This is a genomic window from Megasphaera massiliensis (genome assembly GCF_000455225.1).
Classification (GTDB): Bacteria; Bacillota; Negativicutes; order Veillonellales; family Megasphaeraceae; genus Megasphaera; species Megasphaera massiliensis.
This window is the reverse complement of the sequence record NZ_HF954537.1, coordinates 165027-210215: the sequence shown is the minus strand read 5'-3', so window position 1 is coordinate 210215 and position 45189 is coordinate 165027. Positions and strand designations below refer to the sequence as shown.

General features: G+C 48.8%; 36 protein-coding genes and 1 pseudogene. 10 read left to right on the top strand and 27 right to left on the bottom strand.

The genetic code is table 11. The features are described from left to right. The 7 genes from TX77_RS04415 to nifJ form a co-directional block, all read right to left on the bottom strand. Positions 1-727 (bottom strand): AI-2E family transporter (locus TX77_RS04415; RefSeq protein WP_071822312.1); only part of this gene is annotated, 727 nt, incomplete at its 3' end. Between the two features lie 3 nt (positions 728-730). Beyond that, a complete protein-coding gene (locus TX77_RS04410; RefSeq protein ID WP_044503617.1) occupies positions 731-1366 on the bottom strand; it encodes an MBL fold metallo-hydrolase in 636 nt (211 codons plus the stop codon). 12 nt (positions 1367-1378) lie between these two features. Then, the gene (dtd, locus tag TX77_RS04405; protein ID WP_044503616.1) at positions 1379-1828 is read right to left on the bottom strand and encodes a D-aminoacyl-tRNA deacylase; all 450 of its coding nucleotides are present in this window, start codon (positions 1826-1828) and stop codon (positions 1379-1381) included. Continuing rightward, entirely contained in the window at positions 1825-4029 is a 2205-nt protein-coding gene (locus tag TX77_RS04400) for a RelA/SpoT family protein (protein ID WP_044503615.1), read from the bottom strand. The genes dtd and TX77_RS04400 overlap by 4 nt, the downstream gene beginning before the upstream one ends. Before the next feature lie 11 nt (positions 4030-4040). Continuing rightward, entirely contained in the window at positions 4041-6017 is a 1977-nt protein-coding gene (gene recJ, locus TX77_RS04395; protein WP_044503614.1) for a single-stranded-DNA-specific exonuclease RecJ, read from the bottom strand. A gap of 244 nt (positions 6018-6261) precedes the next feature. Next, complete coding sequence (locus TX77_RS04390) at positions 6262-7893, bottom strand: EamA family transporter (RefSeq protein WP_044503613.1); 1632 nt, start codon at positions 7891-7893, stop codon at positions 6262-6264. A 177-nt stretch (positions 7894-8070) separates the two neighbouring features. Continuing rightward, positions 8071-11586, bottom strand: a complete 3516-nt coding sequence (gene nifJ / locus TX77_RS04385; RefSeq protein ID WP_044503612.1) for a pyruvate:ferredoxin (flavodoxin) oxidoreductase — start codon at positions 11584-11586, stop codon at positions 8071-8073. A gap of 497 nt (positions 11587-12083) precedes the next feature. Between nifJ and TX77_RS04380 the strand changes: the two genes are divergently transcribed. Then, positions 12084-12995 carry a LysR family transcriptional regulator gene (locus TX77_RS04380; RefSeq protein ID WP_044503611.1) on the top strand — a complete coding sequence of 304 codons (912 nt, stop codon included), beginning with the start codon at positions 12084-12086 and terminating at the stop codon, positions 12993-12995. Positions 12996-13069: 74 nt separating this feature from the next. After that, positions 13070-13390: a hypothetical protein gene (locus TX77_RS04375; protein ID WP_230198035.1), complete on the top strand. Its 321-nt coding sequence runs from the start codon at positions 13070-13072 to the stop codon at positions 13388-13390. Positions 13391-13424: 34 nt separating this feature from the next. Here TX77_RS04375 and TX77_RS04370 read toward each other — a convergent pair whose 3' ends face one another. Genes TX77_RS04370 through TX77_RS04360 form a run of 3 tightly spaced genes read right to left on the bottom strand, consistent with a single transcriptional unit; the run spans position 13425 to position 15901 of the window. Continuing rightward, positions 13425-14111, bottom strand: coding sequence for an HAD family hydrolase (locus tag TX77_RS04370; protein WP_044503609.1), 687 nt, complete (start codon positions 14109-14111; stop codon positions 13425-13427). Between the two features lie 25 nt (positions 14112-14136). Then, entirely contained in the window at positions 14137-15333 is a 1197-nt protein-coding gene (locus TX77_RS04365; RefSeq protein ID WP_044503608.1) for an acetate/propionate family kinase, read from the bottom strand. Positions 15334-15364: 31 nt separating this feature from the next. Next, a complete protein-coding gene (locus tag TX77_RS04360; protein ID WP_044503607.1) occupies positions 15365-15901 on the bottom strand; it encodes a hypothetical protein in 537 nt (178 codons plus the stop codon). A 282-nt stretch (positions 15902-16183) separates the two neighbouring features. Here TX77_RS04360 and TX77_RS04355 point away from each other — a divergent pair, with 282 nt between their 5' ends. Together TX77_RS04355 and gltS are read left to right on the top strand one after the other, a co-directional pair. Further along, positions 16184-17395: a tRNA(Met) cytidine acetate ligase gene (locus TX77_RS04355; protein ID WP_044503606.1), complete on the top strand. Its 1212-nt coding sequence runs from the start codon at positions 16184-16186 to the stop codon at positions 17393-17395. A 134-nt stretch (positions 17396-17529) separates the two neighbouring features. Beyond that, the gene (gltS, locus tag TX77_RS04350) at positions 17530-18735 is read left to right on the top strand and encodes a sodium/glutamate symporter (RefSeq protein WP_230198034.1); all 1206 of its coding nucleotides are present in this window, start codon (positions 17530-17532) and stop codon (positions 18733-18735) included. Between the two features lie 52 nt (positions 18736-18787). Here gltS and TX77_RS04345 read toward each other — a convergent pair whose 3' ends face one another. Continuing rightward, a complete protein-coding gene (locus tag TX77_RS04345; RefSeq protein ID WP_044503605.1) occupies positions 18788-19594 on the bottom strand; it encodes a tetratricopeptide repeat protein in 807 nt (268 codons plus the stop codon). A gap of 223 nt (positions 19595-19817) precedes the next feature. Between TX77_RS04345 and clpB the strand changes: the two genes are divergently transcribed. The 4 genes from clpB to TX77_RS04325 all read left to right on the top strand — a co-directional run bounded on the left by clpB (position 19818) and on the right by TX77_RS04325 (position 24766). Continuing rightward, positions 19818-22406 carry an ATP-dependent chaperone ClpB gene (gene clpB, locus TX77_RS04340; protein WP_044503604.1) on the top strand — a complete coding sequence of 863 codons (2589 nt, stop codon included), beginning with the start codon at positions 19818-19820 and terminating at the stop codon, positions 22404-22406. A 109-nt stretch (positions 22407-22515) separates the two neighbouring features. After that, the gene (locus tag TX77_RS04335; protein WP_044503603.1) at positions 22516-23019 is read left to right on the top strand and encodes an S-adenosylmethionine decarboxylase family protein; all 504 of its coding nucleotides are present in this window, start codon (positions 22516-22518) and stop codon (positions 23017-23019) included. Between the two features lie 30 nt (positions 23020-23049). Then, positions 23050-23652: an HD-GYP domain-containing protein gene (locus tag TX77_RS04330; RefSeq protein WP_044503602.1), complete on the top strand. Its 603-nt coding sequence runs from the start codon at positions 23050-23052 to the stop codon at positions 23650-23652. A gap of 220 nt (positions 23653-23872) precedes the next feature. Next, the gene (locus TX77_RS04325) at positions 23873-24766 is read left to right on the top strand and encodes a hypothetical protein (protein ID WP_044503601.1); all 894 of its coding nucleotides are present in this window, start codon (positions 23873-23875) and stop codon (positions 24764-24766) included. Between the two features lie 131 nt (positions 24767-24897). On the opposite strand, the gene TX77_RS14010 is transcribed toward TX77_RS04325, so the two are convergent. The 6 genes from TX77_RS14010 to TX77_RS04290 all read right to left on the bottom strand — a co-directional run bounded on the left by TX77_RS14010 (position 24898) and on the right by TX77_RS04290 (position 30342). Next, positions 24898-25287, bottom strand: coding sequence for a hypothetical protein (locus TX77_RS14010; protein WP_230198033.1), 390 nt, complete (start codon positions 25285-25287; stop codon positions 24898-24900). After that, a complete protein-coding gene (locus TX77_RS04315; protein WP_044503600.1) occupies positions 25259-25822 on the bottom strand; it encodes a nuclear transport factor 2 family protein in 564 nt (187 codons plus the stop codon). The genes TX77_RS14010 and TX77_RS04315 overlap by 29 nt, the downstream gene beginning before the upstream one ends. A gap of 538 nt (positions 25823-26360) precedes the next feature. Next, complete coding sequence (locus TX77_RS04305; protein WP_044503598.1) at positions 26361-26591, bottom strand: hypothetical protein; 231 nt, start codon at positions 26589-26591, stop codon at positions 26361-26363. Positions 26592-26667: 76 nt separating this feature from the next. After that, positions 26668-27537, bottom strand: coding sequence for a PD-(D/E)XK nuclease family transposase (locus TX77_RS04300; protein ID WP_044503597.1), 870 nt, complete (start codon positions 27535-27537; stop codon positions 26668-26670). Positions 27538-27893: 356 nt separating this feature from the next. Continuing rightward, positions 27894-29027, bottom strand: coding sequence for an alpha/beta hydrolase (locus TX77_RS04295; RefSeq protein ID WP_044503596.1), 1134 nt, complete (start codon positions 29025-29027; stop codon positions 27894-27896). A gap of 142 nt (positions 29028-29169) precedes the next feature. Then, entirely contained in the window at positions 29170-30342 is a 1173-nt protein-coding gene (locus TX77_RS04290; RefSeq protein WP_230198032.1) for an MFS transporter, read from the bottom strand. Positions 30343-30481: 139 nt separating this feature from the next. Here TX77_RS04290 and TX77_RS04285 point away from each other — a divergent pair, with 139 nt between their 5' ends. Continuing rightward, positions 30482-31363 (top strand): LysR family transcriptional regulator, encoded by an 882-nt coding sequence (locus TX77_RS04285; RefSeq protein ID WP_044503595.1) that lies wholly within the window; start codon positions 30482-30484, stop codon positions 31361-31363. Positions 31364-31580: 217 nt separating this feature from the next. Here TX77_RS04285 and TX77_RS04280 read toward each other — a convergent pair. From TX77_RS04280 to TX77_RS04235, 10 genes and pseudogenes are all read right to left on the bottom strand, one after another. After that, positions 31581-31874: pseudogene (locus TX77_RS04280) on the bottom strand (transposase); the annotation flags it as partial. 9 nt (positions 31875-31883) lie between these two features. Beyond that, positions 31884-32246, bottom strand: coding sequence for a hypothetical protein (locus TX77_RS04275; protein WP_154862478.1), 363 nt, complete (start codon positions 32244-32246; stop codon positions 31884-31886). Between the two features lie 34 nt (positions 32247-32280). Continuing rightward, positions 32281-33297 (bottom strand): PP2C family serine/threonine-protein phosphatase, encoded by a 1017-nt coding sequence (locus TX77_RS04270; RefSeq protein WP_044503592.1) that lies wholly within the window; start codon positions 33295-33297, stop codon positions 32281-32283. A 58-nt stretch (positions 33298-33355) separates the two neighbouring features. Continuing rightward, positions 33356-34120, bottom strand: a complete 765-nt coding sequence (locus TX77_RS04265; protein ID WP_044503591.1) for a vWA domain-containing protein — start codon at positions 34118-34120, stop codon at positions 33356-33358. Positions 34121-34133: 13 nt separating this feature from the next. Beyond that, entirely contained in the window at positions 34134-34820 is a 687-nt protein-coding gene (locus TX77_RS04260; protein ID WP_044503590.1) for a vWA domain-containing protein, read from the bottom strand. A 68-nt stretch (positions 34821-34888) separates the two neighbouring features. Next, positions 34889-37414 carry a CFI-box-CTERM domain-containing protein gene (locus TX77_RS12910; protein WP_230198031.1) on the bottom strand — a complete coding sequence of 842 codons (2526 nt, stop codon included), beginning with the start codon at positions 37412-37414 and terminating at the stop codon, positions 34889-34891. 367 nt (positions 37415-37781) lie between these two features. After that, on the bottom strand, positions 37782-39383 hold the full coding sequence (locus TX77_RS12905; RefSeq protein WP_049917287.1) for a protein kinase domain-containing protein: 1602 nt from the start codon (positions 39381-39383) through the stop codon (positions 37782-37784). 706 nt (positions 39384-40089) lie between these two features. Then, positions 40090-40737 carry a ComF family protein gene (locus TX77_RS04245; protein ID WP_044503589.1) on the bottom strand — a complete coding sequence of 216 codons (648 nt, stop codon included), beginning with the start codon at positions 40735-40737 and terminating at the stop codon, positions 40090-40092. A 24-nt stretch (positions 40738-40761) separates the two neighbouring features. Next, positions 40762-42924, bottom strand: coding sequence for an SF1B family DNA helicase RecD2 (gene recD2, locus TX77_RS04240; RefSeq protein ID WP_044503588.1), 2163 nt, complete (start codon positions 42922-42924; stop codon positions 40762-40764). Continuing rightward, entirely contained in the window at positions 42921-43193 is a 273-nt protein-coding gene (locus TX77_RS04235; RefSeq protein ID WP_044503587.1) for a chorismate mutase, read from the bottom strand. Before TX77_RS04235 ends, recD2 begins: the two co-directional genes overlap by 4 nt. A gap of 206 nt (positions 43194-43399) precedes the next feature. Between TX77_RS04235 and TX77_RS04230 the strand changes: the two genes are divergently transcribed. After that, positions 43400-44854 carry an amino acid permease gene (locus tag TX77_RS04230; RefSeq protein ID WP_044503586.1) on the top strand — a complete coding sequence of 485 codons (1455 nt, stop codon included), beginning with the start codon at positions 43400-43402 and terminating at the stop codon, positions 44852-44854. Positions 44855-45189 lie beyond the last annotated feature (335 nt).

The following is a 45189-nucleotide window of genomic DNA, read 5'->3' as shown; positions in this document are numbered from 1 at the left end:
GGGCGATGACCATCGGATAGGGCACGCCCAGGACCCACATGCCGATAAAGGTCAGGACGGCAATGATGCAGCTCATGAGGATCTGGCCGCGGATGTAACGGCTCAGGACGTGCTGGATTTCCAGAAAGAGGGACGCCAAGTGGTCGCGGTAGCCTGCCGGAAAGATGCCGACAAAGGTCCGGACCATGCGGCTGCCGTCTTTCATGAAGTAGAAGGTAATGATGGGTACGACGAAGAATTCGACGACCGTGCCGGCAATGACGAAGACCGACTGCAGGAGATTGGTAATGCCGTCGATACCGTAATTGCTGACCTTAGCGAAGGCATCGTTGATGATCCGCTTGACCTGGTCCGGAATGTAAAGCTGGGTCTGTTCATTTTCAAGCTGCATGACCAAATCTGCCGTCCGATTGACTAAGTTGCTGAAGTTGGCAGCCAACAAATTCGTCTGGACCACTAAAGGCTTGACGATGATGTTGGTAATGACCGTCACCAGGAAAATAAAGACCACAAAGGAGATAAGGATGGCAATGCTCACCGGCATCTTGCGCCCTGTAAGGCGCAGGAACACTTTGATGATGCCATCGCGTATGGGCATAAGGATAAAGGTCAGAATGAGAGACACGATGGCCGGCCAGTAGATGGCATGGACCGTTAAAAACAGGGCCAATGCCAGGACAGCCAGGGTAACCCGCATCCAAAATTCTGCTTCCTTATAGGTAATCATGGCTTACCAGCCTCCATCCAAGAAGGGATTGCCCATCCGTTCGTCGCCGATCGTCGTCGCCGGGCCGTGGCCGGGCAGGACGACCGTATCGTCAGGAAGGGTCAAGAGTTTCTTTTCGATGCTGTCCAATAAGATATCGGACGAGCCGCCGTATAAATCGGTCCGGCCGACGGAATAGCGGAACAAAGTATCGCCGGAAAAGACGACGCCTTCTCCATAGAGGCTGAGTCCGCCCGGCGTATGGCCCGGTGTTTCCAGGACCTTGAAGCGCAGCGTTCCCAGGCTGATGACGTCGCCGTCTTTGGCTAAGTGATCGGCCGACGTGCATTCAATGGGCTGTCCCATGAACATGGACAGGTTGTGATGCGAATTAGAGATGAGCCCGGCATCGCCGGCACCGACGTAGACCGGTACGTTCTTGCGTTGGCGAAGCTCCTGTAAGGCTCCGATGTGGTCGGCATGACCATGGGTCAGGAAGATGAATTTCAGATTCAGCTCATAGCGGGACAGGGCCCGGTCGATGGCGTTGTAATCCCAGGCCGGATCGACGACCATCGCTTCTTTCGTGTCGCTGTCATAGACGACGTAGCAGTTGGTCATGATCGGTCCGAGTTCCATGCTGATATATTGCATACTCATGTCGATTCCTCCTTAAAAATTTTTCTGGCTGTCCAATAAAATGGTAACCGGCCCGTCGTTATCGAGGGATACGACCATATGGGTCCGAAAGCGCCCCGTCGCTGCCTCTACGCCAAAGGCGCGGACAGCTTCGACGAATCGGGTGTATAAGGCTTCGGCTTGTTCTGGTTTAGCAGCTTCTGTATAACTCGGGCGGCGGCCGTGGCGGGCATCTCCATAGAGGGTAAACTGAGAGATGACCAGCATGTCACCGCCTTTATCGAGAAGGGAGTCGTTCAGTTTCCCCGCTTCATCTTCAAAGATCCGCAGGTGAACGATCTTATCGGCCAGGTACAGGGCGTCCTTTTCAGTATCTTCGACGGAAACGCCGAGGAGGACCGTAAGGCCTTCGGCCGCTTTTCCGACGAGGACGCCGTCTGAGGTGACCGATGATGTCAGCGTCTTTTGTACGACGGCTCTCATTGCATGCTTCCTCCTGTATAACGTTCTACGGCATAGACATCCTTCAAGCGGCGGATCTTGGTCGTAATGAATTCAAACTGAGCCAAGTCCTTGATGCTGATGCCCATGTGGATGACGACGTTTTTCGTATCGCTGGTCTTGGCATTGATGCTTAAGATGGAAATTTTCATTTCTGCCAAGGCGGCCATGATTTCGGCCATGATGCCCGTGCGGTCGTAGGCGACGATTTCCATGTTGACTTCAAAGCGTTCATCGCCTTCGTAATCCCACTCGACATCGATCAAGCGATCGACGTCACTCTGGCCGTGGGTAACATTGGGACAATCGGCCCGGTGGACCGACACGCCGCGGCCGCGGGTGATGAATCCGATGATGGGATCGCCCGGCACGGGGCTGCAGCATTTGGCAAGGCGCACGAGAAGACCCGGCTCCCCTTTTACCAAGATGCCCGTGCCGCTGTGTTTGACCGGCTTGCGGGGTTTCAGTTTTTCCAGCATGACCAGGCTGGTGTTCTGTTCTTCCTGCTTCTGCAAATCTTTCTTCTGCAGCTCCAGGAGCTTGATGAGGACCGTATTGACGGCAAAACCGCCGTAACCGACGGCCGCTGCCAAATCGTCTTCCGAGCCGGCGTTCATCTGCTTGGCTACCCGGCCCAGCCGTCCGCCGACGTTTAAGGTCTTCCAGTCGTGATTGAGGCGTTTGCATTCTCGCTCTAAGGCTTCGAGACCTTTTTCGATATTTTCCTCACGGTTTTCTTTCTTGAACCAGTTGCGGATCTTCGAACGGCTTTCAGAACTGCCGACGATATTGAGCCAGTCGAGGCTCGGTTTCCCCGTCTTGGACGTAATGATTTCAACGATATCGCCGTTTTTCAGACGGTAATCGAGGGGCACGATCTTGCCGTTGATCTTAGCGCCGACGCAGCGGTGGCCGACGTCGGTATGGATGCGGTAAGCAAAGTCGATGGGAATGGCCCCCTGGGGCAGGTCGATGACGTCACCTCGCGGAGAAAAGACGAAGACTTCGTCCGAAAAGGCATCGAGCTTTAAGGCGTTGACGAATTCCTGGGGGTTGCTCGTATCCTGCCATTCCAGGAGGTTGCGCAGCCAACCCATCTTTTCATCGAAGGCGTCCTTATTCGCCGTCTGGTTGCCTTCTTTATAGCGCCAATGGGCGGCGACGCCGTATTCGGCGATGTGGTGCATTTCCCAGGTGCGGATCTGGATTTCAACGGGCTGTCCCCGGGTCCCGATAACCGTCGTGTGCAGGGACTGGTAGTTATTGGGCTTAGGCATGGCGATGTAGTCTTTGAAGCGGTACGGCAAGGGTTTCCACAAACTGTGGACGATACCTAAGACGCCGTAGCAGTCCTTGACGTCGTCGACGATGACCCGGATGGCGAAGAGATCATAGACCTGGCTCAAGTCGCGGTTATCTTTTTTCATTTTCTTATAAATGCTGTAAAAATGCTTGGGCCGGCCGTTGATTTCGCAGTGGATGTGGGCGTCGTCGAGGGCTTTTCGCAGGACGTCGATGGCTTCGTTGACGATTTCTTCGCGGACGTGCCGCTTCTGTTTCATCTGATCGACGAGGTCGTAGTATTTATCCGGTTCAAGGTAGCGGAAGGACAGGTCTTCGAGCTCCCATTTGATGTTAAAAATACCCAGGCGATGCGCTAAGGGCGCGAAGATTTCCAGGGTTTCCTGGGCGATCCGCTTCTGCTTGTCGCTGCGCATATAGCGCAGGGTCCGCATATTGTGCAGGCGGTCGGCAAGCTTTATGACGACGACGCGGACGTCTTTGGCCATAGCCAAAAACATTTTGCGCATGCTGTTGAGCTGCTGATCTTCCTTCGTTCGGTAATTGAGACGGCTTAACTTGGTGACGCCGTCGACGAGGAAGGCGACTTCCCGGCCGAACTCCTGGCGCAGGTCTTCAAGGGTACAGGCTGTGTCTTCTACGACGTCATGGAGCAAGGCTGCCGTAATCGTCGTCGTATCTATTTTCATGTCGGCCAAAATTTGGGCCACCGCCAGGGGGTGCAGGATATAAGGTTCCCCACTGACGCGATGCTGTTCCTTATGGGCTTCTTCTGCCGCATGATATGCTTTCGTTACATCTTCGCAGTCTGCCTGTGGCAGGTACGAGTGTATCGTATCGATGAGGTGCCTGAATTCGGCATCTTGAATTCTTTCTCCCATAAAAAACCTCCTTACTCCCTGCAATACAATTCATACGTCGGGGACATATGAAGATTCATTTTCCCTGCAAGGATAGGAAAATAATAGACCGGGCCGTCGTCATCTTGGCGCACTTTGAGGACGCCGATTTCCCGAAGGACGACGATGGCCGCGTAAATGGTATGGACGTCGTAGCGGTCGGCCTGAGAGGCTGCCATGCGGCGCCGGACCTGCCAAACGGGCATACCCCATTCGGGCAGGAGTTTCTTCAGGGCCATGTAGATATCGACCATGACCGTCCGGTTGAGGGTGACCTCCTTATTCAAGACGTGGACGTCCTGAACGACCAGCTGAGGCGACGACGTTCCGTTAAAATCATTGCGTTCGAGCTGGAAGGCGACGTCGATGATATCGCCTTCGACGATGGCATCGCACAGGTCCGGCCGGGACCAGGCAACGCCGCTCAGACGAATCTTATGAGGACCGCAGACAACGATGCGAACGTGCTGCTTATCCCGTCCGATGGGCCGGATTTCTTCGACGGTCAGATTCCGCAGGGAAAAGACGGGCCGGCTGTTTCCCATGCCGTAAGGCTCTAGTGAAGACAACTCGGCAATCATGTCCAGCGAGACGTCCGGTGTTTCCAGCTCTTTATCTAAATGGACCAAGGGAATGTAGTCGTCGGCCGTCATGTGCTCCTTGGCATAGTCCAAAAGCCTTTCGCGCAGGCCTTCGATGTTTTCGGCCTTGATGGAAAAGCCGGCTGCCATCGTATGGCCGCCAAATTGGATGAGCAGGTCTTTCGCCGACTGCAGGGCTTCGTACATATTGAAGCCGCTGATACTCCGGCACGAGCCCTTGCCGATGCCGTCGCTGATGGTAATGACCAAGGCCGGGCGGTAGTATTTTTCGACGAGGCGCGATGCGGCAATGCCGATGACGCCGACGTGCCAGCCTTCATGACTGGCAATGAGGACGCCGTCCCTTCCCTGCTGCCGGCTTTCGATCTGGGCGATGGCCTCTTTGGCAATGGTGTGCTCAATGTCCTGACGCTCGGCGTTGAGTTCACTGAGCTCCGCGGCCGCAGCTGCCGCTTTTTCGTCGTCCGTCTCTAAGAGCAGTTCGACGCCCTTTGTCGCATGGCTGATGCGGCCGGCAGCGTTCAATCTCGGCGCTGCCGTAAAGGCGATGCGGCCGGCTGTGATTTCTTTATCGACAAGCCCCGAAGCCCGGAGCAAGGCGTACAATCCCGTGCGCTGCCCCTTTTTCATCAATTCCAGCCCTTGGCGGACAATGATGCGGTTTTCTCCGATTAAAGGCACCAGGTCGGCAATGGTTCCCAAGGCCGAAAGATCCGAATAGCCTGCCAGATCTTCGTTACAGCAGCGCTGCCAAAGGGCCCGGCAAAGGACGTAGGCCACACCGGCACCGGCCAGCTCCTTAAAGGGATAGGGACAGCCGGGTTTCTTGGGATTGAGGACGGCCAAGGCCGGCGGTATCTGTTCCGGCGGCTCGTGATGATCGGTAATGATGATATCAAGATGAGGTGAAAACTCACGAACCAGCTCATACGATGAAATACCGCAGTCGACGGTAATGAGAACATCGGCTTCATGCTCTAAGTGCTGCAGGGCCTCTTCGTTCAGGCCATAGCCTTCACTCTGCCGCTCAGGGATATAGAACTGCGGCGACGCCCCCAGATCCCGAAGAACTGAATAAACAAGTGACGTCGACGTAATCCCGTCGACGTCATAGTCACCATAGATGACGATGCGCTCTTTATCTTCTACGGCCTGCTTCAGCCGACGGACGGCTGTTTCCATCCCGTCCATCAAGAACGGATCGGCCATGTCGTTCAATGTGTCCTGGAGAAAGTGACGCCCTTCTTCGACATCGGCAATGCCGCGATTAGCCAGTATTTGGGCCAAAATCGGCGATATATGCAGTTGTTCGGTTAAGGCGGACGTAAGGCCCTCTTCGAAGGGGGCAAACTGCCATCGTTTCTCCATTTGCATCACAACTCATTCTCAGGAATAATCACTATCAATAAATCAATTATTATTTTATCACTTTCTATTCTCAAAATAAAGACTAAATTAATATGCACTTAGCAAGATTCTCATCTTAGAAATGGATTTTACCATTTCTTTACAGTCTCCACTTCGCCTCCCTTTTCGAGGATAGCGAAAAAGGACTATTCATGAAAAATCACGAATAGCCCTCTGTATCATGTCGATATCGAAAACATCGAGTTTACGACGACAATGCTTCCGAAGTCGTCCCGGCCTTCGCCGTTTCCCTTTCCTTCTCTGTGGGATTGATATCGTCTTGAGAAATGGTCAGGCGATGGCGGGCCGCTTCTAAGATGAGGTCGGCCGTCTTGACGATGCCGTAGTCGCTGGATTTGAGGCTCAAATCGTAGTTGGCCCCATAACCCCAATAGGAATCGGTGCAGTACATACAGTGATCCCGCCGTTCACGATTGACGTGGTTGCGGAGTTTACGCGCCCGGTCGGCGTCGATGTGTTCCCGGAGCATGATGCGCTGGACGGCCCAATCAGGATCGGACGAAATGAAGACATTGAAGGTGTTCGGTCGTTTGCGCAGGACGTAGTTTGCCAAACGGCCGACGATGACGCAGGAATGCCCTGTCGTCAGGGCTTCAATGACTTCAGCTTCATCGCGGAACATTTCCATCTGATTCGATTCATATCCCGACGCATAGTGGACGTAATCTTCGTATACCTTAGACAGGAGCGGCCCCAAGCGGCGCTTCTGGTCCTTGCACCAGGCGATGACAGTTTGCGGATGTTCTTTCTGGGTCCGGTTGAAAATTTCCGTATCGTAGTACGGAACGCCTAATTTACGGGCCACGAGTTTCCCGATATTCCGGCCGCCGCTGCCGAATTCACGCGAAATGGTAATGACTAAGGGGCTGTCCGTATCTTCCTTCATCCAAGCCGGATGGTTGGTACGGCCGGCGATTTCGCCGATAGCCCGATGAGAGAAAATCAGACGTTCAATGGGCCCTGCCATGGTACAGCCTAAAAGGATCAGTACCAGGCCGATGACGGCGTTGGCCGTAATTGGTTCCGATAAGATAATCGAGGCCAAGATGAGGGCGATGATAGGCTTAATAAAGAAAGCAAAGGACGCATTGGACGGACCCGTCAGTTCAATGGCCTTCATGAAGAACAGGTAGCCAAAGCCGGTGACAACCAAGGAGCAATACAGGAGCGGCCAAATGGTGCGGGAATTGATACCGGCAATGATCGGATCGCCGTGGAAAATCAAGATGACCAAGAGGAAGAGGCAGCCGATGAGAAAACTGAAGGCGTTTTCGACGTTGCCCCCCAATTTCCCGATTCGCAGTTTCCCCAAGGTCGTGTAAAAGGCAAAGGAAATAGCCGCTGCCAAGGACACCAGAAGTCCTACATTTCCGTTCTGGATGATATCCACGGGATTGGCGACGATGATCAGGCCGATGAGACTCAATACCAAGGTGATAGCCTTCTTGCGCGTAAAGGCTTCGTGGATGAGAAAATAGGAAAAAATCATGACGAAGATAGGATTGCTGGAAAAGACGATGGCCGCCAGGCTGGCATTGGCCATGTTGACGCCGATCTGGAAGAGGATCATGCTGAAGCAGATATTGACCAGTCCCAAGACGGCCAAATACCCCCAATCAGTCCGTCTGAGACGAATCTGATGCTTCTTCATATCGCGAACGGCCAGCGGCATGAGCAGGATGCCGCCTACGAGAAAGCGGAGAAAGGTCAGCTGAAAAGGTGTAAAAGCCGTACCGGCAATCTTCAGCGAAATTTCCATGGTCCCAAAAGCAAGGGCTGCCAGGACAATACAAAGCGTACCCATTTTAGATGACATGAAAGAGGCCCCCTAGTTCATCTAATTATTATGATAGAGAATAAAAAACTAATAATTCAATCACGATTCATTATACACTACTTCCCCATAAATAACAAACAACAAAAAGGCCCTGCATGGTGGAAACCACCGTGCAGAGCCTTTCCGCTATTTATCTATGCAGCAAGTGCATTTAAATTAGTCTTCAAAACCCTTCTGCAGACGGACGTAGGAATGACGACGATTCTTAGCGTCAGCTTCAGTCTTAGCATAGAGAGCTTCGGCTTCTTCCGGGAAGCTCTTCTTGAGGGATGCGTAACGAACTTCACCCTGCAAGAATTCCTGGAATTTGCCATAATCCGGTTCTTTGGAATCGAGGCTGAACGGGTTCTTGCCCTGTTCTTTGAGTTCCGGATTGTAGCGGAAGAGATCCCAGTAACCGCATTCGACAGCGAGTTTTTCTTCTGTCTGGCTCTTGCCCATGCCCTTACGGATACCATGGTTGATGCAAGGAGCGTAGCAGATAACCAAGGACGGGCCATGGTAAGCTTCAGCTTCGGTGATAGCTTTGAGGAGCTGGTTCTTGTCAGCGCCCATAGCTACCTGAGCTACGTAAACATAGCCGTAGGAAATAGCCATCATGCCGAGGTCCTTCTTCTTGGTGCGTTTGCCGGCAGCAGCGAACTGTGCGATAGCTGCAGTCGGGGTAGCTTTAGAGGACTGACCGCCGGTGTTGGAGTAAACTTCCGTATCGAGGACGAGGACGTTGATGTCGTTGTCCGAAGCGAGGACATGGTCAACACCGCCGTAACCGATATCGTAGGACCAACCGTCACCACCGATGATCCACTGGCTGCGTTTTACGAAGAACTGTTTCTTAGCGAGGAAGTCTTCGAGAACCGGTTTGCCGGCAGCTTCTTTTTCGAGGAGAGCCGTCAATTTGTCAGCGCGTTCACGAGTGCCTTCGCCTTCGTATGCATGAGCAGCCCAATCGCTGAGTGCTTCCTGGAGTTCCGGAGAAGCGACAGCTTTTGCAGCGTCGAGGTTTTCGACCAAGTCTTTACGGACTTTGTCTACGCCGAGGAACATGCCGAGGCCGAATTCAGCAGCATCTTCGAAGAGGCTGTTTGCCCAGGACGGACCGTGGCCGGCAGCGTTCATGGTGTACGGGGAAACAGGAGCCGATGCACCCCAAATGGAGGAGCAGCCTGTTGCGTTAGCGATCATCATGCGGTCGCCGAAGAGCTGTGTAACGAGTTTGACATACGGAGTTTCACCGCAGCCTGCGCAAGCGCCGGAGAATTCGAGGAGCGGCTGTTCGAACTGAGAACCGATAACGGTCTTCTTGTTCTGCGGGTTAGCTTTCGGAGCAACCTTTTCCGTAGCATAGTACCAGAATTCCATCTTCTTGCGTTCTTCGTCGGTGTTCGGAACCATGGTCAGAGCCTGGACCGGGCAGACGTTTACGCAGGAGCCGCATTCGAGGCAGTCGAGCTGGTCGACGACGATAGCCAAATCGTATTCTTTACCGGATTTAGCTTTAACAGCGACTTTGTAACCAGCCGGAGCAGCAGCCGTTTCTTCTTTGGTCGTCAAGCACGGACGAACCGTAGCATGCGGGCAAACGAAGGAACACTGGAGGCAGCCGATACATTTTTCGTTATCCCAGGAAGGAACGTGCAGAGCCGGGCCGGCTTTTTCGAATTTCGAAGTGCCGGAAGGCATGGTGCCATCTTCGCGGCCGACAAATGCGGAAACCGGGAGATCGTCGCCAACCTGTTCGAGCATCGGTTTTGCAACTTCCGTGAAGTATTTCGTAGCCGGACGGCCTTCGACGACTTCGTCAACGGCATCAGCCCAGGAAGCCGGATAGTTAACTTCATGGAATTCTTTGATACCAGCATCAACGGCGCCATTGTTCATGTCAATGATCTTCTGGCCTTTTTTGCCGTAGTTCTTGATGATGGAGTCTTTCAAGTATTTAACAGCGTCTTCTACAGGGATGATCTTAGCGAGGGCAAAGAATGCAGCCTGCATGACCATGTTGATACGGGTGCCGAGGCCGAGTTTCTGGCCGATAGCGTCACCGTTCAAGGTGTAGAATTTAACGTGATGTTTAGCGATAGCGCGTTTGATGCGAGCCGGAAGTTCGTGTTCCAGTTCTTCATCGGTCCAGGTACAGTTCAGCATGAACGTGCCGCCGTCTTTGATGCCGCGGAGAACATCGAAACGACCTACATAGGACTGACGATGGCAGGCGATGTAGTCAGCTGCGTCGATGAGGTACGGCATATCGATCGGGCGAGTACCGAAACGCAGGTGAGAAATCGTTACGCCGCCGGATTTCTTGGAGTCATAAGCGAAGTATGCCTGTGCATACATATCCGTGTGGTCACCGATGATCTTGATAGCCGATTTGTTAGCACCGACAGTACCGTCAGAACCGAAGCCCCAGAATTTGCAGGACGTAAGGCCCGTCGTATCAACCGGCATTTTCGGTTCGCGAGCAAGGCTGAGGTTGGTAACGTCGTCGACGATGCCAAGGGTGAAGCCGTTGAGCGGATGATCTTTCTTCAATTCTTTGAAGACAGCGAGGAAGTCTTCCGGAAGAACGTCTTTGGAGCCCATACCGGTGCGGCCGCCGATGACGTCAATGTTAAGACCTTCTTCTTTTACGAAGCCCGTGATATCGAGGTAAAGCGGTTCACCGAGGGAACCCGGTTCTTTCGTGCGGTCGATGACAGCAATCTTCTTGACCGTTTTCGGAAGAACGTTGAGGAGGTATTTGTTGGAGAACGGACGATAGAGGTGAACGTTGATAGCGCCGACTTTTTCGCCCTGGCTCTGCAAGTATTCGACGGTCTGTTTAGCGACGTCGGAGAGAGAACCCATGGAAACGACGACGTATTCAGCGTCAGGAGCACCGTAGTAGTTGAACGGTTTGTAGGAGCGGCCAGTGATTTCAGAAATCTTGTCCATGTAGTCAGCTACGATATCCGGCATAGCATCATAGAACTTGTTGGCAGCTTCTGTGTGCTGGAAGTATACGTCCGGGTTTTCAGCCGTGCCGCGAACCTGCGGGTTATCCGGGTTAAGAGCACGTTTACGGAATTTGTCGATAGCTTCCCAGTCAACGAGTTTTCTGTAGTTTTCGAAATCCATGACTTCAACTTTCTGAATTTCGTGAGACGTACGGAAACCGTCGAAGAAGTTGATGAACGGCAAGGAACCTTTAATTGCCGATAAGTGAGCGACACCAGCGAGGTCCATGACTTCCTGAACATTGGATTCGGCCAAGAGACAGCAGCCCGTTGCACGAGCAGCCATGACGTCCTGATGGTCACCGAAGATGCTCAGTGCATGGTTAGCCAAAGCACGCGCAGCTACGTGGAATACGCCCGGAAGGAGTTCGCCGGCAACTTTGTACATGTTCGGCATCATGAGGAGGAAGCCCTGAGATGCAGTGTACGTCGTGGTCAAAGCACCAGCCTGTAAGGAACCGTGGAATGCGCCGGCAGCGCCAGCTTCGGACTGCATTTCAACAACGTGAACTTTGTGACCGAAGAGGTTTTTCATGCCAGTGGCGGACCAATCATCGACATGTTCTGCCATAGGAGAAGACGGCGTGATCGGATAAATTGCGGCAACTTCAGTAAATGCATAGGACACCCATGCAGCTGCTTCGTTACCATCCATGGTTTTAAATTTGCTCATAGATAAAACACGCTCCTTAATTGAATGTTATACACAATATGGAAGATTCCATACTGATAGGCTTAAGATAGCTATAAAGACGTCCCGCTGTATCTCATACAGAAGGCGCGAACAGCACGCAAAGGTTCCAATGATGCATTCTGTTCACGTATCGACTATACACGTCCCATAATTGAAAAAAATGCAATAAAACGCGGGAAGGTCTGACAATATTCAAAAAAAAGTATTGCTAATATTCTCAATCTGTACTACTATTATAGTGGTATTACAGATTTGCACATTACCATATCTCTTTTCAGAAATTGCTGACCATCACAAACCGAACGACTTTGTAACTTTTTCTTACAAGTTAATTATATGCCTAAGCAATGTTAAATTCAATAGGAATGTGATGCTAGTTTATGCATCGTTCAGTGCTATTTTGTAAACGTATACCGAAGTAGTGTATATTGTAGCGTTATTTTTGATATACACGATTAGTTAGTGGAGGTGTTAGCATGGATTTTCATCATCTTAAATACTTTGTCGAAGTAGCAGACAAGAAGTCATTCAGCAAAGCAGCGCGAACACTGCATATTTCTCAGTCCGCCATCAGCCGTACCATCAAAGCCCTGGAAGAAGAACTGGGCGTCGTCCTTTTCATGCGAAATGCGAAGGCCGTCGAACTGACCGATGCCGGCACGATCTTCCTGTCCCATGCAAAACGGGTCGTCTTCATGTTCGAACATTTGAAGACCGACTTCGAAAATGAATTCAAATTGGAACAGGGCACGATTCTCATCGGCCTGCCCCCCATTACCGGGGCGCCGATCTTCGCCAACCTCTTAGGGGCTTTCAAGCAGGAATATCCTCAAATTGAACTGGACTTGTACGAACACGGCTCGAAGAAGGTCGAAATCAGCGTCCAAGAAGGCCTCATCGACCTCGGCATCGTCTGCACCCAGCCGAAGGAAAAGGATTTTGAATCGTTCTTCCTCACCCAGGATCCGATGAACGTCATCATTCACCGCGACAACATCCTGTCCAAGGAAAAGACGATTCCCTTGAAGAAACTGGCCAACGAATCGCTGGTCCTCTACCGCGATGACTTCAACCTGCACGACGAAATCATCCAACACTGTAAGAAAATCGGCTTCCAGCCGAAAATCATCTTTGAAACGAGCCAGCGCGACCTCATGATCCAGACCGTCGTCGCCAACCTCGGCGTCGCCCTCCTGCCGAGCCGCCTGTGCCCGACGAAGGAAGCCAACCCCCGCGTCTCGGAATCGGTCGTCGTCCGTCCCTTGGTCGAACCGGAAATCATGCACGTCCTCTATGTCATCTGGAAACGCGGCCACTACCTGTCCCATGCGGCTCAATTATGGCTCGACTTCGTCCGCAATAAGGCCCGCGTCATTTCCAACTTATAATGGCCGGGGAAAGACAAGGCCCCGCCGCTCCTGCCGGTTCCCTGAAAAGCCGGATACAGCGCGGCAGAAACGGTTTGCTCAATCAGTATCGCCGCCTGCTCAAGACTTGGCAGGGTCTGTCTAAGACGCAAAGATACCTAACTGCCGCTGCGGTTCTTCTCTTGGCATGGAACCTGGTGCTGCAGGTCCAGATTCTTACGCTGTCTAAGACCGTCGCGCTCCAACAAGTCCGCATCTCCCAGCTGGAGAAACAGGCTCAAAGACAGAATAACCTGCTCTACTCAGCATCGGTCACCTTAAACGATATAGAAAAAAAATGGCATTCGTTGAACTTCCGTGTCCTTGAAAACACGTGGCGCATCGAAGAACCGAAAAAAAACCCAGACTCCATGTGATGAGTCTGGGTTTCCTTTTTTTATTAGGGATTTATCACAATTCAAGAAGCGCTTCGAAGGCTTCCGGTTCCGGAAGGGATGAAATGATTTTCCAGGGTTCGCACTTGGCCAAATCATCGTAGGAATGCCTTCCGGTAGCGACGCTGATAGTCCGGGCGCCAATGGCTTTTCCACACTGAATGTCATGAGGCGTGTCACCGATAACATACATGGCTTCAATGTCATCGCCCCAAGTCCGTTTGGCAATGGCCAGGGCATTGCGGGCCAAGTCGTCGCGGTAGTAGTAGTCGAAAGTAAAGCCGGAATGGTCGAAATCAAAATACTGAGACAAGCCGAAGAAATCCATCTTCAGGCTGGCACCGACGCGGCTGTTCCCCGTCAGGAGGAGCTGGCAGTAACCTTCCCTTCCATGGAAGAATGCCAGGTTTTCTGCTGCATTCGGCAGGATGACACCTTCATGAGCCTTGCGTTTCAGCCATTTCAAGAGCTTTTGTTCATAGTTGCGGCAAAAGGCAAAGACTTCTTCATCCGTCGGCATGACGCCCGTCGATTTATAGAGCAGCTGCTGACAAATATAGTTATCGGTCCTGCCGCCGGCATCGATTTTCGGCACCGGTGTATCCTCCCCTTTTAAATCGCGGAGGACCTCTTTAATGGCATTCAATCCAGCATGGCCGGTATTCAATAAGGTTCCGTCAATATCCCAGTATAATAATTTCACGGTCTTCACTCCATCCGAGGCACTATTACTGTTTGGATACGATGTCCTTCGTATCGCGGGCAATCATGATTTCTTCATTCGTCGGAATGACATACATCTTAACCGTCGAATCGTCGGTGCTGATCAAAGCGTCTTTGCCGCGGACGTCGTTGCGCTGCGGATCGAGTTTGGCACCGAGGTATTCGAGGCCTTCGGCAATGGCGGCGCGGTCTTCAATGCCGTTTTCGCCGACACCGGCCGTAAAGGTGATGACATCGACACCGCCCATGGCAGCAGCAAAGGCACCGATTTCCTTGCGGACCTGATAGTGGAACATGTCGAGGGCGAGCTGAGCGCGTTCATTGCCTTCGCCGGCAGCTTTACCGAGATCGCGGAAGTCGCTGGAAACGCCGGAGATGCCGAGGACACCGGACTGTTTGTTCATCAATTTGTCCATATCTTTCGTCGAAAGGTTATGGTTGTCCATGACGTTGAGGACGATAGCCGGGTCGATATCACCGCAGCGCGTACCCATGAGGACGCCGGCCAGCGGCGTAAAGCCCATCGTCGTGTCGACGCATTTGCCGTATTTGATGGCAGCTAAGGAAGAGCCGTTGCCGAGATGGCAGTTGATGATGCGCAGTTCTTCAACGGGTTTGCCCATGACTTTAGCGACTTCACCGGCGACATAGCGATGGCTCGTGCCGTGGAAGCCGTAACGGCGGATATGATCTTCCTTATAGAGTTCGTACGGGAGGCCGTACATGAAGGCTTTTGCCGGCATGGTCTGATGGAAGGCCGTATCGAAGACGCCGACCTGAGGTACGCCGGGCATAATAGCCTTGCAGGCATTGATGCCGATGATGTTCGGCGGATTGTGAAGCGGAGCCATGGCCGAGCATTTTTCCAAGGCTTTCATGACTTCGTCCGTAATGAGCGTGGAAGCAGCGAATTCTTCACCGCCATGGACGACGCGGTGGCCGACAGCATCGATGGCATCCATCGATTTGATGACGCCGCATTCAGCGTCGGTCAAAATGTCGAGGACTAACTTGACGGCTACTTGGTGATCCGGAATGGACTGTTTGATTTCTTTTTTCTGGCCATTCCATTTGTGGGTCAGCTGCGAATCGGTGAGGCCGATTTTTTCGACCAAACCTTTTGCCATTACTTCTTCATTATCCATGTTGACGAGCTGATACTTCAAAGATGAGCTTCCGCAGTTTACAACCAATACGATCATGAAATTTTACCCTCTTTCGTGTGTTTTAAAATTACTTTAGCTGGCCAAATACGTGGTCAACTACTTCCTTCGCCAGTTCGTCACCGTCTTTGTACATGTATATGACGTGCCAAATCTGGCCATTATCTTCAAAGAAGAAACTCCGCACGGTGAGCTTCGCCGGCTGGCCGTTCAACGGCTCCGTATAGGAGGCGTCGACGACGGTGGCCTTGCGCCCGCTCTCTTCGGCTTCGGTAATCTTCGTTTGCAGATCAGATACATCCGGTGTCTGTTTCAGCATGGCAACGTATTTATCTGCCATGGCAACAGGCGTCGTTTCGCCGGCTGTTTCAGAAACAGCGACGACATTGATGTGTTTGTCATTGTTAATATACATCATGCCTTCGCCGTCCTGGCGATTCACATGTGCCAGGTCAAACGGGGTCATGACGTACACTTCCGAATTTCCGGCCTTCAACTGGACATAGCCGAAACTGTATTCTTCAAGCATCGTATTGCTGCCACAGCCGGCTAACAATACGGCAGCTGAGACCATGGCCGCAGCTGCAAGTCCTTTCAATCCCTTCATACAATCACCTATTTATGCTTTCTACAGACTAGGTTCATTATAGCATAAAAGCCTTATAGCGTCATCTAAAAAAAGCAGGAATTGGAAATACTTTAGCTATCCGCCCAAACAGCCAAAAAGAATGAACGGCCTCCATTGACGATTTTCTTTACCTTCCGTATACTTATAAACAACTTATACTGTGTTTCTTCGTGAAATACGGCCTTTTCCGGACGGTGCCGCCAGACACTGCGGCTTCGTCCCGTTCAGATATTGTGAAATTTAGAACGTAAGGAGGCTGCTATGGAAGCCATTGCCGTCATCGCCGAATTTAATCCCTTTCACACCGGCCACGCCTACTTGCTGTCGGAAATCCGCCGCCAAAGTCCGCCCGATACGGCCGTCATCGTCATCCTGAGCGGCGCCTTCGTCCAGCGCGGCGAACCGGCACTCTTCGACAAGTGGCACCGCGCCCGTTGGGCCGTCCGCAGCGGAGCCGATGCCGTCTTTGAACTGCCTGCCGTCTATGCCCTCTCGAGTGCTGAAGGATTTGCCTCAGGCGGCATCCGTTTAGCCTATCGCCTTGGCTGCACCTCCCTTGCCTGCGGCGTCGAAGAGGGGACGGCTGCCGACTTTCTCCGCCTGGGAAAAACCGCCTTGAGCCTCTCGTACGATGGATCGACAAAGACGGCCACGGCCGGTCGGAATCAGACAGACGACCTGGCAAAGGCCCTGCCGGAACTGGCCGGCCTTTTGGATCAGCCCAATGCCCTCTTGGCCCTTGAATATGCAAAAGCCATCCTCGCCCTGCCGTCTCCCCTTGCGATGCAAACCGTTCCTCGCCGCGGAAGCCATGCTGAAAACAGCTTCGACCAGCCTTTCACCAGTGCCTCGGCCCTCCGCCGGGAACTGAAAAAGGGATTCACGTCCCGCGTCGCCGCCTATTTGCCTCTGGCCAGCCGCAGCGACATCGAAGCCCTGCTGAAAGCAGGCGCCTTCACTGACTACGACCGCTACGGCGACTTCGTCAGCCTTGAAGGCCGCCTCTTGACGCCGGAACAGCTCCGCTGCCTGCCGGCCTTTACCGAAGGCCTCGAAAACCGTTGGCACCGAGCCTTCTCTCCCCTTTCGACGTATGAAGAAGCCCTGGCCGCCGTCAAGACCAAGCGCTATGCATTCAGCCGCCTGTCCCGCATGGGCGCCTATACGGTCCTGCAGCCGTCACAAGATTTCTTCAATGAATCCTACCGTGAAGGGCCTCAATACGGCCGCATCCTGGCCTTCAACGAGCGCGGCGCCGCCTTCTTGAAAGAAGCAAAGGGAACCTTCCCCATCATAACCAAACCGGCGCAGGCAAAAAAAATCCTGTCCCCTCTCGGACAGGCACAGCTTACCCTTGATATCCGGGCCAACGACATTCAAGCCCTCTGTTTCCGCAGCGCTTCTTGCCGCCAAGGACGAAGGGACTATTATACCTCCCCCAGCTATCTTTCCCAAGCGGACGGCGAAGGATGACACCTGGTTATTTTTATCCGCATATTTGTTTTACAGCCCAAAATCTGTTATCATAAGTACTGTATTTTTTATTTTTTCATAACCTATTTCGTCGATTTCATCCATAATCGATAAAATATGAAGGGGGCTTATTTGTGGCTGTAAATCTTAATATTTATCAAACATTAGCCGCAGCGATTGTCGTTTACTATACCGGCGTATTCTTGCGTGCAAAATTCGACGTCCTGCGCAAGTACTGTATCCCCGCTCCGGTCGTCGGAGGCATCTTATTCGCTATCATCAACTGCATTCTCTATACACAGGGTCTTTGGCAGTACGAGCAGGATACGATTATGCAAAACATCTGTATGATGCTCTTTTTCACCAGTGTCGGCTACACGGCCAGCATCAGCCTTATCAAACGAGGCGGCATCATGGTCTTTAAAATGGCCATCGTCACGACGATTCTCATCACCTTACAGAATATCATCGGGGTGAGCCTCGCGACAGTCTTCGACCTCAGTCCTCTCATGGGACTGGCAACGGGATCGGTTCCCATGGTCGGCGGTCACGGCACGGCAGCGGCCTTCGGTCCCTTGTTGGAAGACATCGGCCTTGACAGCGGCGTCACCATTTCCGTCGCCGCCGCTACCTTCGGTCTCGTCGCCGGCGGTGTCATCGGCGGTCCGATTGGGGAAGGACTGATTCACAAACACCATCTGGTCAGCTCGGCTGAATCGGAACGGTTCGATCCTTCGGCCAACGCCGACGCCGTATCGCGGTTAAAAGCCGTAGCCGGCGATAAGGAACGGGCCGAAAACGCCATCAAGATTGAAAACAAAATCGGCCAGACCATCGACAACTACCGCTTCATGAACGCCATGGCCCACCTCTTCCTGGCCATGGGTCTCGGAACGATCGTCAGCGGTTTCTTCAGCAGCATCGGCCTTGTCTTCCCGGGCTATATCGGCTCGATGATCGTCGCTGCCGTCATCCGCAACATCGCCGACTTTACGCACAGCTTTAAAGTCTACCAGCATGAAAGTGAAGTTTTGGGCAACCTCAGCCTGACCGTCTTTTTGACCTGCGTCCTCATGAGCCTCAAGCTCTGGCAGCTGGCAGACCTTGCCGTACCTCTGGTCGTCATGCTCCTCAGCCAGGCCCTGTTCATGGCCATCTTCGCCTACTTCATCGTCTTCCGCATCATGGGCCGCGACTACGAAGCTGCCGTCATGACCAGCGGCGTCTGCGGCTTCGGCTTAGGGGCTACGCCCAACGCCATCGCCAACATGACGGCCATGACGGAAATCTTCGGCCCGGCACCGACGGCCTTCTTCGTCATTCCCCTCATCGGCTCCTAATCATCGACCCGGTCAATGCCACGATCATTACGGTATTTATTAATATTCTCCATTAATCGTCCCGGCTTTTATTTCGCCAATATCGAGCTTCATCACGATCCATCTCTACGCCATCGCCTGTTTCCAGGGCGGTGGCGTAATTTTTCATGCCCTCTTTATAGCCTGACGCTGCAGACTGGGCAAACCAGTAAGCCGCCTGAATGCTGTCACGAGCGACGCCGTGGCCGTCACGGTAGAGGACGCCCAAGTTGTTCTGCGCCGGCCCGTCGCCGGCCATGGCCGCTTCATAGTACCAGTGCGCAGCCAGTTCCCAGTCTTGAGGAACGCCATATCCTTTTTCATAGAGATAGCCGAGATTGTTTCCGGCAATGACATTTCCCTGATCTGCCGCCTTAGCATACCAATAGGCGGCTTTTTCATAATCCGGCTCCCCGGTGTAGCCGAACTGATACATGATGGCCGCATTGCACTGGCCGTCGCCGTCGTCGTGTTCGGCAGCCCGCCGGTACCAGTACAGGGCCTTTTCGTAATCCTGAGGGAGATCATCCCCTATTTCATAGAGATGGCCTAAATTATTCTCAGCAGCTCCATAGCCGTGGCTGGCGGCCGCACCGTACCAAAGGACAGCCTGTTCGATATCGCGCTCCGTACCTAACCCATGCTCATACTGGTAGCCCAAGTTATACTGACCGGCAGCATAACCGCCCTTGGCCGAACGGCTGTACCAGTAAAAAGCCTTCCTATATAAATCATCTTTATCTTCTATATCGGCGTCAAAAGCGTCAAAGAAATAATCGTCTCCCATGGCACATTGAGCCGCTGCATCGCCGCTAAAGGCCAGTCGTTCTGTTTCGTCCATCGTCGGACTCCTTTCATCGGTCTCCCATGACGGAAGACAATCTTTATACTGCCTCGATTGTAGGGGAAAGGATGAGGACTGTCAACAAAGTCTTTTCCAAAAGATTTACAAATTTTCCTTTTTGACATATTGACTTTTTGACTTTTATAGCTATAATGATACTAGAAGCTAGCGAAAAGCTCCTAATCCTGAATACAATCGCCATAATAAGGAGGTCTTACTTATGGGAAACGAAAAATATACACAGAAAGTCATGGAAGCCTTCCAGTCTGCCCAGCAGATTGCCGCCCTCCATTACAACCAAGAAATCTCCTCGGTCCACATGCTCATGGGCCTGCTCAAAGAGCCTGAAGGCCTGCTGAGCACCATCCTTACGGAATGTCAGACCGACGTCCCCATGCTCCAGGCACGTCTGGAACAGCTGCTGAAGAAAATCCCTTCCGTCCAAGGTTCGAGCCAGATGTCGATGTCGACGGAAATGGTCCGGGTCATCGGCAAAGCCCAGCAATTAACCGACTCCATGCACGATGACTACATCAGTACAGAACACCTGCTCCTCGGCATCGTCAGCGAAAGCAGCAGCGACGTCCAGGAACTGTGCCGTGAATTCGGCCTGCACCAGGACAAGATCATGAGTACCATCAAGGCCAACCGCAAGGCCAACGTCAATACCGACAACCCCGAAGGCAACTACAAGGCCTTGGAAAAATACGGCCGCGACCTGACGGCAGCTGCCCGCCAGAATAAGCTCGACCCCGTCATCGGCCGTGACGACGAAATCCGCCGGACCATCGAAATCTTGTCGCGTCGCCGCAAGAACAACCCGGTCCTCATCGGGGAACCGGGCGTCGGTAAAACGGCCATCGTCGAAGGATTGGCCCGCCGCATCGTCAGCGGAGACATTCCCGAATCCTTAAAGAACAAGACCCTCTACTCCCTCGACATGGGTTCTCTCATTGCCGGGGCCAAATACCGCGGTGAATTCGAAGAACGGCTGAAATCGGTCCTCAATGAAATCGCCAAATCAGACGGTCAGATTCTCCTCTTCATCGATGAAATCCACACCGTCGTCGGCGCCGGCGCGTCCGAAGGCTCCATGGACGCCGGCAATATCCTGAAACCGATGCTGGCCCGCGGCGACCTGCGCTGCATCGGGGCTACGACCCTCAACGAATACCAGAAATACATCGAAAAGGACGCTGCCCTCGAACGGCGTTTCCAGCCGGTCATGGTCGACCAGCCGTCCGTCGAAGATACGATCACCATCCTCCGCGGCCTGAAAGAACGCTATGAAGTCCATCACGGCGTCCGCATCCGCGATAAGGCCCTGGTTGCGGCTGCCGTCCTTTCGGACCGCTACATCTCGGACCGCTTCCTGCCCGACAAGGCCATCGACCTCGTCGACGAAGCCGCTGCCAAGCTGCGCACGGAAATCGAATCCATGCCGACGCCCATTGACGAATTGAGCCATAAGATCATGCAGCTCGAAATCGAAGAACAGTCCCTGACCAAGGAAACGGACGACGCTTCCAAAGAACGACTGGCTAAGATCACGGCTATGAAGCAGGAATTGAAAGAAAAAGAAAACCAGCTCAAATCCCAGTGGGATACGGAAAAACAGTCCATCCTGCACACCCAGGAACTGAAAAAAGAAATCGACGCCGTCAAGGGCGAAATGGCTCAGGCCGAACGCAACTACGACTTGGCGAAAGCATCAGAACTGAAGTACGGCAAGCTGCCGGAACTGGAAAAACAACTGGCGGAACAGGAAGCTCACCTGGCACAGAAACAGGATTCGCAGCTCCTGAAAGAAGAAGTCGGCGAAGAAGACATCGCCCAGGTCGTCAGCCGCTGGACGGGCATCCCCGTCACTAAGATGATGACCGGCGAACGGGAAAAACTGCTCCACCTCGACGAAACCCTCCATAAACGCGTCGTCGGCCAGGACGAAGCCGTCCAAGTCGTCAGCGACGCCATCATCCGCGCCCGTGCCGGTATCAAAGACCCGAACCGTCCCATCGGTTCCTTCATCTTCCTGGGGCCGACCGGCGTCGGCAAGACCGAACTTGCCAAGACCTTAGCGGAATCCCTCTTCGATGACGAACGGAACATCATCCGCATCGACATGTCAGAATACATGGAAAAACATACCGTATCGCGCCTGATTGGGGCGCCTCCGGGATACGTCGGCTATGACGAAGGCGGTCAGCTCACCGAAGCCGTTCGCCGCCGTCCCTACAGCGTCATCCTCCTCGATGAAATCGAAAAGGCCCATCCCGACATCTTCAACGTCCTCCTGCAAATCCTCGATGACGGCCGCCTGACTGACGGCAAGGGCCGGGTCGTCAACTTCAAGAACACCATCATCATCATGACCAGTAACCTGGGCTCTCATGAAATTTTGGAAACGCCGGATTACGAACAGGCCAACCAGAAGGTCCGTGACCTCCTCAAACAGTACTTCCGTCCGGAATTCCTCAACCGTGTCGACGACATCGTCGTCTTCAAGGCCCTGCAGAAAGACCAGGTACAGAGTATTGCAGCCATCCTCTTGGAACGCCTCGGTCAGCGTCTGGAAAAACAGATCAAGATTAAACTCACTTGGACTGATGAAGCCCTGCAGGAATTGGCCGACAAAGGATTCGATCCTCAGTTCGGTGCCCGTCCCCTGCGCCGCTTGATCACCCATACCGTCGAAACGTCCTTGAGCCGCAGCATCATCGCCGGCACCATCCGCGAAGGCGATACGGTCAGCATCGGCTTTGACGGAACGGATTTTACCTTCACGCCCATTCGTGAGCACAAAGCATAACTAAAACGAGCCTCATGGGGTTTTAACATATCCCATGGGGCCCTTTTTAGTTTACAAGTTCCCAAAAACAGTATATAATTAATTGTAACTAAGTAACGGGTGGAGATTTATGAATAATACATTAGGAAATCATGTACTGATCGATTTTTATAACTGCAAAGCTTCTTTCACCGAAGCCGAAGACTTGCAGCCCTTGGTAGAACGCGCATTCCATTTGGTCGGCGCACCTGCTGAGGGCATTACCTTCTTCCATATTGATGACGAACTGACGTGCATGGCCGTATCGGGCAACGCCCATATCAGCATCCATGCCTATCCTCTCCTCTCCTACGTGGCAGTAGATATCTACAGTTTTAACATCGACCTTAAGACGAGCCAAATCATGAACGCATTAAAAGTAAACCTCCGTTCCGACCGCATCAAGGCGACGAGTATCCGCCGCGGTGATTTCGGCTCAATCCGCGACATGCGCCCGAAGCGCAAGTCCAAGATTACGACAGCACGGCGTATGAAAAATACAGGCGCGCGCATCAAAAAAACGAGTGCCAAAATGTTCAATATCCTTCGTCATCCAAAAAAAGTACGCCAGTCGAATCGGACGACGAACGAATAGTATGGTTGCAGATGAAAGGGTTTGTTTGTCATGTATATGGTATCGTTAAATCAAGCAGCGGGCATTGCCCGTGAAGAAATGACGTCTCTTGACGGCATTACGGCAGAGTTGCTTAACTTCATACAGCTAAAAAGTCAGCGCTTATATATGCACTCCCTGCAAGTTGCCAACTACAGCGTCAGTATCGCCGCCAAACTCATGCTGCCAAAGAGCGAAATCGAACAGATAAAATACGCTGCTCTCCTCCATGACGTTGGTCTTTTGGTCGTATCTAATACACTTTTAGTCAAGATACCCTATCTCAACCGCTCGGAAATGGCCCAGTACAAGCGCCATGCAGCAGCCGGCGGCAATATGTTGGAAAACATCCCCTGCTGCCAGGACATCGTGCCTTACATCCGCTATCACCATGAACACTGGGACGGTTCGGGCTTTCCCAAACACCTGCGCGGAGCCAACATCCCCTTAGGGGCGCGAATCATTGCCGTAGCTGACTACTACGATATGATTATCAATCCGTCGACTGAATTTTGGGCGAAAACAAAAAAACAGGCCGTCCGCGAACTCTTCAGTTCATCCGGCCTCCTCTTTGACCCGGAAGTGGTCAAGGCCTTCATCGAAATCTTAGGCTGATAAAAAGCATATGCAAAGCGCCGTTGTCTGACAGCATCTCCTGCCGGACAGCGGCGCTTTTTGTCGTTACCTGCGGATAGCCGGAAAACCGGTAACATATCCTTTCGTAAAAAAGAAGAAAAGCCTCTATTATCCCCCTCGTCCATAGAAAATATATGATATAATTAAATGTAATTATACGGCTTATTCACGGCTAATTTTGCTAAAGGATGTGATGATATTGAACCTGGCCCCCCAGCGTGCGGACCGTGCAGCTCACCTGACAATCTTACTCATTACCTGGCTTTATGTTTTCATCAATATGGTGACCCTCGATTATCAAATCGCTTCCATCGTAGGTGTCGTCATCTTATTCATCACCTTTACCTGGCGGCGCATCATGTACATCGTCATCACGGCGGCCGTTACGATGCTCCTTATCAGTATCTTTCCCTTTTTAGCCCCCATCGCCTTTATTATCATGGTGGTCATCTTCTTCCTGCGCCTGAAATATATTGCGGCCAATTGGCGGGCCGTTCTGGCCGGATTCTATATGTACGGCGTAGGTTTCTACTTTGCAGTTCTTCGCAGTACGACCGTCGAAATGATTCCAGCCCTGCTCACGGGCTTCGTCGCCGCTGCCGGCTTCCACCTCATCCTGACCTGGCTCTATACCCATCAGTATACGCTGGAGCGGGCCCTGCCCATTATGGGCGTCGCGCCGCTGCTCATCATCCTCATCTGTCTGCCCTTCATCAAGGCTTTTGGAGGCTTTGACGCCATCGCCGATGCTGCCGACACGGCCGTCGATACAGCCCATCACGGCGGCGACATCCACGGCGGTTCCGATGCCGTCACGCCGGCCCCGGGCACTCACTATACCCACGACTATTACCGCACCGGAGCGGACGGCACCATGCACCACGTCAGAGGCTATGAAGCGACCAATCCCGACGGCATCGTCACTAATAACTACTCCTATCACGGACAATCTGTCCCCCATTCCGGACACGCTTACGGGGGCCATGGTACATCGCCTGCCGGAAATGCTCCTGCGGCGCCGACGGATCCCATTGCCGACAGCACCCTCGTCGCCGATCCCGGACCGAAACGGACCAGAGACGAAGAAGATTGACATCAAAGGGACAAAAAATAGTAACTCGATAATGCGAAAAAGCCTGATTTCTTGTTACGAGAAGTCAGGCTTTTCAGCATGTAACCAGCCGTCTGCGTCACAAAACGTAAACGGCTGTGCTATGATTTTCTTCAATTAAAATGATATTCCTGATACAGCTTTTCTCTGGCCTTTTCATCGTCGATAGCCAATTCCAGATCCTGCAGACGGTCATCGGCTTTCAGCAGTCTTAACAATGTCGTCAACCGGCTTTCGCCTTCTTGACGTCCTTCCTGACGTCCTTCCTGACGTTCTTCAAGGCTCCATTTTTCAAGTTCTGCGCACATAACCGCCACCTCCTCCGGGTTGTTTTTGTAACGATGGACCGTTTCTTTCAAGGGTTCCAACACCATGTCTTCTACGTTCTCACTGCGAAAATCATTCATCAGCTTGCCCATGTCATCATTTCCCTTATAATTGCCATTGACGTAGATGATGTGACTATTGGCTTTTTCAGCCGCCTTGATACGGGACCTGTTCACTCCAATTAAAATAGGCTTTTCGATGCGCAATCAGCCAACGACCATTTTGGAATACATAATCATCTACATAGCGGACGCCTGTCTGACGTTTCATAGTTTTGCCCTCTTTATCCGTATAAATAAGAGTAACAAAGCAATAACTGATACCGTCTGCTTTATTCCCATTTAGATGTATGACCTGCTGTCCATTTATATGATAAACAACATCCTGTGTCTTTAAAAAGTCGTCAAAGGCCTTGCCAATATTTTCATTGCCTTTTAAAGTTTGCGTCAGCTTGCCATTGTTGTAATTCTCCACAACAGCATCTTTCGTAAAAAGGTCAATCTGCGATATGCCATCTTTATTATCCGCCTCAATTGAAAACGTATCTATAAGTTCACGGATAGCTATTTTATCCGCAATGCTCTTCCGATCGGTATCTGGCACAGCAATAGCCGGCTTTACAGCCTCCACGGTTGCTCCAATTGCTGGCTGAATCCCCATACCACTGGCGATAATCATCGCGGTCATCATTAAAAAACACGACTTTTTCATCTATTATTCCTCCTTTTATTAAAGTATTTATCGTTGATTTATTCTTTATTATTTTATCACTTATATACAGAGACTAGTCAAGTAAAAAAATCCCTTAATTCCCCCTTGAGTTCCGTCCCGTCTTTAAAGATTACCCTGATATTCTCTTTGCTGTATACTATAATAAAAGATATTAGGCTGTACCATAACCTTTCATCAAGATTTCTGATGAGTTCCTGCGCTTATAAATTCTTGATGAGGCTGTCCATCTGCCGGCTTCTGGCGCTGTGCCGTTTTATCATGGCCCTTGTAATTGCCATTGACGTAGATAATGTGACTGCCGTCTTCAAAAGGCCGGTTCAATTCTTCGATGATCCGGTTGACATGGTAGCGGTCCAAGCCATGCTGCCAGACATCGTTTTCTGTAATAAAGATGACGTAGCTTTCCGGCAGTTGTTCATAATCGCTTCCCTTTTTCGGACGGTTGAAACTCTATAGACAGTTCTAGAAAAACAGCCGGCTGCGTCACCAAACGTATCCGGCTGTACTATGATTTTCTTTAATTAATATGATATTCCTCATACAGTTTTTCTCTGGCCTTTTCATCGACGATGGCCAATTCCAGATCCTGCAGACGGCCATCGGCTTTCAGCATCTTCAATAACGTCGTAAGCCTACTTTCGCCTTCTTGGCGTCCTGCTTGTAAGCCTTCCTGACGTCCTGCCTGTAAGCCTTCCAGACGTCCTTCCTGACGTTCTTCAAGGCTCCATTTTTCAAGTTCTGCGCACATAACAGCCACCTCCTCCGGGTTGTTTTTGTAACGATGGACCGTTTCTTTCAGTGACTGTGCATTAACTCATCTTGCTTCAGTTAATGTGATATTCCCGATACAGTTTTTCTCTGGCCTTTTCATCGTCGATGGCCAATTCCAGATCCTGCAGACGGCCATCGGCTTTCAGCAGTCTTAACAACGTCGTCAGCCGGCTTTCGCCTTCTTGGCGTCCTGCCTGTAGTCCCTCCTGGCGACCTTCCAGGCGCCCTTCCTGACGTTCTTCAAGGCTCCATTTTTCAAGTTCTGCGCACATAACAGCCACCTCCTCTGGGTTATTTTTGTAACGATGTACCGTTTCTTTCAAGGGATCTAACAGCATATCTTCTACGTTTTCACTGCGAAAATCATTCATCAGTTTGCCCATGTCATCATTTCCCTTATAATTGCCATTGACGTAGATGATGTGACTGCCGTCTTCAAAGGGACGGTTCAATTCTTCGATGATCCGGTTGACATGGTAGCGGGCCAAGCCATACTGCCAAACATCGTTTTCGGTAATAAAGATGACGTAGCTTTCCGGCAGTTTTTCATAATCGCTGCCTTTTCTCAAGCTGTTGAGATCGAGCAGGCTGCTGTTGAAACGGGCCCGCTTCGTTCCCGCGCCTTTGTCGGCACGCTGCACTTCGATATCGTATTCCGTTCCCGTCGAATCGGTGGCATGCACATCCATCCGTATCCCATGGCCGGAAAGGTTGGGGATCGTATCCTCAATCTGCACCGTTTGTACCTGTAAATCCGGCTTTTCCATGATGATACGCAAAATACATTCGACAGCCGGAATATTATCCTTGAAGCAGCGCTTCATGAAATCGTCATCCATAAGCCGCCATCGCTTGATAATGTTCAATGCCCGCTGATGGCGTTTGGCGTTTTGCGCCGCGGTAATCGTTTCATTCGTAGGCATCTAAGCATCACCTTTCTTTTATATCCATTATACAAAGTTTCCCGCCTTTCGACAACAGATACCGTTCCGGTATGACCATAACCTTCTCTTTTCAGAAGGAATAGACCGTCACAGACAAATGTCGACTATATCACGCCTGAACCAGACGTATGGCAGCGAAAAAAAACCTATCCCTGACGCCCATTCCTGCCGACGACTCATAATCCCCAGACACTTCGATCGTATGGAAAATTTTCTTTAATAGCCTATCTCCGGCAAGAAAATGCATTCCATTACGGATACGCCATCTCAGTAAGATTTCCCTTGCGCAAAAAAGGTCTGATTTTAGGGAATCAGGCCTTTCACTTACGGTACTATTATTTTAAATGATCTTTGAAGAACTGTTCGAATTTATCAAAGGGGATCTTCTGGGTATTATCGTAGAGGTCCGTATGGTTGGCACCGGGAACGATATAGAGTTCCTTATCCTTGGAACCGATGGCGTTATAAGCATCTTCGCTGAAATAACGGGAATGGGCTTTTTCACCGGCCACAATCAGCGTCGGTGTACGCATTTCCTTGGCGTATTCCATGATGGGCATATTGATAAGGCCAAGGGGCATGATCGTCGCCCAGGAACCATTGGGATTGGAGTTTACCGAACGCGGATGATAGCCGCGGCTGGTCCGATAGAAATTAGCATATTCGGCGATAAACTTCGGCGTTTCCGACGTAATATCTTTTTCCGGATCCAGATTATTGGCCGGAGCTAAGTCGGTATAACCGTGTTTCGAGCTTTCCCAGCGGGCATTATTCAACTGTTCCTTCATCTGGTACCGTGCATCTGCACTCTGCGGGGCTACACGATCGTATTGCCCCTGGGGATCCATGGTAATTTCATAGCCATTGGCCATGACCTGGGTCATATTATACATCGTGCTGGTAGCTACGGCTTTGACGCGGGTATCCTGGATGGCATCATTCAAAGCAAAACCACCCCAGCCGCAAACGCCCAAGATACCGATCTTATCACGGTCTACCATATCCAAGGACCCCAGGTAGTCGACAGCGGCGCTGAAATCTTCCGTGTTAATATCGGAAGACGCCGTATTGCGCGGATTACCGGAGCTTTCACCGGTGAAGGAAGGGTCAAAAGCCAAGGTCACAAAACCACGTTCGGCCAAGGTCTGTGCATAGAGACCGCTGACCTGTTCTTTTACGGCATCGAAAGGACCGCTTACGGCAATGGCGGCTAATTTTCCCTGGGCGTTTTTCGGCACATACAGATCCCCTACCAGGGTAAATCCATAACGGTTTTGAAAGGTTACTTTACGGTGATCCACCTTATCAGACTGGGGGAATATCTTATCCCATTTCTGTTCCAACTGGATCGTTTGCCCCGGTACAGATACGGTCGTTGCATTTTCAGGTAAGGCTGCCAAAGAAGTAGCCGTAATAGCAGCAGCCAACAGAGCTGCCATCGAAGTCGTTTGAATTACTTTTTTCAACATAGTATTGTCTCCTTTATCATCAAAAATTAGCTTCATGTATTATTCAAATAAGATATCTTGGCTCCATTATAAACGGAAGCCTCAAAGTATAACAAATACCTTTATCTTATATTTTGATATGTTTTGTAATTATATCTATTACTTATGATACATCGATTCCTAGGACCGGATTCATGTTGCGTTTCCGACATTGCCCCCAGAAAAGAACGGCCGCTGCCGCCAGAAATAGTAATCCGCCGTAAACGACGAATTTTTCGCCAAAAGAATCAATAAACATGCCGCTTACGGTCGTAGCGGCCATCGTTCCAAGATTGACGGCCGTAAGGAAAAGGCCGTTAGCAAAATCAGGAGCCTCCGGCGCCGCGTGGGAGAGCCAGAATTGGTTGATGTTGGCATTGATGCCGGCCAGGACTCCCCAAAAAATCGTAAGGGCGGCCACCATCACGCCGCTGTCCCCTCCCGTAAGAAGCAGGAGATACACAGCTCCCAGCAAGAAGGGAAATGCTTTCACCGTCTGTTCGGCCCGGCTGGAAAGAAGGTGTCCGGCCGCCATGCTGCCAAAGATATTGCAAAGACCGTAACCAAACAAGAGCAGACTGACAAGGTTTGGAGCCAGCCCGACTACACTTGCCAGATAGGCGGCCCAATAATTGAAAACACCAAAGACAGAGCCGTTTAGGAAAAGGATGGCAAAGATAGAGGCCCAAACCATAGGCTTTTTCAACACAGCCAATTGTTCTCCATAAGACAAACGCCCGACTGCCGGCATAGAAGGCACAAAGAAGGCTGTCGCCATCATGACGAAAAACGTCGTAAGGGCAAAGAAAGACATGGAAACGGATAGAGAAATATGTTCCGCCAGAAAATTACTGATCGGAACCCCGACGACCATGCCCGCTGACACTCCGATGTTTATTTTTGCCACCGCCTTCGGCGCCGCTTTCACACCGGCTACCTCCGCTGCCATCGTAAACGCCATGGAGCAGTAGACCGGATGGAAAAAGGCCGGAATGATCCGCACGGCCAAAAGCAGATTGAAATTCGAAGCAAAAACAGAAATGGTATTGCATATCGTAAAGAGTCCCAGCACCAACAGCATGACATACTTACGGTTGAACCGGGAGAAAACAAGGGGCATAACGGGACCGGAAAGGGCAACACCCAAGGCAAAGAGACTGATAAGCAACCCGGCGTGAACGATGGTCACATCGTAACGCTGGGCAATATAGGGCAAAATCCCGATAAAGCCCATCTCCGTATTGAGGATGCCGAACACCCCTGTCATTAGAATAAAGATCAAAAGACGCTTGTTCACCTGCAAAGCATCACTCCTTTCTTGTTGATGGATTAAGGATATCACAGACCATCTCAAATAACTAATACCTATAATATTTATCTGGTTATAATTGGATTACATACCTGGTTCTGCTATAATAGTGGCAGAGGTGATGGAAATGGAATTTCGTGTCCTGAAATACTTTTTGGCAGTCGCCAGAACGGAAAATATCTCCCACGCCGCAGAAGCCATGCATGTGTCCCAACCGGCATTGTCCCGGCAGCTCATGGATTTAGAAGAAGAGCTCGGCGTGAAGCTCCTAATCCGAGGCAATCGGAATACTACGCTGACAGAGGCCGGTTTCCTGCTCAAAAAACGAGCTGAAGAAATTGCCCAACTCGTCGATAAAACCGTAGATGAACTGTCCCACGCCCAGGAAGGCGTAAGCGGCAGCGTTCGCATCGGCTGCGGCGAAACGGCCGGCATGAGGGTCGTAGCCCGCGCAATTCAAGATTTGCGAAAAGAGTATCCCAACATCCACTATCAGTTTCAAAGCATGGACGGTATGGTCGTAAAAGAGCAGCTAAAGAGAGGCACCTTGGATTTTGGCGTATTGATACAGCCTGAACCCCCACAGGATTATCCCCATATCGAGCTGGCCCACGAAGACATCTGGGGCGTCCTGATGCGAAAAGACAGCCCGCTGGCCGCACACACGACCATTCGGGCCGCTGACCTTGAGGGGCTCCCCTTAATCGCTTCCCGACAGGCCCTTACCGCCAAAGAACTTGGCGTATGGTTTGACAAGGATGAAAGCGAACTCAATATCATTGCCACGTACACCTTGATTTACAACGCCTCTCTCTTGGCCGAGGAAGGTGTCGGCTACGTATTGTGCCTTGATCGACTCGTCCACCTCCCGAAAGACGGAAAGCTCATATTCCGGGCGTTAGAACCCCAAAACATCTGCCGCATCTTCTTTATCTGGAAAAAGAATCAACTCTTTTCAGAGGCCGCCCGATTATTAAAAGAAAAAGTGATGGAATTGTCCAAAACATAGTCTTTCCCCAAAGGAGTCACGTCTCCCCTACGATAAATATTACAACATGCGACGCAGTCACCACTGCAATATGAAACAGACCTCCTACCGTCCGCTCAAAGGCAAACGATTAGGAGGTCTGTTTATTACGTAAATATACGCAGATATCGTGCTCATCTTATTATATTGGTACTGTCAAATATTTTTCGCAAATGTCTGAGTCTCGACGTAAGTAAAATCAGTCAAGAAGATTATCCATATCAAATCCGTAGAGTTGTTTCATATCCATGTACTTCTTCGGGCCCCACTTAGTGCTGACGCCATGGCGGAGCTGGGCGCATACCATCATCAAGGCACTCTCGCCGTCAGGGAATGTGCCAACGACACGAGTACGACGACGAATCTCTCGATTGAGTCGCTCAATCATGTTGTTCGTACGGATTTTCTTCCAGTGTTCTTCCGGGAAATTCATGTAGGTCAGTGTCTCAGTAGTAGCGTCCAGAAGCCTATCAGCAGCCTTGTTCAACTTCATCATCTCACCTTAAAAATAATAGTTCATCATCTGTTTAACAATATCGTAATCACCGATCATAATATACCGTCCATGTCCATCCAGTTTCTTATGCCCATTATTATCAAGAATATATACTCGCTTATCATTGGGATTTACTTCAACCAGATAATAGAATGAATTTCCGCCATAACTTTGAGTAAGATACATCCGTGCAGTACCATCACCTGGATAAACAACACTACTGTCATCAGTAACCACTACCGTACTATTATTGTACCCTCCATAAAAAGTTGCAGCTTCCGATGTCGAGACACCACCAATGGCAATTCCACCGGCAAGCAATAGGCTTACAGCCATAGATTTAGCAGACAATGATAATTTTCTTCTCATAGTAAAGTTCCGCTCCTTTTCTAAAAGAATATATTTATTCATCAGTCATTCCGTTCTCTATGTCCATAATTAATATTGTGTGATAATAGCCACTATTTTTCTCAATAAAATTGAGCATACGTAATTTATCAATATATCTTTGTGCATATTTCGGTTTCAGATGAATTTTCCGTGCAATTTGATGGATAGATCGTTTATTCTGTAAATATACCAAAAGATCATCATATCTCCTTATTATCTTTTTCGGTGAAGCGAATTTAATTTTCAATAATTCACGTTTACCTTTATTAGATAATTTCAAATAACCTTTAAAGCTATCATTTGTCTTTACCAACATAGCCATGCTACAATCATCCGTTGTCTCTTTAATGATGGTACTTTCAAAACTCTGCCTAACTTGTTCCTGTATTTTATCAATAGAGATGATCGTAGACATATGCATTATTTTTTTTAAAACATCCGCTAATTTATTCTCTTGCTTACTATATAAACGTGCTTCAGGTCCATCGGACATTAAAACAAAACCTTGAATTGTCCCTAAAAAGCCTTTGATTAACTTCATGGTCATAATAGCATCCTTTGACGTCGTGAATACGGTTGTATTTACAAACTCACCATTTTCTGGTTGAGAAGCTATTTTCATCTCATTATTTTTAAGATACCCAATTACACCATCTCCGATATGTGCAATTATAAATTTATCGTCCTTAATTGCTACTAACAAGAGAGTAGAAGCCAATTCTTTTATTTCACACTCTAATTTTTTTGCTGTTGTACTGAGATTTTTTAGCACACGCTCCAAAATTTCTTGTTTTACAGCAACACCATTCTCAGTAGCAAAGTAAGTATCAAATTTCTCGACCAATTCCAAGCATATGAACTTTGTAACAGCCTCCGCTCCGTAATGGGAGAATTTGGCTGACCCTGCTCCATCAGCTAGAGCAATTACCTGTATGTTATCATCAACAACTGAATAGGTTTTATCTTGGCAAGGTATGCCTGACTTTATATGACTTCGACCTTGAACCGCACATTGAATTGCATTCCACATAAAAGCACCTCCATATAGCAATGTCTGACAAACATAAAGTTTGTCAGACATCTCTAGTTTATAATTCTGCCCACCCTTTAATTCCATCCACATCAAGCGGTACACTTTCACCGGGGATCGATTGAGATGTTTTCGATACACTCTTGCTAAGCCAAGCGAAGAACTCACGGAATTTCAGTCCCTGTAATTTTAAAGCCGGACGCTTCGGTGAAAAACGATTAAGTGTCGACATATCACTTTCATTACCTATGCCAATAGGAAATACGGTTAGCTTTTTCTGATTAACCATTTCTGTAGTACGGCGCATGGCTCGATTCAATTCACCTTCATCTCCATTAGGCACCCCATCTGTCATTAAGACAAGCCACGGCTGATAATAATCAACCCCTTTATCCTTATATTCCTGCTTTCTTCTATCTAATAAATCAAGGGCAAGATTAACGCCTTCTCCCATTGAAGTATCTCCTACTGGCTGCAATTCAGGAATTGTTTCTTGTCTTTCGATATTTGCAAAATCCAATACGCACGTAGCTTTACTATCAAAAGTAACGATACATATTTCAGCGGAATATACGGCGATTTCATCTTCACGAATCGCTTCATAGAACTGTTCAACGCCCTTTTGAAGTTCATCAATTCTGCTCGTTCCACCCGTTACGATATTCCAAGTACGGCCGTCCTCATAAACCGTCTCTCCGGTTGCTTCGCATTCACCCTCTACAGCCCCCATCGAACCACTGGTATCTAAACATAAACATATCGGCACTCTCGGTGTTGGATTGTTTACTAAGTCTTCAATTCTTACTAGCATATTACTCTCCATATTATTCTCCTCCTTATAATTCGCCCCAGTCTTGGATTCCTTCTAGATCAAGTTTTACACTTTCCCCCGGGCTCGATTGAGACGTTTTCGATACACTCTTACTAAGCCAAGAAAAGAACTCACGGAATTTCAATCCTTGTAGTTTCAATGGATGCTTTTTAGGCGAGAATCGAGCAAGAACCTTCATATCAGCTTCCGATCCTATACCAATAGGAAATATATGGAGTTTTTTCTGATTAATCAAATCCACAGTTCGGTCTATTGCACGAGATAGTTCTGCGGAATCTCCATTGGGAGCACCATCAGTCATAAGGACTAGCCAAGGTTGATAATAATCAACACCTCGCTCTTTATACTCATTCTTACGCCGTTCAAGTAAATCCAACCCTATATTTACAGCTTCTCCCATAGGGGTCATTCCATTAGCAGTCAAAAGTGGTGCATCCGGCTGAATTTCCAGACTTGCAAAATCGGCAATACATTGTGCATCTCCGCCAAAAGTAACAATACTGATTTCAGCAGAATACATTGCAGTCTCATCCTCACGAATAGCTTCATAAAACAAACGTACGCCCCCATTTAATTCATCAATAGGATCTCCATCCATTGAACCACTTGTATCCAGACAAAGGCACACCGGTACTCTTGCCGTAGGATTGTTTACTAAGTCTTCTAGTCTTACCAATAAATTGTCATCCATTTGAGATTCCTCCTTATATTATTTATTTAGATTTATAGTAATTAAAATAAATCGTTTTTTAACTACCTTTAAGTTAATTTGTCTTTTAGATATTGATACATCTCCATATATAGTTTTTTACATAACTCATATTGTTGGTTTTCAATAAGCATAAGACAGGGATGTAGATAATAATCCCAAAGATAATTACAGCAAACTTCATAGTCCGCCGATACTTTTAATTTGCTTACAATAAGCGGTGCATTATTATAGTATTCTGCAATCAACCTTGGTCCATCCGGCTGATTATTTAACCAATTATCCCTGTACCCACGTAATATATTAAGTTCTATACAATCATCCGATTTACCAAAATACTCACATACTACCGTTGAAATAAAACAGGATGAGCCTTTACTTCCAGAAGAACTGCTGCTATGAGAAGATGAAGTATGTCTTCTTGTTCGAGAAGAATATCCTCCCGAAGAACTATACGAGCGAGTCTTTTTAGCCTCACGACATGATTTACAACGTTTGGGCAGATCAAATCCCATTTCTTCATAATACTCATATTCATAATTTGTTATATTAAATCGACGACCACAATCAATACATGCACACCTACGCCATACCTGCTGCCCGTATTCAAAGCACTCATGACAAACATCATAGCGTTTAGACTTTTTGATATATTTTTGATAATTCGTATATAACATTTCTTTGTTACATCTTTTACATCGGTATACTTCACCTCTCTTCAAACAAGCTTGACACATCCCCTGCTGACATTGATTTCTAGGCACTTCATTATGGCACAACCGACAGACGACGTACTCTATCTTCGGATTTTTTTTATGCCGAGTAGGGAATAACTCCTCTGACATTTTATCTTGTTCTCCGAATTTTCCACTATCCAGTAAATCAAGGTAGTGTAAAAAAAGAGAAAGCCAATCATTAACTGTAAGTCGCTTACTTTCCGTTGAATATTTCCCACCTTTTCTGAACGTATTGTAAAATGCTCCTTTTAAAGCATATGTCAAATGGCTCCAAATATAACGCCACGGACCATCTGGAGTTTTTTTGTTTGAGTTATCTCCAAACGGATAAGAAAAATCCATCCTGATAATATTATTGATTGGATCCTCTCCACCTTGTTGTGAATAAGGTGGTTTCCCGGGAAGCATAATCATAAAAAGGAGTGTAGCTACTGCAAAATTCTCATTGCCCATTGTTCGTAGAAAATCAGAAAAATGCTTTCTTTGAATCTCTGGTGCCGTATAATTATTTGTTCCTACAGGACAAGGAAAATCTTCCACCTGGTAGCTATCCGTATCAACAAAATAAACCTCCTTAGGAGATACCACTAAAATATTGGCAGGATTTATATCTCCCATCACGATATTTCGGTCATGAAGATACTTAATTTTTTCCAAGATCGTAATGCACAATTCTACAGTATCGCGCTTTTTCCAGCGTGGAAAATTTTTCAAAAATAATTGCTTAATAAAGATACTTTTTTGAAGTTCCTTCCCTTTCGCTTGGGGCATCATATACCCAACAAACTCTTGCCGGGAATTATATAATGCGAAGACCGGATAACATATACCTTCACATTTTATATTTTTGCTAAGCATAAGTTTTATTTTTTCATATCTTCTTTTAGTGTTATTTTCCTTTTTATATATTTTAGCAACATATGGAGTATTAGTCGTATATATAATGCCTTCTCCACCCGCTGCAACTTTAGATTTTAATTTTATGGTCTCTCGTGATGCTGTATATACGATTTCATTTTCTGTCGGAATATGAGTTACCTTAAGGAGTGAATCCGTCAGTAACGTTACAGTTTTGCAGATTCTAAAAACTTCATTTTTATCCACGTTATTTTCTTTCTGCGGCTTAATTCTATCACACTTGGTATTGCCAACATCCAAATCAAAATTACTTAAAAAACCGTACCGATTAATTCTTTTAACATGAACAGAATTCACTCTACCCGAATTATTGTTATTCAGAGCTAGAATATCTTTAGCCAAATCACCGTTTTGTGTAATAAGTAGTAATTTATGTGTCATTCGAAATTTAGTGAATACTACTTGGAAAAGATTGTCCACAAAACTATCGTTTTTTTCACCCCGCCTTTCCACAAAATTTTCCCCAATTAGCCACGTTAATACTTTTAAACAATTCTTTGCCTTCTCTGCAAGTTCAGGATTTCTTTTATTATTCCCCAATTTTTTCAATTCTTCGACACTTCGCTGTGGAATAATCACCTTATTTTGATATTTACGAAGAAAAGGAATAATATTCATCCAAAATTTATCTGCAGCAAAGTGCAACATACTGTAGGTATCTATGAAGATTTTCCAATCCTTAGTGTAATCGTCCAATCTGTTTTTGGCGTAGGTTTCTTTACTATTCTGATTACTTTCATAGGACATAACAGCTTCCTCCCTTAATCGATCGATTCCCCCTTTAAGAGCACCAGCCCCCTTCCTACCCTCAGCTTCTAATTCATCAGTACAGTCTGTTAATGCAGTTTCCCTTATTTCTTCATAAGATAAAATATCTTGTTCCCAGTTTCGGAATCCACTATCTTTAAAGTATCTCAACACAAAATATTAAATCCACCCAATGAATCACTATTAAGTGCCCATATTTGTTTGCCAATTTAATATCGCATGTAATAAGAGCTAATCTCTTTACACATTTAAAGTATATCTCTCATTCGAGATGAATACCCGCTAGAAGAACTATACGAATGAGTCTTTTTAGCCTCACGGCATGATTTGCAATGTTTTGAAAGATCAAAGTCCATTTCTTCATAAGACTCATATTCATAATTTGTTATATCAAATTGCCGACCACAATCAATTCATGTACGCATACGCCATACCGGATTTCCGTGTTCAAAACACTCAAGACAGACATCGCAATTGATTTCTAGGAACTTCATTATGGCACAACTTACAGCAGTATATCCTACCTTTGTATTTTTTTATAGCGAGTAGGAAATAACTCTTCTGACATTTTATCTTGTTCTCCGAATTTTCCACTATCCAGCAAATCAAGGTAGTATGAAAAAAGAGAAAGCCAATCATTAACTGTAAGTCGCTTACTTTCCGTCGAATATTCCCCACCTTGTCTGAACGTATTGTAAAATGCATTTTTTAAATCATATGTCAAATGGCTCCAGATATATCGCCACGGCCCATCTGGTGTTTTTTTGTTTGAGCTATCTCCAAGGGGATAAGAAAAATCCATCCTGATAATATTATTGATTGGATCCTCTCCACCTTGTTGTGAATAAGGAGGTTTCCCGGGAAGCATAATCATAAAAAGAAGTGTAGCTACTGCAAAATTTTCATTGCCCATTGTTCGTAGAAAAGTTGAAAAACGCTGTCTTTGAATCTCTGGTGCCGTATAATTAATTGTGCCCACCGGGCAAGGAAAATCTTCCACCTGATAGCTATCCGTATCAACAAAATAAACTTCCTTAGGAGACACGACTAAAATATTAGCAGGATTTATATCTCCCATCACGATATTTCGGTCATGAAGATACTTAATTTTTTCCAAGATCGTAATGCACAATTCTACAGTATCGCGCTTTTTCCAGCGTGGAAAATTTTTCAAAAATAATTGCTTAATAAAGATGCTTTTTTGAAGTTCCTTCCCTTTCGCTTGGGGCATCATATACCCAACAAACTCTTGCTGAGAATTATACAATGCTGAAACCGGATAACACACGCCTTCGCATTTTAGATTTTTACTAAGCATAAGTTTTATTTTTTCATATCTTCTTCTAGTGTTATTTTCCTTTTTATATATTTTGGCAACATATGGGGTATTAGTCGTATATATAATGCCTTCTCCCCCCGCTGCAACTTTGGATTTTAATTTTATGCCCTTTCGTAATGCCGTATATACGATTTCATTTTCTGTCGGAATATGAGTTACCTTAAGGCGTGAATCCGTCAATGACGTTACAGTTTTACAGATTCTAAAAACTTCATTTTCCTTCACGTTGTTTCCTTGCTGCTTAGTTCTATCATTATTAGTATTACCAATATTAAAATTAAAATTACTTAAAAAACCGTACTGATTGATTCTTTTAACCGCAACAGAGTTCGCGTTAACCGATCGAGTACTATTCAGAGCTAAAATATCTTTAGCTAAATCACCGTCTTGTGTGATAAGTAGTAATTTATGTGTCATTCGAAATTTAGTAAATACCACTTGGAAAAGATTATCTACAAAACTATCGTTTTTTTCACCCCGCCTTTCTACAAAATTTTTCCCGATTAGCCATGTTAATACTTTTAAACAGTCTTTTGCCTTATTTGCAAGTTCAGGCTTGCTTTTGTTATTCCCAATTTTTTGCAGTTCTTCGATGCTTCGTTGTGGGATAATCACTCTATTTTGATATCTCTGAAGAAGAGGAATGATGTTCACCCAAAATTTTCCCGCTGCAAAATGTAGGATACTGCAGGTATCTATGAAAATCTTCCAATCCTTAGCATAGCTGTCCAATTTATTTCGGGCGTAATTTTCTTTACTATCCTGACTGATATCATATGCCATAACAGCTTCCTCCCTTAATTGATTGATTCTCACTCCTTAAGACCGCTATACCCCTTCTCTCAGGGGCTAATTCATCAGGATAGTCTGTTAATACAGTTTCCTTTTTCTTCACAAGACAACCCATCTTGTTTCCATTTTTGGAATCCAATATTATGGGAGTATATAAAAACTAAAATATTAAATCCACCCAATGAATCACGATTAAGTGCCAATATTAGTTTATCCAATTTAACGGAAAGCCAATCGATTTACACATAAAGACCAGAAACTCTCGACCAAAAAGTATTTATAATGTTGGCATCATTTCTTCACCTTTGAGGTCACCAGTCCACATATTGCATCTCTCAGAGTAATTTCATTCCATTATTCGTAAAAGATATATACTCTCATTCGAACGCAAAAATTGCTTCTAGATGGTTTCAAGTACTTTAAACGGTATAAGGGGATTTATCTCTAATATTTTTGCATTGTTTTTATTCACCGTCTTTTAATACTTTTATTGTATACTTAAATTTACTAATTTGCAATCATTCAGGCTATTTATTATTATACACTTTCAGGTAGTCAGATTATGTCCAAGTCAATTATCTTAGATCCATTAACATAAAAATAGACCCCCTAAAATCAGACTAAAAGCTGACTCTAAGAGGCCATTTCATTACCTTAGTAATTGTAGGTATCTCAGGTATTATATTATAATTCCATATCACGGCGCCCCACTGGCCATGACCAGACCGATTACCTCTTCTGCCCCGTTTCGCTTCAAGACTTTGGCGCAGGCTTCAAGGGTCGCACCGGTGGTGAAGATGTCGTCTACAAGGAGGATATGCTTATTCTTGACATCGGCTGTTTCCCGAAGGCCGAAGGCGCGGTGGACGTTTTCGGAACGCTGACTTCTGGGAAGATGCCACTGAGCATCGGTGGGACGCAAACGCTGGAGGATGTCGGCCCAGCGATAATGATCGTCAGCCCATGTTTTGAAAAGGCTTTCGACTTGGTTGAAGCCGCGGCTTTTCATTTTCTCCGGTGCTAAGGGCACGGGAACGACCATGTCGATGGCTTTCAGTCGTTCGGGCCAGGGAAATCGGTCCAGCAATACCCGACAGGATCGGCATTTTCCCTCTCTGCCCTTGTACTTGATATCATGAATCAGACGGCGCATGGCCCCGTCGTAGTCGGCCAAACAGTAACAGGCGTCGAGGGCCTTCAATTGTCGGGAGCGGTTGATGCGCCGCGGATGCCACACTCGAGCGAGGCACGACGGGCACCAGTCGCCGTCCCGTTTCATCAGGACGCCGCAGGCCGGGCAGGTCGGCGGATAGAAAAGGTTGGTCATAAGGGTGAGCAGTGACATAAAAATGCCTCCTGTCGCAAAATATTACGTAAGCAGCTCTCCTTGGAGCCGCGGGATGAGCAGCGTAAATCGCCGGCTCGTCCGCTGATTTTGGACGGCCGTTTGGACAGCTCGTTTAGTACCGACTAAGATGACTTTTCGTTTAGCCCGAGTAACGGCCGTATAGAAGAGGTTTCGCTGGAGCATGATGGAATGGCTGTTGACCAGGGCCATGATGACCGTATGGTATTCACTCCCCTGGCTCTTATGGACAGTAATGGCATAGGCCAGGGTGATTTCGTCGATTTCCGCGCCTTCATACTTGACGTCCTGTTCGGGATAACGAACGTAGACCATGTCATGCTGAACGGCAAAGATTTGACCGATGTCGCCGTTGAAGACGCCTTTTTCGTAATCATTATGCTTCTGCATGACCTTGTCGCCGACGCGGAAAATCATGTGGCGGCCCTTCAATTCACCCTTCCCTTGAACGGGCGGATTGAGCCGTTCCTGAATAAGCTGATTGAGGTTGTCGACGCCGCAGGGATCCTTGTACATGGGAGACAAGACCTGGACGGCAAATTCGTCACCTGTTTCCTCAACTTCACTGCGGTACAAGGCGCTGATCTTCGTCGCCCCGTCGGCTTCGGTCTCGATTTCGACGAAGCGGAATTCCAGGTCTTCGTTGACCACCGGCAGGCGGCCGTTGTTGATGAGGTGGGCATTGGTTACGATGCGGCCCCCTTCTTTTTGGCGGAAAATCGTATCCAAGCGGACGACGGGGACCGTTTCCGAGGCGATGACATCGTGGAGGACGGCACCGGCTCCGACCGACGGCAGCTGGTCGGCATCACCGACGAGGATGCAACGGCACTGGGGCTTCAAGGCATTCAGTAAGTGGTACATCATTTCCATGTCGAGCATGGACACTTCGTCGACGATGACTAAGTCGGCCGGCAATAACTTCGTTTCATTGTATTCAAAGGACTGGACTTTGCCGACATGGCCGTCGGGAATAAGGAGTCGATGGATGGTCTTCGCCTTGCGCTGCGTCGTTTCAGCCAGACGCTTAGCAGCTCGCCCCGTCGGCGCACAGAGCAGGATGCGCAGGCCTTCTTGTTCGGCCAGGCGGATGATGGTCTGAACGACGGTCGTCTTCCCCGTCCCGGGACCGCCGGTGATGACGGTCATCCCCGATTGAAGGGACTTTTCGACGGCTTCCCGCTGTTTGTCCGCCAGTTCAAAATGACAGGAATCCTGCCAGCGGTCGAGAAACAGTTGGACATGCGTTTTCATAGAAAGAGGCTTCATGGCAGCCATCTCACGGATCCGGCCGGCAATGGCTTCTTCCTCTTCATAGGCTTCCGGCGTATAGACGTAGACCGTCCCCTCAAAATCCGCCGTCCGTAATTGCCCCATATCGACGGTATCCTGTAAGATATCGTGGAGGCCCAGGGCATCGGCCTGCAGGAGAAAGGCCGCCCGCCGCACCAGTTCGGAATCGGGAATGCAGACGTGGCCGTTTTGGGTCATGGTCTGGAGGACGTAGGCCAAACCGGCACCGAGACGCTGCGGCGACTGACGGTCCATGCCGTACGCCAAGGCGATCTGGTCGGCCGTCTTAAAGCCGAAGCCGTCGATTTCCTGAATCATCCGATACGGTTCTTCGGTCAAGACGTATTTCACATCGTCACCGTATTTTTGCAGGAGCCGACCGGCATAGCGTCCGGCGACGCCGTGCTGTTCCAAATCGTAGGCGATGTCGTTGATTTGTTTTTCTTCATAGAAAGATTCCGTTATGACGGCCAATTTTTTAGGGCCGATGCCTTCGATTTCAAGTAAGCGCTGAGCATCCTTTTCCAAAATTTTCATCGTATCCTTGCCAAAACGGGCGACGACGCGGTGGGCCAAAGCCGGTCCCATGCCTTTGACGGCGCCGCTTCCGAGGAAGCGTTCAATGCCGTCGACCGATTCGGGAATGACGCGGCTCCAACCATCGGCCGCAAACTGGCGTCCATAGCGCTTATGCTGTACCCAATGGCCTTTTACTTCCAGCCGATCGCCGACGAGGGGCTTCGTTCCGTGACCGGTTACGGTATACGTCGTATCGTCGCTTTCATCGTGGAGGCGAAAGACGCGGTAATCCGAATCAGAGGCCTCAAATAAGATGCGTTCGGCAATGCCTCGTACAATAAGTTCTTCCATCATCCCATCCCCATGTGTTCCCGTTCGTATTTTTTGCTTTCATCCATGATGCACTGGTAGATGCGGCGCAAATAAGGGGCCAAATTTTTCTGCTCCGTCAAATTAGAAATTTTATCCAGCACTTGACGCTCCCTTCGCGGATCATAGACTTCCATGTGATGCTCTTTTTTATAAGCGGCGACAGCAGCCACGACCTGCATGCGCCGTTCCAGTATCTTGGCCAAGTCCCGGTCCAATAAGTCAATCTCCCGGCGGCATTCTTCTAATTCCATAATCTATCCTTTCCCATTACGCATGATAACACTACCATTATAGCCGAAAAGCCGCTAAAAGGCTACAAATGATTCGCTTCCCTATATAATTCTTGCATAATTGCAGAATATTTATTTGTCATTATCGCTGTCATCCTATATAATATATTCGTATGAGTTTTTTTAGATTCTAGTTATCAATTTAATACAAAAGGTTGTGATTTTGCATGGAAGAAACTCAACAGCAGCAGCAAAAGCTGCGCCGCAGTCTGAAAGCCCGCCATATGAACATGATCGCCATCGGCGGTGCAATCGGTACCGGCTTGTTCGTCGCCGGCGGTGAAACAGTCAGCACTGCTGGGCCGGGTGGGGCACTCGTCGCCTATGCCCTCATCGGCATCATGGTCTATTTTCTTATGACAGGACTGGGTGAAATGGCTTCATACCTTCCGGTCAGCGGCTCCTTTGAAACGTATGCCAACCGCTACGTCGACAAGTCCTTGGGCTTTGCCTTGGGCTGGAACTATTGGTTCAACTGGGCCATTACCGTTGCGGCCGAACTCGTCGCCGGCGCCCTCATCATGAAGTACTGGTTCCCCGACGTACCGGCAGCCCTCTGGAGCGGCTTGTTCCTAGTCATCTTATTCGCCCTCAACTACCTGTCAACCCGGTCGTACGGCGAAAGTGAATTCATCTTCGCCGGTATCAAGGTCCTGACGGTCTTGATCTTCCTGTTTACAGGGACCCTCTTGATCTTGGGCCTCGGCTCTGAACCGTCACCGGGCTTCGTCAACTGGACCGTCGATGAAGCGCCCTTCGTCGGCGGCTTCACGGCTATGTTGGGTATCTTCATGGTCGCCGGCTTCTCCTTCCAAGGGACGGAAATGATCGGCATTGCCGCCGGTGAAAGTGAAGATCCGGAAAAGAATGTCCCCCGTGCGGTCCATTCGATTTTCTGGCGTATCCTCATTTTCTACTTAGGCGCTTTTACGGTCATCGGCTTCCTCATTCCTTATACCGATCCGAACCTGCTCAATACGGATATCGTCAACATTTCCATCAGCCCCTTTACGCTGGTCTTTGAACGGTTCGGCTTAGTCGCCGCCGCTTCGATCATGAACGCTGTCATCTTGACGGCCGTCCTTTCGGCCGGCAACTCGGGCCTCTACGTTTCCACACGTATGCTCTACGCCATGGCTGAAACGGGTCAGGCTCCGAAATGCTTCCTCAAGCTGAATAAGCGCGGCGTCCCGTCGTATGCCTTATTTGCAACGGTCGTCTTCGGCTTGGCCGCCTTCCTCACGTCCCTCATCGGCGAAGGCAAGGCCTATGACTGGCTGGTTAACATCAGCGGCATGGCCGGCTTCATCACCTGGATTGGCATCGCCATCTGCCACTATCGCTTCCGCCGGGCCTATATCGCCCAAGGCAAGGATCTGAAAGACCTGCCGTATAAAGCAACCTGGTTCCCCTTCGGCCCCCTCTTGGCATTGATCATGTGTATCATCGTCACGGCCGGTCAGAACTACTCGGCCTTTACCGGTGCCGAAATCGACTGGTACGGTGCCAGCGTCGCCTACATCGGCATTCCTGTCTTCCTGGCAGTCTTCCTCTATCATAAATTTAAACACAAGACACACCTCATTCCCCTGAAAGAGGTCGACCTGTCGCGTGATAAGTAATACCGAGACCGTCCGTCATGGGCGGTCTTTTCTTTTTCTTTAAACTTAAACGTTTATCTATATATTTTCAAAAAAATTTTATTTTTCTTCCTTGACTTTTTAAGTTCTCGGTGATATCATAGCCACATCAACAAAAAACGCCATAAACGCGACGACGCAAAATAGTACGTTCGAACCCCTCGTTTTCAGAGAGCTGCCGGCCGGTGCAAGGCAGTACAGGAGCCGAACCGAACTCATTGCCGAGCGGAGACGCTGAACAAAGTAGGCCGACACGGGAACTCCCGTTACAGAGCATGGATATCGCAGACAGCCGTATCCGAGAGTGCATCCGAGAG

Bases quoted from the DNA above. Each gene is read 5' to 3' on its own strand.
- TX77_RS04275 (WP_154862478.1), bottom strand. From the start codon at position 32,246: ATGAGAAGAAAATTATCATTGTCTGCTAAATCTATGGCTGTAAGCCTA.
- TX77_RS04380 (WP_044503611.1), top strand. From the start codon at position 12,084: ATGGATTTTCATCATCTTAAATACTTTGTCGAAGTAGCAGACAAGAAG.
- TX77_RS04335 (WP_044503603.1), top strand. From the start codon at position 22,516: ATGAATAATACATTAGGAAATCATGTACTGATCGATTTTTATAACTGC.
- TX77_RS04390 (WP_044503613.1), bottom strand. From the start codon at position 7,893: ATGTCATCTAAAATGGGTACGCTTTGTATTGTCCTGGCAGCCCTTGCT.
- TX77_RS04330 (WP_044503602.1), top strand. From the start codon at position 23,050: ATGTATATGGTATCGTTAAATCAAGCAGCGGGCATTGCCCGTGAAGAA.
- TX77_RS12905 (WP_049917287.1), bottom strand. From the start codon at position 39,383: ATGGCATATGATATCAGTCAGGATAGTAAAGAAAATTACGCCCGAAAT.
- TX77_RS04315 (WP_044503600.1), bottom strand. From the start codon at position 25,822: ATGAAAAAGTCGTGTTTTTTAATGATGACCGCGATGATTATCGCCAGT.
- TX77_RS04245 (WP_044503589.1), bottom strand. From the start codon at position 40,737: ATGTCACTGCTCACCCTTATGACCAACCTTTTCTATCCGCCGACCTGC.
- recD2 (WP_044503588.1), bottom strand. From the start codon at position 42,924: ATGATGGAAGAACTTATTGTACGAGGCATTGCCGAACGCATCTTATTT.
- TX77_RS04360 (WP_044503607.1), bottom strand. From the start codon at position 15,901: ATGAAGGGATTGAAAGGACTTGCAGCTGCGGCCATGGTCTCAGCTGCC.
- recJ (WP_044503614.1), bottom strand. From the start codon at position 6,017: ATGGAGAAACGATGGCAGTTTGCCCCCTTCGAAGAGGGCCTTACGTCC.
- TX77_RS04265 (WP_044503591.1), bottom strand. From the start codon at position 34,120: ATGGAGAGTAATATGCTAGTAAGAATTGAAGACTTAGTAAACAATCCA.
- TX77_RS04260 (WP_044503590.1), bottom strand. From the start codon at position 34,820: ATGGATGACAATTTATTGGTAAGACTAGAAGACTTAGTAAACAATCCT.
- TX77_RS04235 (WP_044503587.1), bottom strand. From the start codon at position 43,193: ATGGAATTAGAAGAATGCCGCCGGGAGATTGACTTATTGGACCGGGAC.
- dtd (WP_044503616.1), bottom strand. From the start codon at position 1,828: ATGAGAGCCGTCGTACAAAAGACGCTGACATCATCGGTCACCTCAGAC.
- TX77_RS04285 (WP_044503595.1), top strand. From the start codon at position 30,482: ATGGAATTTCGTGTCCTGAAATACTTTTTGGCAGTCGCCAGAACGGAA.
- TX77_RS04400 (WP_044503615.1), bottom strand. From the start codon at position 4,029: ATGGGAGAAAGAATTCAAGATGCCGAATTCAGGCACCTCATCGATACG.
- clpB (WP_044503604.1), top strand. From the start codon at position 19,818: ATGGGAAACGAAAAATATACACAGAAAGTCATGGAAGCCTTCCAGTCT.
- TX77_RS04295 (WP_044503596.1), bottom strand. From the start codon at position 29,027: ATGTTGAAAAAAGTAATTCAAACGACTTCGATGGCAGCTCTGTTGGCT.
- TX77_RS04270 (WP_044503592.1), bottom strand. From the start codon at position 33,297: ATGTGGAATGCAATTCAATGTGCGGTTCAAGGTCGAAGTCATATAAAG.
- TX77_RS04230 (WP_044503586.1), top strand. From the start codon at position 43,400: ATGGAAGAAACTCAACAGCAGCAGCAAAAGCTGCGCCGCAGTCTGAAA.
- TX77_RS04355 (WP_044503606.1), top strand. From the start codon at position 16,184: ATGGAAGCCATTGCCGTCATCGCCGAATTTAATCCCTTTCACACCGGC.
- TX77_RS04305 (WP_044503598.1), bottom strand. From the start codon at position 26,591: ATGTGCGCAGAACTTGAAAAATGGAGCCTTGAAGAACGTCAGGAAGGA.
- nifJ (WP_044503612.1), bottom strand. From the start codon at position 11,586: ATGAGCAAATTTAAAACCATGGATGGTAACGAAGCAGCTGCATGGGTG.
- TX77_RS04345 (WP_044503605.1), bottom strand. From the start codon at position 19,594: ATGGACGAAACAGAACGACTGGCCTTTAGCGGCGATGCAGCGGCTCAA.
- TX77_RS04365 (WP_044503608.1), bottom strand. From the start codon at position 15,333: ATGATCGTATTGGTTGTAAACTGCGGAAGCTCATCTTTGAAGTATCAG.
- TX77_RS04300 (WP_044503597.1), bottom strand. From the start codon at position 27,537: ATGCCTACGAATGAAACGATTACCGCGGCGCAAAACGCCAAACGCCAT.
- TX77_RS04410 (WP_044503617.1), bottom strand. From the start codon at position 1,366: ATGAGTATGCAATATATCAGCATGGAACTCGGACCGATCATGACCAAC.